The sequence below is a fragment of the Pantoea sp. genome, from assembly GCF_032114055.1.
Lineage (GTDB): Bacteria > Pseudomonadota > Gammaproteobacteria > Enterobacterales > Enterobacteriaceae > Pantoea.
In genome coordinates, this window is the sequence record NZ_DAMCTB010000005.1 from 118,438 (window position 1) to 176,108 (window position 57,671).

Below are 57,671 nucleotides of genomic sequence, written 5' to 3' on the forward strand. Positions count from 1 at the left end.
AGCGGAACGTAATTATGTCTTGTGGTGAATTTGAACTCATCGCACGCTACTTCAACCGCAGAACACGCAGCCGCCGTGATGTCGAACTCGGCATCGGTGACGATTGTGCGTTACTTAGCGTGCCGGAAAAACAGACGCTGGCGATCAGCACCGATACCCTGGTCGCGGGCGTGCACTTCTTACGGGATATTCATCCTGCCGATCTGGGGTACAAAGCTCTGGCGGTGAACCTCAGCGATCTTGCCGCGATGGGGGCCGATCCCGCCTGGCTGACGCTGGCCTTAACGCTGCCACAGGTCGATGAAGGCTGGTTGTCCGCCTTCAGCGAAAGCCTGTTCGAACTGCTGGAATATTACGATATGCAGCTGGTCGGCGGTGATACCACGCGTGGGCCGCTGAGCCTGACCCTGGCGATTCACGGCATGGTGCCACAGGGACGCGCGCTTAAGCGTTCCGGTGCGAAACCCGGCGACTGGATCTATGTAACCGGCACGCTGGGCGACAGTGCGGCCGGGCTGGCGCTGCTGCAGCATCACTGCCGCATCAGCGACCCTGTGGTGCATGAGGCGCTGATTAAACGCCATCTGCGCCCGATGCCCCGTATCCTGCAGGGGCAGGCTCTGCGTTCACTCGCCTCGTCAGCGGTGGATATTTCCGACGGCCTGATCTCCGATCTCGGCCATGTGCTGAAAGCCAGCGGCTGTGGGGCACGACTGAATCTGGAGGCGCTGCCGCTGTCGGCGGCGCTGCGCGATCACTTCGACCCTGAGCAGGTGCTGCGCTGGGCGCTGAGTGGCGGCGAAGATTACGAGCTCTGCTTCACGGTGCCGGAAGTGAATCATGGCGCGCTGGATGTGGCGCTGGGTCATCTGGGCGTGCCCTTTACCTGTATCGGGCAGATAGCACCGGCGTCGGAAGGCCTGACGCTGCTGGATAACGGTAAGCCAGCGGCATTCCGCCATAAAGGGTTTGATCACTTTGAGACTAAATAACGACGTGGCGAAAAGCCGCCTGCGGATGAGCAATCCCTGGCATCTGCTGGCAACCGGATTCGGCAGCGGGTTGAGTCCGGTGGTGCCGGGCACCATGGGATCGCTGGCGGCAATCCCCTTCTGGTGGCTGATGACCTTTCTGCCGCAGGATCTCTATTCGCTGGTGGTGCTGGTGGGCATCTGTGTTGGCGTCTATCTGTGCCACCGCACCGCTAAAGACATGGGCGTTCACGATCACGGCAGTATCGTCTGGGATGAGTTTATCGGCATGTGGATTACGCTGATGGCGATTCCGGTCAATAACTGGCAGTGGGTCCTGGGTGGTTTTGTGCTGTTCCGTATTCTCGACATGTGGAAGCCGTGGCCGATTCGCTGGTTTGATCGCAACGTTCACGGTGGCATGGGCATTATGGTTGATGACATTATTGCCGGCGTTATTGCTGCGGCCATGCTCTATGGCATTGGGGTCTGGCTGGCGGGCTGACTGCTAAGCCCGCTTCACGAAGGGTGTGACGCCCGGGCAGGGCGTCAGCTCTGGCATTATTCGAATCCCACCGCCTGATGCGGCTGATAGGCCTCTTCCAGCAGGGCAATTTCCTCGTCACTCAGGATGACCTCTACCGCCTTCACCAGATCTTCAAACTGCTCCGCACGGGATGCGCCGATAATGGGTGCGGTGACGGCAGGCTTGCTCAGCAGCCAGGCGAGCGCCACCTGCGCCCGGGTGACGCCTTTGCTTTCCGCCACCTGCGCCAGTCGCTCAGCGATTGCCGCATCGTTCGCTTCCGTATTGTCATAGAGCTTCGCCATCACCTGATCCGAGGCGGAACGCGCGGTATTTTCACCCCACGGGCGGGTCAGCTTACCGCGCGCCAGTGGGCTCCACGGCAATACGGCAATCTGCTCTTTCAGGCAGAGCGGATGCATTTCACGCTCCTCTTCGCGCTGAATCAGGTTGTATTGATCCTGCATAGTGACAAAGCGGTGCCAGCCCTGTTCTGACTGCATCTGCAGAGCGCGGGCAAACTGGCTGGCATGCATTGAAGAGGCACCGATATAGCGGGCTTTGCCAGACTGTACGACATCATTCAGGGCTTCCAGCGTCTCTTCCAGCGGCGTCTCATAATCCCAGCGGTGGATCTGCAGCAGATCGACATACTCCATGCCGAGACGCTGCAGGCTGTCATCGATCGATTGCAGGATATTGTTGCGCGACAGGCCCTGAGAGAGATTGCTCAGCGGAAAATAGACTTTCGTGGCCACCACGATCTCTTCACGGCGGGCAAAATCTTTCAGCGCGCGGCCCAGAATCTCTTCACTGCTGCCATCAGAGTAGCTGTTAGCGGTGTCGAAAAAGTTGATGCCTGCGTCCAGTGCCTGCTGAATCAGCGGACGACTGCTCGCTTCCGGCAGCGTCCAGGCGTGATTGCCGCGCGTGGGCTCGCCATAGGTCATACAGCCCAGACAAAGACGGGAAACCTGCAGATCGGTGGTACCCAGTTGAATCATTTTCATGGTGGAGGCTCCTGCGAAAGTGCAAAGGTTTTAGCATAGCAGGGCGTTGCGCTCCCGGGAGGGAGCGCAGAGAGGGAGAACGTTACTGTGCCAGCCAGCGGGCGATCTGCTGCTGAATGCCCTCCGCGTCCAGCTGATAGTCATGACGTATTTCATCCTGCGTACCCTGCGGAATGAATTCATCGGGCAGACCGATGTTCAGCACCGGCACAGCCAGGCGTTTCGCCATGACAAATTCATTAACGCCACTGCCGGCACCGCCTTTGATCGCGCCTTCCTCCAGCGTGATCAGCGAGTCGTGCGAGGCGGCCAGCTCGGTGATCAGAGCTTCATCCAGCGGCTTCACAAAGCGCATATCGACCAGCGTGGCGTTCAGTGCGTCGGCAGTGGCGGCGGCTTCCGGCAGCAGCGTGCCGAAGTTCAGGATCGCCAGCTTTTCACCCTGACGTTTCACTACGGCTTTACCCAGCGGCAGGCTCTGCAGCGGCGCCAGCGGCGTGCCGACACCGGTACCACGCGGATAGCGCACGGCGCTGGGGCCATCCTGATAGTGATAGCCGGTATACAGCATCTGGCGGCACTCGTTTTCATCGCTCGGGGTCATGATCACCATATCCGGCACACAGCGCAGATAGGCGAGGTCAAAGGCGCCCTGATGGGTCTGACCATCCGCGCCGACAATACCACCGCGATCGATAGCAAACAGGACCGGCAGTTTCTGGATAGCGACGTCATGAATCAGCTGATCGTAGGCGCGCTGCAGGAAGGTAGAGTAGATGGCAACAATGGGTTTGTAGCCGCCAATCGCCATACCCGCCGCAAAGGTGACCGCATGCTGTTCGGCAATCGCCACATCAAAATATTGTTGCGGGAATTTACGTGAAAAGGCCACCATGCCGGAGCCTTCGCGCATCGCCGGGGTGATCGCCATCAGCTTCGGATCATCTGCGGCCATCTCGCACAGCCAGTTACCGAAGACTTTCGAGTAGCTCGGCAGACCCTCTGCGCTTTTAGGCAGTTCGCCAATGGCCGGGTCGAATTTAGGCACCGCGTGCCAGGCAATCGGATCTTCCTCGGCTGGCGCGTAGCCTTTGCCTTTTTTGGTCATAATATGCAGGAACTGCGGCCCTTTGAGGTTGCGCATGTTGCTCAGCGTATTGACCAGTGTCAGGACATCATGACCGTCAACCGGACCGATGTAATTAAAGCCCAGCTCTTCAAACAGCGTTCCCGGTACGACCATCCCCTTGAGGTGCTCTTCGGTGCGCCTCACCAGTTCTTTGATTGGCGGCAGGCTGGTCAGCACCCGCTTGCTGCCTTCACGCAGGCGGGAATAAGTTTTGCCCGACAGAATCTGCGCCAGGCGGTTGTTCAGCGCGCCGACGTTTTCGGAGATCGACATTTCGTTGTCGTTAAGGATCACCAGCATATCTGGCTTGATATCGCCAGCGTGGTTCATCGCCTCAAACGCCATGCCTGCGGTGATCGCGCCGTCGCCGATAATACAGGCGGTGCGGCGGCCCTGACCTTCACGTTCAGCCGCGGCCGCCATGCCCAGACCGGCACTGATGGAGGTGGAGGAGTGACCAACGCTCAGCACGTCATATTCACTTTCGCCACGCCACGGAAACGGGTGTACGCCATTTTTCTGACGGATGGTGCCGATGCGATCGCGGCGACCCGTCAGAATTTTATGGGGATAAGCCTGATGACCCACATCCCAGACCAGATGATCAAAGGGGGTGTTATAGACATAATGCAGCGCGACCGTCAGTTCGACTACGCCCAGACCCGACGCAAAATGGCCGCTGGAGCGGCTCACGCTGTCTAACAGATACTGACGCAGTTCATCACACAGCGCAGGCAACTTCTCTTTGGGCAGGGCGCGCAGCTCCTGAACCGTGTTTGCCAGCGCCAGTGTCGGGTATTTAGCAATATCAAAACTCATCAGAGACTCATTATGGAAGTTATTTGTCGCGTTCAATTATGAAGCTCGCCAGCGCCTGCAGTGCTGTGGTGTTATAGGAGTGCGCAGCGAGCATTTCTAAAGCATCAAGAGCTTCCTGATACAAATCCCGCGCTTTGGCACGGGCATTTTCAAGGCCTAACAATGAAGGATAGGTGCTTTTTCCCAGATGCTCATCGGCACCCTGGCGTTTTCCGATCACTGCCGTGTCACCCACTACATCCAGAATATCGTCCTGCACCTGAAAGGCGAGACCGATCGCTGCGGCATAGCGGTCCAGCAGTGGCAGCACGTCACGGCCCGCATCGCCGGCCGCCAGGGCACCCAGACGCACGGCGGAACGGATCAGGGCGCCGGTTTTATGACGATGGATCTGCTCAAGCTGGTCGAGATCGACCTGTTTGCCTTCTGCGGCTAAATCCAGTGCCTGTCCGCCACACATCCCGGCAACGCCACTGGCGTGTGCCAGTTCGGAAAGCATCTTCAGACGATATTCCGCGCTGACACCAGGCATCGCTTCATCAGCCAGAATAGAAAAGGCCAGCGTCTGCAGAGCGTCGCCAGCCAGAATCGCGGTGTCTTCGCCATATTTAATGTGACAGGTTGGCTGCCCGCGACGCAATGCATCATCATCCATCGCAGGGAGATCGTCGTGGATCAGAGAGTACGCATGAATGCATTCAACCGCGGCGGCGGGCGCATCCAGACTCGCCGGATCGGCGTGGAGCATTTCGCCGGTAGCGTAGACCAGAAAAGGACGCAGGCGTTTACCGCCTAATAATGCCCCATAATGCATGGCATTCACCAGAGGAGAACTCTGAAAAGGAAGTGGCTCTATAAAACGCGTCAGCGCAGCGTTAACCTGCTGCTGACGATCGTCGAGTAAGCGGGCAAAATCCATTAGTTGTTTTCCGGCGTGAAAGCAGTGAGGTCGGCGTCTTTATCTTCGTTCAGCAGAATACGAACGCGCTGTTCAGCCTGCTGCAGCGTCTGCTGACCGGTACGCGCCAGCTGTACGCCGCGCTCAAACTCATTCAGGGCTTCTTCCAGCGGCAATTCACCACTTTCCAGACGGCTGACAATCTGCTCCAGCTGCTGCAATGACGTTTCAAAGCTGGCTGGCTGTTCGGCTTTTTTCGGCATATTTCGTGTCGACTCACGGTTGGGACATTATCTCGCAATCGGTCATGGTAGCTGAGAGCCTATGATTAGCAAAATAATCAATGCGGCGGCTGATGAAGAAGCAGTCACCTGACAAAGGTGATATACTCCCGCGCCTCGGATGCGGTTGCGCCTTGCAGCCCGCAATTTTGTGATTTTACCAGCTAAGTGCTGCCTGTTTTAGCACTTATTTGCCCAATGAAGCTGTGTCGCCATGAAGTTTATCATCAAGTTATTTCCAGAAATCACCATCAAGAGTCAGTCGGTGCGTTTGCGCTTTATCAAGATTCTTGCCAGCAATATTCGTAATGTCCTGAAAACCGTGAGCGATGACATCGCCGTTGTGCGTTTCTGGGATCACATTGAAGTGCGGTCAAAAAATCCGGCACTGCGGGACATTATTCCCGATGAGCTGACGCGCATTCCGGGGATCCATCACGTTTTAGCAGTCGAAGATCGTGAGTACACCGATGTCCATCACATCTTTGAACAGACGCTGGCGCAGTATCGCGACAGTCTCGAAGGAAAAAGCTTCGCCGTACGTGTAAAACGTCGTGGTAAGCATAGCTTCAGTTCGCAGGATGTGGAGCGTTATGTCGGCGGCGGCCTGAATCAGCACATTGAAAGTGCCCGCGTGCAGCTTAAAAATCCGGACGTGACGGTGCATCTTGAGATTGATGAGAACCGACTGACGCTGGTGACCGCGCGCTATGAAGGCCTGGGCGGTTTCCCGATCGGCACGCAGGAAGATGTGCTGTCGCTGATTTCCGGTGGTTTTGACTCCGGCGTCTCCAGCTACATGCTGTTGCGTCGTGGCAGTCGCGTGCACTACTGCTTCTTTAACCTGGGCGGCGCGGCGCATGAGATTGGTGTCCGTCAGGTGGCGCACTACCTGTGGAATCGTTTTGGCCGTTCACACCGCGTGCGTTTCGTGGCGATCAATTTCGAGCCAGTGGTAGGCGAGATTCTGGAAAAGGTGGATGACGGCCAGATGGGCGTAGTGCTGAAGCGCATGATGGTCCGTGCCGCCTCGACGATTGCAGAACGCTACGGTGTGCAGGCGCTGGTCACCGGTGAAGCGGTCGGTCAGGTGTCGAGCCAGACGCTGACCAACCTGCGCCTGATTGATAATGCGTCCGATACGCTGATTCTGCGTCCCCTGATTTCACACGATAAAGAACACATCATCAAAGTTGCCCGCGAGATCGGCACCGAAGATTTTGCCAGCACCATGCCGGAATATTGTGGCGTGATTTCGAAAAGCCCGACGGTGAAAGCGGTTAAAGCGAAGATTGAGGCCGAAGAGCAGAATTTCGACTTCACCATTCTGGATCGGGTGGTGGAAGAGGCGACCAACGTCGATATCCGTACTATCGCCGAGCAGACCGAAGAGGAAGTGGCAGAGGTAGAAACCGTCGCCCTGCTGAGTGAAAACGATGTGGTGCTGGATATCCGCGCCATTGATGAACAGGAAGAGAATCCGCTGACGCTGAACGCCACGGAAGTGAAGTCGCTGCCGTTCTATAAACTCAGCACCCAGTTTGGCAATCTCGACCAGAACCGCACCTGGCTGCTCTACTGCGATCGCGGTGTGATGAGCCGTCTGCAGGCGCTCTACCTGCATGAGCAGGGCTTTAAGAACGTCAAAGTCTACCGTCCGTAAAGCCATTGTGTGTTGCCAGTCAGGCCTGCTCAGGGCTGACTGGCGTTAACGAAACGGCCTGTTTTAAGCCTGATAGTCGTAAATGCCGGGGGCCAGCACCAGCTGTGCCGCAACGTCGCGCGCCTTCTCTTTTCCCACCAGCAGATCGACAAGCTTCAGCGCAAAATCTATCGCCGTGCCCGGCCCCTGGCTGGTCAGCAGATTGACGCGGGGATCCCAGACGACCCGACGCTCCATCCACTGCTCAGCCGGGATAGTCTCTTTTAAGCCGGGAAAGCCGGTCATGTTGCCGATGGGGAAAAGCGCGTGCGGGATCAATACCGTGCCTGTCGCTGCGCAGATCGCGGCGACGATTTTCTCATTGAGGTGAAACTGACGGACTGTTTCGACCAGCAACGGACTGTCGCGAAAGGTTTCCGCTCCTTTGAGGCCACCGGGCAGGACAATCGCGGCGAAATCGTTGTCGGCGACGTTGACAAGCGTGACGTCAGCCAGCAGACGCACACCGCGTGAGCAGACGATCTCCCGGCTGCCATCGCTTTCGACGCTGGCGGTGACGACCCTGAGTCCTGCCCGAACCAGCAGATCGATGGTGGTGACGGCTTCGGTTTCTTCACTGCCATGTGCCAGGCAGACCAGCACCGATGCGTTCGCGCTCATAATGAGACTCCTTGCGTTTAATCATGTCATACAGACGGCTGTTCTCCGTCAGCACCAGACCGTGCGTCCGGGCGCGGCGCAGCAGAAAACCGCTGATATAATCGATTTCGGTGAGCCGCTGGGCCCGGACGTCCTGCAGCATTGATGAGGTATTGGCTGCAGTGCTTTCAATCACATCGAAGATAATGTCCTGCAGACTTTCGCTGGCGATGCTCTGACCTTCACGCTCCATCACCCAGCTGATCTCTTCGCAGAGTTGCGCAATCTGTGCCGGATAAGCGCGCAGGGCGCCATTCTGACAATCATATTCAACACTCAGCGGATTGACGACGCAGTTAACGGCCAGCTTACGCCAGCAGGCCGCCCGGATATTATCGTGCCAGGCCACGTCGGGCAGGGCAGGGTGCAGGATATCGGCAAGGTCGCTGTAGGCTGCACTCTTGCGGTTACCGGGGCCGATGTGGGTGATGCCGCTGGCAATATGTTTAATGACGGTACCATCGCGCATGGCGGCATGGGTCGTGACGCCGCGCAGCAGAGGCTGTGTCAGTCCTTTCAGCTCCTCCAGCGTGCCCATGCCATTGTGCAGCAGCAGTACCGGACAGTCCTCTGGCAGCACACTTTCCAGGTTTTTGACGGCGGGAGAAACCTGCGGCGCTTTGAGCGTGACCAGCAGAAGCTGACTTTCCGACAGAAACAGCGGATCGTTGGCAATAAATGTGCGATTCGAGATATTGCCCTGTGGGTCGATCACGTTCGCCGAGCAGTAAGGCTGCGGCACCCGCAACCATCCCTGCACTTCATGTCCCTGGCGGGCAAGCGCGGTCAGCCAGACCTGACCCAGCGCCCCGCAACCTAACACGGTAATTTTCATACTGCCTCCCGCTGGCGGGCTATCCATCTGTTATTTGCTGTCACACTCTTATTATAGCGTTGTGTGCAGCCTGATTTTATTTAGCACCTCAAGACGCGTATTATGCATGTCACTTTAGCGTCAGGAGAAGAAGAGATGCCATCTTTCGATATCGTTTCAGAAGTCGATCTGCAGGAAATTCGCAATGCGGTGGAGAATGCTAACCGTGAAGTGTCGACCCGCTTCGATTTCCGTAACGTGAGCGCCGAGTTTGAGCTCAACGAAAAGAATGAAACCATTAAAATCACCAGCGAATCCGATTTTCAGGTTAAGCAGCTGGTCGATATTCTGCGTGAGAAACTACTGAAGCGCGGCATTGAAGGCGGTGCTTTAGACGTGCCGGAAGAGATTGAACACAGCGGTAAGAGCTGGACGGTTGAGGCAAAACTGAAAAAGGGCATTGAAAGCGACGTCGCGAAGAAGCTGGTAAAGCTGATCAAAGACAGCAAGCTGAAAGTGCAGACGCAGATCCAGGGCGAAGCCCTGCGTGTGACCGGAAAAGCGCGTGACGATTTGCAGAGTGCGATGGCGATCGTGCGCGGCAGCAATCTGGGGCAGCCGTTCCAGTTTAAAAACTTCCGCGACTAAGCGGGGCAGGCTGGGTATTCTCAGCATGAAGACTGCGATGAAAAACCCGGCTTATGCCGGGTTTTTTGTTGTTAGTGGGGCAACAGGCTAAAAGGTATTTAGCGTAAGGCGCTGGCTATGAGTAAGGACGTCTGCAGGCGCGCGTTCAGGCTCAGGAAGCCTGTACCTTCCGCAAAGACGCAAAAGCGCCATCCCTGGCAGGCTCCGCGCGGGCATGGAGGGCGGCTTTTGCGTCTTTTCACTCTGGTCGCCTTCCCTGAGCAAACTCAGATCCCGCTGCGATACTGGTCAGAAGCGGGACCCGGTGACTTTTCAGCAACTCCCCAGCAACGCTTCCAGCTCAGGGCGGCTGGTAACTTTACTGTCGATTTTGATGTAGGCACTTTTCTCTTCCGGCACGATAAATACGGAGTTAACGCCTTTCTGCGCTTTCAGGCGCTGCTCCAGATTCGGCAAAGCCAGTGCCGCGTCACTCAGCACAATGCGCAGGCTGCTGACATAAGGCGGCTCCTGCATCGTCATGCTGACAAACAGCCAGGCTACTGCCACCATCGCGCCAACCAGGAAGACGGTCTGCGCATCGAAATGCCCAAATACCCAGCCGCCCATGCTGCCACCTACTGCGACGCCCAGGAACTGGCTGGTGGAGTAAATGCCCATCGCCGTGCCTTTATAACCGGCAGGTGACTCTTTACTGATCAGCGAAGGGAGAATGGCTTCCATCAGGTTAAAGGCGAAGAAGAAGAGCTGAACGCCTAGTACTAAAGTCCAGAAATGCCCCTCTGCGCCCCACAGCACGATCTCAGCTATCACAATCATTCCGACGCAGCCGACAAAGACGCGCTTCATGCGGCGCTTCACTTCGGCATAGATGATGAACGGCACCACACCCGCAAAGGCGATCAGCATGGTGGTGAGATAGACCTTCCAGTGTTCGGGGGCCGGAAAGCCCGCCTGCTCAAACTGACCCGGCAGAGCCACAAAGCTCGACATCAGCAGGACATGAAGGCAGAAAATGCCGAAATTCAGCTTCACCAGACGCGGATTGGCCAGCACTTTGCGGAAGCTGCCTTTGACCATGCCCGATTCGCGGTTCAGCACATGATGTGAGGCAGAGGGCACCACCAGCAGCGTAATCAGGATACCCAGTGAAGCCAGGATCGCAATCATCCAGAAGAGCGCATGCAGACCCAGCGCGTGGGTCACGATCGGGCCGACAACCATGGCAATCGCGAACGTAATGCCAAAACTGATGCCGATAAACGCCATCGCTTTAGTGCGGTTCTGTTCGCGGGTTAAATCGGACAGGAGGGCCATGACGGCCGCGGCAATCGCCCCTGAGCCCTGTAGCGCACGGCCCAGAATGATGCCCCAGATAGAGTCGGTGCTGGCAGCGATCACGCTGCCCAGTACAAACAGCAACAGCCCGCCAACGATCAGCGGCTTACGCCCGATGCGATCGGAGAGCAGACCAAAAGGGATCTGAAATATGGCCTGAGCAAGGCCATAAATACCAATTGCCAGTCCAATCAGGGCTTCACTCGCACCCTGTAATGCCATGCCATAAGTGGTCAGTACCGGCAGGACCATAAACATTCCCAGCATCCGCAGGGAAAAGACCGTACCGAGGCCCCATGTGGCACGCAGCTCCACCGGAGTCATTTTATTATCGTTCATTCCAACCTCTGTTAATGTGCTGCATTTATTCTAGGGGGCGGGGCAGGGCGGGTAAAACAATAGTTTTTAAGCAGTGGTAACAAAAAGAAAGGGCGCGAAAATCGCGCCCTTTTCATGTCATTTCGGTGTCGGTTACCAGACGTAAGTCAGCAGGTCCTTCGACACGGGTGCCATCGAATCGACCGACATCATCACGCTCAGTGCGGTGATGGTGACGATTGAGAAGACAAACAGTTTACGCGCCCAGACACGGTCATCTGCCGTTTTATAACCCGACAATGCCATGCCCAGCCACCAGACGCTGACCGCAGCGGCCACCACCAGATATTTGTAGCCCGCGTAACCGCCCAGCGTCAGCATCAGCGTGGCAATCATAAACGCCAGGATATAGAGCGTAATATGATTTTTAGCCACTGAAATACCTTTCACCACCGGCAGAACCGGGATGTTCGCTGCCTGGTAATCTTTAAAGCGGAAGATAGCAATCGCGTACGAATGCGGCATCTGCCACAGGCTAAAGATAGCCAGCAGGATTAACGCGCCTGCATCAAACTGGTTGGAGACGGCGCAGTAGCCGATAACCGGCGGCGCAGCACCCGACAGACTGCCAATCAGCGTGCCGTAAACGGAGTGACGCTTCATGTAGAGGCTGTAAATACCCACGTAAACCACGAAGCCCATCACCGCCAGCCACATGGCCAGCGGATTAGCACCGAAGTAGAGCAACGCAAAGCCAGCAATACCCAACACAGTGGCGTAAACCAGGCTTACCTTCGCGGAGATGAGGCCTTTTACCAGCACCCGATTCCTGGTTCTCTCCATCTTGATGTCGATGTCGCGGTCGATCACGTTGTTGAAAACACAACCGGATGCAACCACCAGTGACACGCCCACCAGGGTGATGAGAAACAGGGCGTAATCCGTGTTGCCTTTAGAGGCCAACAGGAATCCGCCGATCACAGAAATTAAATTCCCGAAAATAATTCCTGGTTTTGTAACTTGCAGGTATTGCTTAAACATTACGTGTGACTCTTTAGTGAGGCATCATGTTGTAGTTGAGGTTCCACATGATCCACAGTGAGCCTACTACGACAATCAGGATGATGATGGCCGAGAAGACAATGGCTACCATGTTCCAGCCACCCTCAGATTTGCTGTCTAAGTGCAGGAAGTAAACCAGGTGCACCAGCACCTGAATCACCGCACACACCAGGACAACACCAAGGATCGTACCGTGAGATGCACTGCCATCCATTACCATCCAGAACGGGATTGCCGTCAGGATGATAGAGAGGATAAAGCCGATCATGTAGGACTTCACGCTACCGTGTGAAGCGCCATGTTCGTTAACAGAATGACTCATTACATGGCTCCCATCAGGTAAACAACGGTGAAGACGCAAATCCAGACCACGTCCAGGAAGTGCCAGAACAGGCTCAGGCACATGATACGGGTGCGGTTAGTCGCGTTCAGGCCACGCCTGGAAATCTGGAACATCAGAACCAGCATCCAGATCAGACCGGAGGTCACGTGCAGGCCGTGGGTACCGACCAGCGTAAAGAAGCCAGACAGGAAGCCGCTGCGATTCGGGCCAAAGCCTTCAGCAATCAGATGATGGAATTCATAGATCTCCATCCCGATGAAGCCCAGACCGAACAGGAAGGTCAGCGCCAGCCAGCCGATAACGGCCCCTTTTTGCTCCTTGTTCATGGAGATAACAGCCATGCCGTAAGTGATTGAACTCAGCAGCAGCAGGGCGGTTTCTACCAGAACAAATGGCAGCTCAAAGATATCTTTACCTGCCGGGCCACCGGCAGTGTTGTTAACCATGACAGCATAGGTCGCAAACAGGGTTGCGAAGATAATGCAGTCACTCATCAGGTAGATCCAGAAGCCAAAGACTTTATTGGCTCCTGCATCGTGATGCCCATGCTCCGCATGGGCGTCGTGGTGATGTTTAATCAGAGTTTCAGTTGACATTATTTCAGACCTGCTTTGCTGATTTCGTCAAAGTGCTGGTTTTCAATCTTCTGAACTTCAGCAACCGGAACGTAGTAATCCACGTCTTCGTCGAAGCTCTTCACGATCCAGGTAACGATCATGCCGAGGAATGAAAGACCCGCCATCCACCAGATATGCCAGATCAGCGCGAAACCCATTACCGTTGCGAATGCGCAAATGACGATAGCGGCACCGCTGTTTTTCGGCATATGAATCTCTTCATACGATGCCGGCTGTTTGTACGCTTCGCCTTTCTCTTTCATTTCCCAGAAAGCGTCGCGCTCATGCACGTGTGGGATAACAGCAAAGTTATAGAACGGTGGTGGTGAAGAGGTTGCCCACTCCAGCGTACGTCCGCCCCACGGGTCACCGGTCAGATCACGGTTCTGATGACGGTCGCGGACCGAAACATAGAACATGGTCAGCTGGCACAGGATACCCAGTGCAATCAGACCTGCACCGACCGCAGCAACCACCAGCAGAGAGTGGAACTGTGGATCGATATCCTGGCTCAGACGACGGGTCATCCCCATGAAGCCCAGTGCGTACAGCGGCATAAAGGCAACGAAGAAGCCGATAATCCAGAACCAGAATGCGCGCTTGCCCCAGGTTTCGTTCAGGGTAAAGCCGAAGGCTTTCGGGAACCAGTAGGTCACGCCCGCCATACAACCGAAGACCACACCACCGATAATAACGTTATGGAAGTGCGCAATCAGGAACAGGCTGTTGTGCAGAATAAAGTCAGCACCCGGAACGGCCAGCAGAACACCGGTCATACCCCCGACAGAGAAGGTTACCAGGAAGCCAACGGTCCACAGCATGGCAGAGTGCATCTGAATGCGGCCCTGGTACATGGTGAACAGCCAGTTAAAGATTTTAACCCCGGTCGGAATCGCGATGATCATCGTCATGATACCGAAGAAGGCGTTAACGTTGGCACCCGCACCCATGGTGAAGAAGTGGTGCAGCCAGACGATGAACGACAGAACGGTAATGGCGATAGTCGCCCAGACCAGAGAGGTATAACCAAACAGACGTTTTTTGGAGAAGGTCGCGGTAATTTCTGCGAACACACCAAACACCGGCAGTACCAGGATATACACTTCCGGATGACCCCAGACCCAGATCAGGTTGACGTACATCATCATGTTCCCGCCCATTTCATTCGTGAAGAAATGGAAGTCGAGATAACGATCAAGGGTCAACAGCGCCAGGGTCACGGTCAGAACCGGGAACGCAGCGATGATCAGGACGTTGGTGCACAGCGCGGTCCAGGTGAAGACCGGCATTTTGAACAGGCTCATGCCCGGCGCACGCATCTTCAGGATGGTCACGAAGAAGTTAATACCGGTTAAGGTCGTACCAATACCTGAAAGCTGAAGGCTCCAGATCCAGTAATCGACCCCGACGCCGGGACTGTACTCCGCGCCGGAGAGCGGCGGATAGGCCAGCCAACCGGTCTGTGCGAACTCGCCCACACCCAGAGAAATGTTAACCAGGATCACACCGACCGCAGTAAACCAGAAGCTCAGGTTGTTCAGGAACGGGAACGCAACGTCGCGTGCACCAATCTGCAACGGAACGGCGATGTTCATCAGGCCAACCACGAAAGGCATCGCCACGAAGAAGATCATAATCACGCCGTGCGCGGTAAAGATCTGGTCGTAGTGGTGCGGTGGCAGAATGCCCGCTTCACCGGCCGAAGCCATAACCTGTTGGGTACGCATCATGATAGCATCAGCGAAACCACGCAGCAGCATGACGAACGCCATGATGACATACATGATACCCAGGCGTTTGTGGTCGACTGACGTCAGCCATTCAGACCACAGATATTTCCACTTACCAAAATAGGTGAGCGCAGCGACCAGCGCCAGACCACCTAAGATGATAGCGGCGACCGTAACCATGATAATCGGTTCATGGTACGGCACTGCATCCAGTGTTAATTTTCCGAACATCGTATTATTCCTCGGCTCCCGCGGAAGCGGTGTGACTCATGTCCATACCTTCATGCTGTGGCATGTCCATTTTCCCGTGGCTCATCTTGAACTTGTCGATGACTTGCATGAACAGTTTCGGATCAGCTGAAGAGAAATATTCCACCGGGTGATTTTCGCTTGGTACAGCGACCTTCTCGAAATCATCCATGGTGGTCAGCGTGTTAGGGGCTGCTTTAACTTTAGCCACCCACTGCTGGAATTCCGCATCGTCTTTGGTTGCAATGGCTTTAAACTTCATGCCAGAGAAACCACGACCACTGAAGTTCGCAGAGATACCGTCGAAAGTTCCCGGCTCATTCGCAATCAGATGCAGCTTGGTCTGCATACCGGCCATCGCATAAATCTGGCTGCCGAGCGTTGGGATGAAGAAAGAGTTCATGACGGAGTTAGAGGTGATTTTGAAGTTCACCGGAGTATTTGCCGGGAAGGCAATCTGGTTTACGGTTGCAATACCCTGTTCCGGGTAAATGAACAACCATTTCCAGTCCAGTGCAACCACATCGATCTCAACCGGCTTAACATCGGATTGCAGCGGTTTGCTGGGCTCCAGTGCATGGGTCGATTTCCAGGTCAGCACGCTGAGGAAGAGAATGATCAGGATCGGAATGGTCCAGACCACGGCTTCAACTTTGTTAGAGTGTGACCAGTTGGGGCTGTACTTCGCACTTGTGTTGGATGCCCGATATTTCCAGGCAAACACCACGGCCATCAGGACTGCGGGAATCACGACGATCAACATCAGGCCAAAGGCAGTCAGTATCAGCGAACGTTGCTCCAGTGCAATCTGTCCTTTGGGATTTAACAATGCACTATCGCAGCCACTCATTAATAAAGTGCCTGCAATTAATGACAAAATCCCCAAACTTTTATTGTATTTACTGAGTCTCATTTAACGACCTCAATGACAAAGGGCTCTATTGTCGTTTAAGTGTGCGCGCATTTTACGGGAAGGTTTATGCAGTGTAAACCAGCTTAAGGATGTGTCAGATGCGTGTTGACACCTTTTGCTGGGGGTGTCACAGATGTTGCGTCAGGTGACAAATAGTTAACGCAGACAAGCAGTTGCCACCAATATAACAAAAACCAATGAAAGCCACCGCTAAAAAATCAGGGAAAGGAATAACCCTTACTTTTAACGCCCAAATATTTAACAAGTCTGCATCATTTGTGCGATGAAATTTAACCAAAGTAATTGCTCACCGGTTTTTAGTATTCAGTCTGCGTCTCCTCTGGTCAGATTGCGATTTTTTAAAAATAACACGCGATGATAAATGACCGGGGCTTATTCCGCTGTCAAAAAATAAGCCACGGCCCGTTGACCTATCGATTTCGCTTAAGCGTCTGCGGCAGGAGAGGCAGGCGTTTTTTTCAGCGCCTGGTAGTCCAGTAACACTCCGGCCAGCACCGCCAGCAGGGCGAGCGTCATGCCCAGCTCAAACAGATAAGTGAGCAGCGGCGAAAGCGCCGTCCACCCCAGTGCATCTATTGCCAGCGCCACCAGCCAGAGCGCCAGGAAGCCGCATCCGGCTGCAAACAGACGATTCGTCCAGCGATAGCCATGAGGATAGTAGCTGCGCGTCAGGAATTTGCCACTCTGCTCCACCTGATTTAGCGTCTGACGGCAAAATAACAGCAGCAGCAGGCCCGGCAGGCCAGCAACCACCGTAAACGCATAAAACGCTGGCCAGCCCCAGAGTTCGACCAGCCAGCCTGCAGCCGGGCCGACGTACACCCTGCCGACCGCCGAAAGCGCAGAGAGCAGCGCAAACTGGGTTGCTGAAAACGATTTGTTACACAGCGTCATCAGCAGCGCGACAAACGCCGCGGTGCCCATTCCCCCGCAGAGATTTTCAACGAAGACCGCGCTGGCCATACTCCACAGGTGTTTATCCGTCACCGCCAGCAGCCAGTAGCCGAAGTTCGACACCGCCTGCAGTACGCCAAAAATCAACAGCGCCCGAAACAGGCTCAGGCGCTGCATCAGCACACCGCCATACAGGGCACCAATAATCGTCGCCAGCAGGCCCAGTGTCTTGTTGACCAGACCGACATCACCGGCATTAAAGCCAACACCACGAATCAGAAATGTGGTGGTCAGCGAGGCCGCGAATGCGTCGCCCAGCTTGTAAAGGATAATCAGGGTGATCAATAACCAGGCATTGTTGCGCTGAAAAAAATCCTTTAGCGGATCGACGACGGCCTGGCGGAGCGAATGGGGCGTTGAGATGCGCGTGTCCGGCTCACTGGCTATGAGCGTGGCGATAATCCCTGGCACCATCATCAGCGCCATCAGCCAGTAGGTTGCCTGCCAGCCCAGATAACGGTCAGCCAGCCATAGCGCCAGTCCGCCAGAAATCAGCATCGCCAGCCGGTAGCCCAGCACGGTAATGGCTGCGCCGCTTCCGCGCTCTTCCGGTGGCAGAATATCCGTCTTCCAGGCGTCGAATACGATGTCCTGTGAAGCGGAACAGAAGGCGATCAGCACCGCCAGCGCAGCCATCAGGGTCAGATCGCGTGCGGGCTGCAGAAATCCCATAGCGAGAATGCCGCTTATCAGAGCCAGCTGGCTAATCAGCAGCCAGCCGCGACGCCGGCCCAGAAACGGTGGCGTATAGCGGTCCATCATGGGCGACCAGAGAAACTTAAAGACATAGGCCTGGCCGACCAGCGAAAAGAAACCGATGGTTTTCAGGTCGACATTATCTACCGTCATCCATGCCTGTAACGTGCCTGATGTCAGCGCCAGGGGCAGTCCGGATGCGAAACCGAGGAGTAACAAGACGGCGGCGTTTTTCTGACGGAAGAGGCGAAGATAGTGATTCATGCGCATCCTGCAGATAACAAATTGCCCTGCACAAGGCAGGGCAGAGAAGAGAGGGTATTAACGGGCGTTCTGTTTGATAAAGTCGTTGACGCTGGTGTCCTGCGCCATATCAGCGATCACGTCACTCATCGTGGCATTCACGGCGTTGGTAATCTTCTGGTTACTGGCGTTAAACGCGCCTTCTACGCTGTAAGTCTGGCGGTAGTTTTTAACCTGCTTGTTGCCGTTTTTGGCAGTGGCAATAATGGAAATGTCCGCTTTGGTGGTAATGCTGTAGCGCACATTGCCCTGTGTCACATCGGCATAAAGGTTGTTGACCACAATCTGCAGATCGACCGCGCCATCAGGACCAATCATATAACCACGCGCAGTCATCTGCTTCTCCAGCACTTCCTGCAGCAGGAAACGCAGATCGCGCGATGGGGTTAAGGTCACTAACTGACCATCACGATTCACTTTTGCCAGCGCCTGATCTTTGCGCTGGTCGGCACCATTGATGCTGACAGTCACGCCCATCAGGCCTGGATCCTGCTGAGGTAACTCAATTTTAGGCTGAATATTCAGGGTAGTATTGCTGCTTGCACAGCCGGCTAAAACAAACGCAGCCAACAGGGGGAATAACAGTTTTTTCAACATACTTTTTCTCGTGGGTGTCAGGGGTTGGTTTGCAAAAACTGCGGCCATCATAGCATTGCCCGGCAGTGAAAAAAGCCCCGCGGCAGGTGAAATTGTGTCTGTAATCGTTTTAAAAGGCTTTGCCGCAGACGGGTTTGCGGTTCATTTAAGGTGGGTTATGATGCGCGCCGTTAACGTGCAGATCACAAATGAAAAATTTACCCTTTGCTGACGGGTAAGCGCACAAAAAGCAACTAAGATTGAATGAGATGGGGCACTGCGCTCGCCATTGAGGAGTAATAGCCATGATTCGCGAACAAATAGAAGAAAAGCTGCGTGTGGCGTTTCAGCCAGCTCATCTGGAAGTCCATGACGAAAGTTATCGTCATAATGTGCCCGCCGGGTCTGAAAGCCATTTTAAAGTGGTTATCGTCAGCGATTGCTTTGCGGGTCAGCGTTTTCTGGCGCGTCATCGCCTGATTTACGGTGAACTGGCAGCAGAATTAGCGGGCAGCGTACATGCTCTGGCTCTGCATACCTACACACTGAAAGAGTGGGAAGGATTGCAGGACACGGTACTGGCTTCGCCGAACTGCCGTGGTGCCGGCACACTTGCCTGATCCCTCTTCTGCTAAACGGCCTGCGGGCCGTTTTAATCCGTTAAGGCGAACAGACCCGCATAATCGCCGTGAATAACGCTGCCCGGACGCACTTGTCAGACTGCAAATGCCAGGGGACCAGCGCGAAATTCAGAGGGGCAGTTAATTCCTTCTGTTTCGGGGAACGTAAAAGAACTATTCAGCACGCTGACTGTTGAATATCAATGCTTCGCCAGCCACTCTGAACGATCTGCTGCCGATTTCAAATCAGACTGAAAATGCCTCTCTGCCCGTTTGTTCCTCTGGCCGACTAAACGCGGTTACCTCCGATATTCTGCATCGCCGTAGTGCCAGACGCATCTCCTCTTCTTCCGCCTTAAATAAACTTCTTATCTCCTTAAAGATATTTCTCTTTCAGTGCGAGCCTGTTCGTCTCTGGCTGGCGTGTCTTCTTTGCAGGCTATCCACAACAATTGTGGGCTTAATTTTATCATGATTTCAACGGAATATTATTATGCTCACTGTCTCTTTGCTCAACCCGCATCACCGTAAAGCAGGACGTCCGCTGCTGCTGGCGCTGGCCTGTGCAGCGGCTTTTCCGGTCGCCGCAGAGCAGGTCATGGTTGTTACCGCGCCGGTAAGCAATCCGGGCCATCTCGTGACCTCCACCCAGACGCCGCGCCAGCCTGTTCCTGCCAGTGACGGTGCAGATTTACTTAAAACTATTCCTGGTTTCTCAATACTGCGTAGCGGTGGCAGCAATGGTGATCCTGTGCTGCGCGGGATGTTTGGCTCGCGACTGACTATTCTGACTGAGGGTGCCACGACTCAGGGAGGCTGTGGCAGCAGAATGGATACCCCCACGGCTTACATCACACCCAAAAGTTACGACACGCTGACGGTGATAAAGGGACCACAAAGTGTGACCCATGGGCCAATGGCTTCAGCGGGCACGCTGCTATTTGAACGTGAGCCTGAGCTGTTCAGCCAGCCGGGAATAAAAGGGTCGGCTAACCTTCTTCAGGGAGCAAATGGACGATCTGACCAGAACGTTAATACTGTTTTTGGTAACAGTACAGGCTATATCCGTTTAGACGGCAACCGCTCAGTTTCGGATGATTACCGTGACGGAGACGGCAACCGCGTTCCGGGCAAGTGGCGTAAATGGAACAGCGGTGTCACCCTGGGGCTGACACCAGATGACGATACGCTGGCAGAACTCAGCCTAGGTGCCAGCGACGGTGAAGCCCGGTATGCGGGGCGAATGATGGACGGCAGCCGTTTCGCACGCAAAAGCGCCGCGCTGAAGTTTGAAAAATATGCCCTGAGTGATCACCTGAGAAAAGTCAGCTGGCAAAGTTATTATAATGACACCGATCATGTTATGGACAATTACAGCCTGCGCCAGCCGACAGGCCCAAAACGTAAAAGTGAAGTCGGCGGCGTCTCTCTGGGTAGCCGGTTGAGCGGTTTCTGGGAGTCAGACTCTGCCCGGCTGACGACCGGAATGGACGTCATGCGTAAAACCCATCGCAAGAAAAATGCCGCAGGCTGGCGCGATGATGCGCAGTTCCTTCAGGCGGGTATCTTCAGTGAGTTTCAGCAGCAGTTAAGCAGCAATAATACGTTTATCACGGGCGCCCGTCTTGACCATGTAAAGGCGAGTGATGAGCGTTCCCAGACTTCCGCATCACGCAGTGATCTACTGCCCGGCGGCTTTATTCGCTTCGAACATACGCTGCCTGATGCCCCGCTTACACTCTACAGTGGAGTGGGTTATACAGAACGTTTTCCTGACTACTGGGAGCTCTTCTCCGGCAAAGCCGGCAAGGCGAGCTTCAGTAAGCTGAAGCGCGAAAAAACAGTGCAGTGGGATAACGGCCTGAGCTTTAATGGAGAGAACGTCAACGCCTGGCTGTCTGCTTATGCTGGCCGTGTTAATGACTATATCCTGTTCGACTACAGCCAGTCTCCCTCCCGGGCCAGCAATACCAACGCTGTGATAATGGGAGGAGAGGCGGGAGCGCGCTGGACGCTGACACCAGAGTGGCTGCTGGAAGGTAGCGTGAATTATGCCTGGGGAGAAAACCGTTCCGACAGTCAGCCGCTGCCGCAGATGCCCCCGCTGGAGGGACGCGCAATACTTACTTACCAGCAGGCTGACTGGAGCACGGGCGTAATGTGGCGTATGGTTGCTCCTCAGCATCGTACCGCAAAGCAAAAAGGCAATGTTACCGGACAGGATCTTGGCAGCAGCGCAGGATTTGGTACGCTGGCCTGGAATGCTGACTATAAGGTCACTAAACAGCTGAATATGAGTATGGGCATTGATAACCTGTTTAACAAAGCCTATAGCGAACATCTTAATATGGCCGGTGTGAAAGAATTTGGTTACTCCTCAGGTCAGAAGATTGCTGAACCCGGACGTACCTGGTGGCTTGGAGCGGAATATCTTTTCTGAGTGAGAGGGCACCCGTGCGGATCTCATCGTTTCGCGGCGCGAAATCATGGGGTAAATTTTTCCTTATGATTTCGCCTGAGCGTACTCATCACATTCTGGCTGATAGTTTATTTTTAAAAAGGCTGTCTATGCGTAAAAGAACGAGCTGACAGGCAAAAGGCATTTAAGATCGACGGGCAGACAGCTGAAACAGAATCGGAACCTCTGAGTGACAGCATACCCTGTTAGGTGGCGGCCACAGCATCATGTTCATATCCGCGTACTGTAAATAAGTCTCTGCCGGCTGTACGGAACCGGAAGAGACTTATTCGCATCGGCGTCAAATGGCAATATCGAATGCCTGTGTTTTTGCCAGTACGCAATAGAGCTGGCAATCATTACTGACATTAAGTTTCTCCATGGCCCTGAGTTTATGGGCGCTGACAGTTTTGTTACTCAGATTCATCTGCTGAGCAATTTGCGTCAGATTAAGTCCCTGACACATCATTCTCAGCACATCGATTTCGCGCGGAGAAAGCTCCTGGTCAGCCTGACTATTATTCTGAAACAGCGCGTTCATCAGCTCACGTTCAATATAGACCTCATCGTTAATGACGGAACTCAGTGTCCGGCTCAGGGTTTTTTCACAGGTATCCCGGCTGATATAGGCCTTTGCTCCAGCCTCCAGCGTCATACGGATAAGCTGCGTATTTTTATAGGGCGAGAGAACAATTATTTTTAACTTCGGAAATTTTCGACTGAGCCATTTAATCAACAGTACGCCATCCATCCCGCTGATTGGATTCGGACCCGGGCTGGTAGCCAGCGAAAAGCCAAGAAAAAGAATATCGATATTCTGCTGCGTCAGCAGCGATACCAGATCGGAAGGGGATGCAGTATCGCCTGCAATATTAATGACGGGGCGAGAAAAACTCTCACTGGGCAGGGCTGGCGTATTCATAATCATCGACATAACGCCCCGGCGAATAATCGTATGCTCGTGGGCGATAGCAATATTGATACTCATAGTCATTTCTCCTGAATAATAGCGATCTGGATGACATCGCCTGATATGAAGAAATATAGTGATTACATTAAGAGGATTCTTTAGTACTTGTCAGATAATTCCGCCTGGGCATGCTCAAGGCGTATTACGCTTTCCTGCATTAACAGAGCAAACCGCTCTGTCAGCGTGGGAATCTGTGCCTCATCGACCAGACCGGCCTGGATAAGATCTGGGAGAGCCTCCATTGCCTGGCACTGTCGGGTGGCTTCCCGCATTGAAAGCAGACTCCATGACGCCTTAAGACGATGTGCCAGCTTAGCCAGCGCCTCTGCTGAATGCGGAGAAGAGCTGAGCTGCAGAAGATCCTGCTGCAGGGCTTCCTGCATCTGATCGCGCATCAGGGTAATCACGTCATGACGCCCATCGGCGAGCTGATAAAGTTCAGTCAGATCACAGGCATCAGCCACTGGCGCAGGGTGCTGCGTCAGCGCCCGCTGTAACTCTTCCAGGGTAAGAGGCTTGCGCAGAAGGGCGTCCATCCCGGCATGCTGTGCCCGATCGTTCTCTTCCAGAAGCGCATTGGCGGTACAGCCGAGGATAATAGCCGGGGCAGGCGCAGTCCCCGCTACCTCTCTTATCAGCAGCAGCATCGACAGTTGATAGCCATCGGTATGCGGCATCTGGCAGTCAGTGATCAGAATATCTGCCGGGTCAGTCGCCAGCCGGGCGAGGGCCTCGCTGGCGTTGCCACAGGCAATCACCTCCTGGCCCAGTTTTTCCAGCTGCAGCCGCAGCACCGTTAAGTTAGCCGGAAAATCGTCGACAATCATGACACGGCGACGCGGCAACGGCAGCGACACAGGCTCAGCGATGTCCCGGGCCTGCTCAGCAGCCGGCTGCAGAGGCAGTAAAACCGTCACTTCAGTTCCCTGGTCTGGCACACTGGTGAAGGTGATTTTACCGCCCATCAGGTCGACTAACTGATGACAGATTGCAAGGCCAAGCCCGCTGCTTTGCGGTGTAGAGGGATCATTCTGGAACCAGGGCTGACCTATCAGTGGCATGGCGTCAGGCGTAATACCGATTCCGGTATCCGTAACGCGCAGTTCAAGCGAGTCGCCCTTTAGTCTGGCACTGAACGTCACTTTGCCTTCTGGCGTGTACTTGATCGCATTGCTGAGTAAGTTCGCCACAACCTGCTCAATCCGGGGTTTATCAAGATAAAACAAGGTATGGCGAGGGATATCCAGTACGGCCTCCCACTGCAACATTTTGGCCGTGGCACTATGCCCAAAGATCTCTTCGCTCGTGTGGAGAATCTGCCAGAGGGAGTGTTGCGCCAGCTCAAGGCGCAGCTCACCGGCTTCGATACGCGAGAGGTCAAGAATATCGCCAATCAGATCACGCAGAGAGCCTGCGCTCTGCCATGCAACCATGAGACTGTTGCTGCGATCTTTTTCCAGCTCAAGGAGTCCAAGCAGCGCATTAAGGGGTGTGCGGATATCATGGCTCATGCGCGCAAGGAAATTTGATTTTTCCTGACTGGCGCGTTCAGCCTGCTTAAGCGCAAGGTTCAGGGCGGCAGTCAGCTCAGCTTTCTCGCTGATATCAACCCAACCCCCGACAATACCCTGAGGTTGTCCGACATTATCGGTATAGCTACACAACCACCAGTAGAGCGTGCGACGGGAGGGAATAACGCACGTTTCTCCGGTAAGCGGCGTGGGCGAGTTAAGTAGCGTGAGGCGGTGGGGAAGCGCAAACTGTTTTGCGAGTTCACCCAGCGGCAGGTTGATAAACAGGCTGCCCTCTTCAGGCGTGTCCGCCAGAAGCGGGGAGCGAACGAACGCATCGTTATAACGTGTGAGACGACCGGAAGGATCACAGACGAACAGCGGGACCGGGGCGTTATTCATCAGCGTTTGCCAGAGCGATAACGCGTTATGCAATGCAGAGGTGTCCCGTGCCCGCTGGCGGCTGCGGCGTTGTGCTGTCTTCCAGATCACCAGCACCAGAAGCGCCATGCAGAACAGGACAATCGCCAGCAGCCCAATCCATACCTCGCGGTTTACAGCGGGGTGATTGTCGTTCAGTGCTGCCAGTGGTTTTGCGCGCTCTCTGAAAATTTCGGCGCGAGTCAATGAGGTCAGTATTTCGGTAACCCGCTGCATACTGGCCGCATCTGACCCCTCAACGACAAACCAGAGCGGAGTACCCGGCAGATCGAGCGGCGTCAGCTGCAGAGCAGTATCTTCACGTTGTCGCAGCGCATAATTCAGCGTATAAGCCTCGCCCGCCAGACCGTTGGCACCGCCCGCCCGAATCAGTTCAAAACCCTGTTCGGGATCTTTTACCATAACCAGGTTTTGCTGCGGCAGCTTCTGGCGCAGTAGCGAAAGGAGGGGCGAATCCTGAATCACTGCGATGCGTCGATGAGTCAGTGCCGGAAACAGGCCAGGTAACGCCTTTTCCTTTGGACTGACCAGGCCCCAGGTTAATGCGTCAAACTCAATCGCGCCCGGTGCTGGCGGTGACTGACTGGCCACGATCTTCAGGCGTACCTGCCCAGGCTGGGCTGGCAGGGAGATAGAGGGCAGGTTCATGCCAAATGTGAGGCTGAAATGATGTGCAGGAAACAGTTTCGAGACCAGGCTATACCACACGCCGTGAATGTGCCCGTCGGCCATCATTTGTACAAACGGGGCTGAAGCAACAGGAAGCAGCACCTGCAACGTCAGGCGAGAGGTCTTTTCGCTGGTTAACAGGTTTCGTGTGCTAAAGACCGTGTCATCCGGAAGAAACCACTTTTCTTCAAGCCAGCGCGCATCTTCAGGATCGATGGCCCGGATATGCGCATTAATTTCTTTAAGCGCGTCAGTACGGTTCGATAGTGCCCAGCCATAAAAATTAAGCGGAGGAAGCGCGTCCTCTGCATTCAGTGAAAACGTGGTGGCAGGCGTATGAACTCTCCACCTTCGCAGAATAAATTCCGGTGCGATAAAGCGGCTGGCGTCACCACGGATGAGCTGCCGGATGCTCTCTTCGGTGGAGGCGGTTTTAGCCGACAGCGAACAGGATGAAGTCAGGTTACCCGGAAGATCGGGAAAGCACAGGGTTCCGCTACTGCCGTTTTCCAGCCTCAAAGCAGCCATAGAAAAACTGATGAGAGGCGCGCTGGCCTGTAAAGACGGCGCTGGCGCCTGGCTGGCAATGACGATATCGATAAGACCCTGCTCCAGAGCTTTTAAACTTTCATCGGCAGAGACAAACCGGTGGATTTCCGGTTTAGGGCTGTGAATGAACATAATGTCGAGTTCATCATCCAGAATACCGGCCGCTTTGCCTGATGAAACGAAAGGCGGAGCGATAATCAGGCCGATTTTCATCGTCGCTATCGCGGGTGGCATACTGATTAATAACAGAAGCAGCAGTGTAATCCACCCTTGCTGGCGCATCTTAACTGCCCAGCCCCAGGCTTTGGGCATACTGGAATAGCTCAAAATCACTTGAAGCGCCGAGTTTTCGCATCGCGCTAATCTTTTGTGTGCTGATCGTTTGTTTTGTGCGCTTTAGCTGTGCGCTAATCTGATTCACAGTGAGGCCGCGAAGCAGCAGTCGCAACACTTCGATTTCTCGCTGTGTAAGCTGAACTTCGGGTTTTACGGGGGCGATAAGTCCCTGGCTCGTGCTGTGTAAACTCTGGATAAGATTCGTCGATAGCGTCGTTTTGCTCAATACGGCGTGTACACCACAGCGACGCAGTGAGGCGAGCAACTCCGGATTCGTTATCATTGTCACGACCACGACCATGCTCTCCGGATAATGGCGGGTAAGCGTTTGCACCATGGTTAAGCCATCCGGGAAGCGATCGCCTGGCATACTCAGGTCGGTAATAATGATATCCACAGGCAACTGTGCCAGCTTGTCCATTACTTCATCGGCGCTCAGCGCCTCATGAACAATCTGATAGCGATCCTGACGAGTCTGCAGAAGCGTGCGTAATCCCAGCAAATAGACGGGGTGGTCATCAGCAATCAGAACGGTTTTTTTCATCACATTTCAGTCATGGTAAAGGCAGAATTCCGGCCTGAACAGTGGCAGGCTAAGCTGCTCTCGCTAACAGAGAATAAAGCCTTAGCCGTTTTAAAGATGATTAAAATACACTATATCAGGCAGGTTTCGCTTAACAGAAGAAAAATTTCACGGCGCAAGGAAATAGAACCGTCTGGCATATAAAACGTCATTTTAAAAAAAATGTGCATTCTGATAGCGTCAGATGGAAATAAACCCGCGACTGACGCTATGTCGATAAATGGCATGGGGCCGATCTGCAATGGCCATATTAATCCGATAAGATTTTTCCAGACACGTTGACCTGATATCTGACAAAGGCTTCCGGCCATCTCCTGTTTTGTCCGGCATGAATTACTTACCCTCAGCGGCTGAAGAGTAATCAGGACATTTCAGGTTAACAATGAAGAAAAAAATAACGAGTGGTTTAAATGCGATTTCCACAGGCCTGTTATTCAGCGGGCTGCTGGCTAGTTCATTAAGTATGGCTGACGTACCCGATGCGGCGTCCCGGATGCCGGATATCAGTCATCAGAAAATCCTTGTAGGTTACTGGGACAACGGCATCGCCGATCGGGGTCAGCCTTATGGCTATGAGTTCCTGAGCCGCTACCAGAGCATCCTTGCCAGCTTATCGCCGGGTAAAAGTCGCCCGGCAGCAGAACAGGAGGATCCAGAGTCAGAACATTGTGGGTCACATTCGGATCATGCTGCTGCACTGGCGGATGAAGCGGGATCACAGCCAGATATCAGGGGACAGAGCCAGCCGCCAGCCCAGGTGCAGGAGGTGAAAGCGACGTTAAAGAAAGGGCAGGTGACGCTGTCGTGGCAGCCTGCTCAGGGTAACGCTGAGGTGACAGGCTACAGCGTCTGGCGGGATCAGGAGAAGGTAGCCGATACCCCGATGACACGCTGGTACGATAATCAGGTCAGGCCGGGTCAGACCTACCGCTATACCGTAACCGCCTACAATGCAGCCAATAATGTTGCCCCTCACAGTCTGCCTGTCACGGTGACCCTGCCTCAACCGCATGTCGGGCCGGACAAACAGGAAAGCCGTATACGGGCTTTTACGCCAGGTCAATCCTATGTGGCAGGTGACAAGGTTCTCTACGGCGGCAAAGTTTACCGCTGCCTGAACGCCCATACCGGCGCCCGCCACTGGGCACCAGACAAGGCGGTTAGCCTGTGGGCCGCTGAATAATAACGGATTCATCGCTGGCCCTGACCGCAGGGCCGTTTTCTGGCAACTCTGATTTCAAAGGCAAATTATTATGCTATCCAACTCTGCAAAAGCCGGGCGTTACGATCGGTTTACGCGCATTCTTCACTGGGTCGTTGCGGTGATCATCATCTATGCCATGAGCATGGGATACATTCTGCATGCACTGGAGGGAACCCGGTGGTTTGCTTTCTTTTCTGAACTGAATATGTCGCTGGCCACCCTTGCGACGCCTGTCATGCTGGTGCGTTTTGTCTGGCGTTTTTTCCGTCCGTCACCCGAACGTCCTGCTTGCATGTCATTACGTAAAAAGCAGATGGTGGCCTTTATTCATGAGGTCCTGTACCTGACCATCTTTGCCGTGCTGATCAGCGGGTTTCTGATGCTGCAAAAGGACTATCACCTGTTTGGTCTGCTGCATATTACTCGTCCTGTCGATGTCCCGGTCATCAACCAGTTCTTTTTCACGATTCATCGCTATAGCTGCATGTTATTGGGTGCCCTTGTGGTGATGCACGTCGCCGCAGTCGTAAACTATTCCCTTAGCGGTAAACCGGAAATCCTGCGGCGAATGTTATAAGTCCTGGGCGGGCGGATGAGCAAGCGAAGGATAAAAGGGGCTTATTCCGCCAGTAAGCGAGGAGGAGCCGGGCAGGCGCATGACAGCTAACAGGCAGCTTATTTTTTGTCCATGAAGGCGCTGTATTTCCAGCTGTTGTTCGAACATAGGTTCTTCACTTTGTGAATACCACGCAGTAAAGGCAGGCAGGAAGGGGGCCTCACAGTGGGCTTCAAGGAGATCAAGCGTACTGATGCTTTGCTGTTCACCCGGGAAAAAAGCCTCTGTATTGCCCTGCCAGTGCAGCGTTCGTTGAGGCATCTCCAGCCTGAAAAACAGACTGCTACCGGTCAGCGCAAAGCGGGCCAGCAGAGACTCCGTGTTTTTTGCCTGCAGCAGTTGCTGTTGTGTCCGGCGCTGATACTGGTACAGGCAGCCCGCCAGAATTGATGAAAAAATCAGGTAGCAATAGGCCTGCCATAACGCAGGAAGCCGTACAGGCATCAGGGCGAAAAAGATCCCATCACGCTGCTGAGTTGCCAGCACCACAATCAGATATTGCACTAACAGTAACAGGCTGAGACTGCGACCTGAAAGCCAGAACACGCTTAAGAGCAGCAGCATAAGCTGGATAAACAGAAAGTTAATCCCCTGCTGCCAGTGGGCGTGAGGAGCAAAAAACAGTGCCAGCTGTAATACCATATTCGCGCCAATCACCAGCCACGTTTGTATATTACCCGCCGACCCATGACGTGACCGGGGCGATTCATCCTGTTCGCGCAAAAAAGGCAGGGTGACCAGCACACCGGCGAGGGTGGAGAGTGACCAGTAGAGCACGTGCAGCGTTGAAACGGGATAGCCGGCCATAAGCAGGCTGAGGCTGAGTAACGCACCGCTACACAAGGTATAGAGGACAAGGAGTATTGCCCAGGTCAGCTCACGCGCAATCGGATGCTGGCTCAGGGGGTGCCATAGCAGTGAGGCACTGTAGCGAGTCACCACAATGGCTAAGGGGTAAGCCGTGATTTCGAACAGTGTAAACAAGCCTGCAAGGAGCAGTGGGTGGCCAATCGTGATACTGATAAAAAGATGTAATACGCCTGAAGTCGCCAGCCACGCAGGCCAGTCACGAAAGGGGGCCAGCCACAGTGTGGCAAACAGTAACACGGTAGGAAACCAGCAGGTGGTAGAAAGGCTCCAGACGTCCTGGCTGCGAAGGCTTAACAGTGCGAGTGAGCTATACAGACCGGAAAAAAGTCCCCAGCGAAGGATGGTGCGCGTCATCGGTGTCTTACCTCAACCGTTATCATATTGTGCAGCATATCGGATAAAACCCACCGCACCCCGTTCCGTCGCGGCCAATGCCAGTAAAAACAATTTAGTTATTCAGCCATGTCGTTTAAAGAGGAAGTTATGCTGATCATTTTCTTTATCTTAATCGGGGCCATTTTGGGTAGTTTCAGCAACGTTATCATTTACCGTCTGCCGCGAATACTTCAGGGTGAGGCCATCTCATTATCCTGGCCTGCTTCACACTGTCCACACTGTAAACAACCCGTGAAGTTTTACCACAACATTCCTCTGCTGGGCTGGTTACTGCTAAAAGGGCGCTGTGCCGGATGCAGACAGGCTATTTCACCGCGATATCCTCTGGTCGAAGCACTCATGGCAATCTTATTCGGCGTTATCGTCTGGCAACAGGGTGTCACGCCACAAAGCCTTGTTGACCTTCTGATAGTGACGCTGCTGGTACCCCTTTTCTTTATCGATCTGCAGACCATGCTGCTGCCGGACAGGCTTACGCTGCCACTGCTTACCGTGGCTCTGCTCTTTGCTGCCAGTGGATACGGCACGGTAACGCTTCCCGTGGCGCTTATTTCGGCCGGACTGGGGTTTGGCCTGCCCTGGCTGCTTTCTTTCGTATTCAGACTGCTGCGCGGGCATGAGGGAATGGGAAGAGGCGACATGAAGCTACTGGCTGGACTGGGCGCATGGCTGGGCCCCATTGCACTGCTTGATATCCTGACTGTGTCCAGTTTGCTGGCTCTGGGCGCGGGCGTAATTTTGCTGCGGATTAAGCCGGGTGTTCCCTTTGCTTTCGGGCCCTGGCTCATCATCGCGGCAACAGGCTGGTTACTGACTGTCCGCTGAAACAGCTAAAAAAAAAGACACCAGCCAAAAGCAGCTGGTGTCTGAGGTCATCTATTACTCCCGCGCGTCACGCGGTTGTGCTACTTATTTACTGCTGCTGCCACACGGCGCTCTGACCCGGGATGCTGTTCTGCGCTACCCACTGGCTGGCTATCCAGGTTTTGCCCGCATAGTTCACCCGATCACCGCGTTCGTACACCATCGCAGGCATCCATGCTACCGGGCCGGCATTATCGTGCAGTTTCCAGTCGCTAGTTTTACCCGGCTCGGATTTTGTCCAGTTGCGGGCGATGTAATTAATGCCCTTCCAGCTGACGGTGTTTCCTGCCGTATAGGTTTTGCCAGAAACCCAGCCTGCATAATGACCGGAGGCGGCCTGCTCTTTTGCCATCACTTTCAGGCTGGCACTGCCGGTAGCCGAGCGCTGGCCGTTATCCAGTTCCGCAACAACGTTAACCTGGTAATCACCGGCCTTCAGGCCACTATTAACATTACCATTCTGATCGATGCCAGAAACTTCGCTGCCATTTTTGAGCAGTGACCATCTGTAATTCACCTGGCCTTTGTTGTAGTCAAAGTTAGCTCTGGCCGTGAACTTAGCGCCTTTGTCAGCGGTAATGCTTGCCGGACCGGTCGGAGTGACCTCAGGTGCAATAACGTTAACTTTCAGCGTAGCTTTGCCTGAATAGCCATTGGCGCGGGTGCCTGTCAGCTCAAAGGTGGCTTTAGCTCCGCCTTTCACACCACCGGCAACGCGAATTTGCGTTGTTGCCTGGTTTGCCGTGCTCAGGGTGATCCCGGGATCGCCTGCAACCTGCTTCCATTGCCAGTTAACCCCTTCTTTATTACTGCTACCGGTTACCGCATAACTGTAAGTCGCGCTGCTGGTGGCAACAGGAGAGACCGTGTAACGATCAAGGGTGATGACAGGCGCTTCCGCATTACTGACGGTTTCAATGGCATAACCGTACAGGCTGTTACTGACAAAAACCTGATTGCTGAGAGGGCGCTCGTCGTTAAACCGAATAGTGCCATCAGGCTGTTTTTGACCAATCTGCAGCTCATTGCTGTGTTCGAGATTAAGCAGCTGCCCCAGTTCGACAACCCAGCGATGGTTGTCGACATTTTCGCTGGTGATCGGCAGGTTGATATCAATCAGGTTATCGCCACCTGCACCGCCCATCAGACGGAAACGCACTTTTTCACCCACTGCTGGACTATGGGCCTGCGTGATGAAGTTGCCTTTTTCTGTCCAGCCGCTTTGTGTACTGTTTTCCTCTTCGCCACCACCAGCAGGGGCTTCTGAACCGTCACGGGCCTTAATATCCACATCGCTGCAGTTATAGAAACCTTCACCGACAGGATCCATACGCTGCCAGCGGGTAAAGATAATCGCTTTACCCACGCGATCGGCCGGGATGGTGACGTTCACAGTATGGCGAACGCTGGGGTCGCCGGGCGCAATATCAAACCGTTTTAGCAGTTCTACGTCATTCCAGCCCAGTGCTTTTTTAGTAATATCGACATCTTTCTTGTTGATATAAAACTCAATAAATGAGGGTGTGTGTCGCGCGGTGTAGTAGTAAGTCATGCCGACCTGACCCTGACTGTCGGGCTGAATAACCGTCGAGGTCCAGTCTGAGCGTGGCTGATTAAAGCCTGCAAGATCCGGGTTACTGCCGCTGCAAAGCATCCCATCGCGCACATCAGTCTGAGCCACCGCATGCGGGGGTTTGGCAAAACCGGTATAGCCGTTCCAGTTGACGAATGCGTTGGCACCCGCCGGGCTGTTTTCAAGCGCGGCCCTGCAGGCGGCGCTCTTCATCGAATCCGGGTTCCACATGCCCCCCTGGTTATTACATTCCCATTGCCGGGCTCTGGGGTTTTCTATAGCACCGTGGCCGAAAGCCGGCCCCGACAGGGCGGAGACGGCCAGACCACCAATGACGATGGCCAGAACTTTTTTTTGTGCAGAAAGCATTATCGCTAACTCCTTAGTCAGATTACATGAAAAACGACGGAGTAACGGTAACGGTCCGTGAAGAATAAAAGTATTAGACGGCGGTATGGTGTACTAAGAATGTTCTATATATTTACGCGAAAAGAGAAAAAGCTATTGATATCCGCCAGCCCCTCTGTGAATGAAGGGGCTGAACCGGACAGGGTGTTTCCGGCGCAGTGATGAGGCAGGCCGGAAGCGTGAAAGTGCCTGCGGTTTTATTTACCGACCGCAGGCTGCAGGCAGGGGAGCAGTGGGATCGCTGTCCACCTTGAATGTCCAGTCATAATAGCGACTGGCTTGTGAAAACGTTGCGGCGTCGTGGCTGAATCCCACTTTGCGACGCGGCTTGCCGGCGCCCAGACTGCGTACACCTATCCAGCGTCCCTGTGAATCGTAGATTGCCCCCCATGTCTTATTATTTGTTAGCGGATCAGCCCAGGCCTGCCGAAGGTGATAGCGCGGAACGGGTCCGCGGCGGTCAAGGAGGAGCTGTTCTGTCCGTACAGGAAAGCAGCCGTTACCCGCGGCGCGGTAGGCGGCAATCGCGGCGCGGTATTGATCACCACGAAACAGCAGCTCTGCCTCCTGCTGCTCCCGGTGTCGCATCTGCACATCATCCTGACTTTTCAGTAACGATAATGCTAATGCCGATAGCGCGATCAGAACTAACAGATAGGTGAAACCGCCTTGCTGGTTATTGTGCGGCATCGGCAGGCTCCCTGGATGAGCCTGGCGGCGCGGTCACATCCAGGACCTGTCCGTTATTATCGGTTTTCACTTCCCAGCTATCACGCCGATCCGTGACCGGATCCAGCGGCATTTCACGCAGATAGCCCGCTTCAATCAACTCCTCCAGGCTATAGGGACCGACAATACGGTCACGACGGAAATGGTCGATAGCGTTGCGGAGCGTGTTCAGATTATGCTGCTGTACCACCACTTTGGCCCGGTCGGCCTGTTGAAAGAAACGTGGCGCGACCAGCGTCAGCAAGGTGGCGATAATCGCCATGACAACCAGCAATTCAATCAGGGTAAATCCCTTTTCACCATTGCGCATAAGGTACTCCATTAAGTCCGCTGCCAGAGCTGCTGCTGCTGACATCGAACACATCTTTACCGCCTCCGCTGAAGTCACCCGGTGGCTGCGTTGAGGCGCGTAATCGCCAGGTCTCCTCGGCGCGACGGCCGGGGCAGTCACAGAAAGGGTCTCTGGGGATACGACGCAAAAAATAGAGCCGGTTTCCGTTAGGGTCAGTCACATCGATTGCCCCTTCGGTCAGGTGTTTCAGCGTCGGGGGATAGCCTGACTCGCTGGTTTTTTTCTCGATCTTTCCATCCTTGCCCGCCTGATACCAGGCATCGATGGCGGAGCGCAGCGTGCGGAGAGCCGTCCGCAGTTCTGCTTCCTGCTGCTGCTGCTGATAACGCTGTATCAGCGGCGTTGCCGCCGCCGCCAGAGTGGCAAGGATGGTCAGCGTCACCATCATTTCAATCAATGTAAATCCGCGCTGACCCTTCATCAGAGCGAACCGTTCATTGCTAAGGTGTCATCCAGCACCGGCGGTGGCAGGGTGCCGGTGCGCGTCGGGAAGTGAGCAGGCGGCGCAAGCTCTGGTGCACGGTAATGCTGTCCGGTATCCGACTGTGTAGTGCTGCGAAGCTGGATGCTGTCGCCGGGGAGGTCATCACTGCCCATATTAATGGTACTAATATGGCTGCCCGGGAGGTCCAGGTTATAGTCGATCGTTGGCGTAATCAGCAGCACGACTTCCGTACGCTGATTACTATGGGATTTGCTGCCAAACAGCCTGCCGAGCCCCGGGATACTGCTCAGAACCGGGGTACCGCTGTCGATGACGCTTTCTTCCTGCTTAATCAGACCTGCCAGCATTTGTGTCTCACCGTTCTGGCTGCTTAACGTCGTGTTCGCCTCACGCTTGTTGGTGCGATAGTAGACGGTTCCATGCTCGCCTTTCTCCGCCGTACCGAGACTGCTGAGGGTAAATTTCACATCCATCAGAATGTTGTTGTCCACGCTAATGTCCGGCGTCACTTCCAGTTTGAGGCCGACATCCTGATACTCTACTTTTTGCTGAGAGAAACCATCCTGCACATTGCTGGTCAGCACGGGAATGGTCTCACCGATATCAATCTGCGCCTTCTTGTTGTTTTTAACCCGTATGCGGGGATTCGCTAATACCCGGGCATTCCCCAGAACTTTTCTCAGGTCAACGGACATGTTTTCAATATTGACCCGCACATTGCCGCCGCTGAGGCTTTTGATGGGCAGTCCGGTACCTTCACCTTCGCCACCGCTGACGAAACCGGCACTGATTTTTTGCGGCAGATTAATGCCCAGAGCTTCAACGTCGCTGGAGTTCACTTCCAGTACCTGAACGGCGAGCGTCACCTCCGCTTCCGGACGGTCAAGCGTGACCAGAAGACGCTCAGCTTTCTCCACCATCTCTTTAGGACCACGCAGGCTGACAGAATTGGTGCGCTCATCAACGTGAATGTCCTTGAGCTTCACCATATTACGCAGGGCAACATTGACATCTTTAGCTTTGGCATACCCCAGAAATACGGTTTTTACGATGATGTCCTGATACATCTTCTCTTTTTGCGGTGTGGCCGGATAGATCAGCAGCGTGTTGCCGTTCAGCACCTTTCTGCGCAGGTGATTGGTCAGCAGCAGCAGGTTAATGGCATCGTCTGCGGTGGTGTCTTTAACCGTTAGCGTAGCCGTTGTGTTCACCGGCACATCCTTATCAAACAGGATGTTAACGCCGGTCATCTGACTGATGGCGTTAAAGATAGCGGTCAGGCTGTGTTCGCGAAAAGTGAGCGAGATATTTTTTTGCAGCTCTTTATTCAGGCGATTTTCTGGCTGACTGATACGGGCAATCTCGCGCAGCAGATGATCGCGAAGTTCCTGCGCCTGGGGCCAGTTTGGTTCTTCTTCCAGCACTTTCTGGATTTTTTTCAACGCCAGTTCAGGGTTGCTCTGGGTGTTCTTCACCGCTTCCTGATAGAGCGTGTCCAGCGCCCGGCGGCCAGTGTTCTTACGCAGTCCCTGCAGCGCAACCACATTGCCGGGATCATATTTCAGTGCGTTTTGCCACTGCTGCGAAGCCTGCTGGTAGTTATTTTTACGCATGGCCAGTTCGGCGTTTTTCAGGTAACGACTGACCAGCTTCCCTGAGAGCCGCGATCTTTCTGCCAGCAGCGTGACGTCCTGAGGCGTACTGAGGCGCTGCTGGTCAATCTCGTTGAGTCGCTCAATCAGCGCCTGAGGCTGATCAGGCGCGAAAGCGCTGGATGTTTTTTGTTCGTTATTTGCGCACCCGCTCAGCGTAAAGCAGAGTAAAACAGATGCGACAACAGGCGTAATTTTCATCATTATTGTGTAGGTTCCGTGTGTATTTCTTCCAGTGCCAGCCTGCGCTGTGCATGGTTCGACTGCCATTCAAATAAAAGGTGATCTTTCCCGACGGCTGTTAATTTCCATCCCCTGACCGGCTCGCTGCCGAGCCATATTTTGCCAGCCGCTTTGCATGCTCTGCAGACCGGCCAGGTCCCGACGCCATCGGTCAGAATGATGATGCGCTGGTCATGGCTCCACCACGTACCCAGCACCTGAAGCGGCAGGGCAGGCGTGTCCGGTTCAGCCGATGCTATCGGTGGGGCTTGCTCCATCGGGATGCTTTCCTCTTTCAGGGGTTCAGCTTCACCTGCTGGAAACAGGTCGACCCTTTCATGCCGGGACGCCGGGGGCGGTTCCCTCACGGTTTTCACCGATGAGTGCGTGATGGGACGCACGGCCTGATGGAGCACCGATGACGACTCATCCTCATCTGAATAACTCCATACGACGGCGACGGCGGTGGCCAGAAGCGCCACCTGCAGATAGCGGGGCAGCTTCATGGCACCTCCTTCAACAGACGAAGGCGCAGTGTCACACGGAGCTGGCTTTCCATCGGCGAGGCACGGCTCAGGGTGATCTGCTCGATCTTCAGCGGCAGTGTGCGGGCCAGCGCTTCCAGCGACTCAATCAGTGGCAGATACGCTCCCTGCAGAGGAATATCCAGCAGCAGAGAGGAGCCTGTCGCGTCTTTGTCCAGCTGATAACGGCTGGCCTCGACCCGCAGACCATTCTGGCTGAGCCTGTCAAATATCAGTCCCACCTGCTGATATTCGCCTGGTGTTATATGGCTCTCCAGCGCGGGCAGCTGGCTATCCAGCGGCAGCCGGATGCGCAGCTGTGACTGAATTTTTGCCAGGCTCTCCTGCTGAGCCATGGTGTGGGGTAACTGTACGCCCAGCCAGAACGTAAGCAGTCCACCGGACAGGAGGATCAGTAGCAGTGGGAGCCGTCCTGTACGGCTGAAAAGGATCGCTGCGCGCCAGCGTAACGCTGCGCCGCTATCTTTCAGATGCATGCTGAACCTCCTCACTGAAACTCACATCAAGCGTGGCGCCTATTGCCCAGCCATTTTCATTGTTCTCCAGATAACGATGGTTCTGTAATGCCACGTGGGCGGGCAGCTGCTGTAAGCGCTGGCTGAACGCCATCAGCGCATTCAGACTGGTCGCTTTAACCGTCAGATGCGCATCGCGTTTTTCCGGATCGAGACTCAGGCTTAATAAGGCGATCTCTGGCGACAGCGCCTGCCCGATGTTGTCCATCATGCGGATAGCCGGCGGCGTCGCAGTGAGCTGATGAGACTGACGCTGACGACGCTGTTGTGTCGCCTGGAGCTGACGCTGCAGATGCTGGTGGTCAGCCAGTTGCTGTTCAGCCTGTGTAATCTGCGACTGAAGATGCTGCTGCCGGAGTGTTTCCCGCACGATTGCCCCGGCGAGGGGGAGGCACAGCAGGCCGCTTAACAGCAGGGCACGTGCCGCCCAAGGGGGAGCAGGTGAAAACAGCGGTGTCATAGACTCTCCTCTGGCGTAATAAGCTGCGGCTCGCCCACTTCCGTATCCAGAAGGTAGTGAGGGTAGCTGGCCATATCACTGAGTCGTGCAATCACGCGCACCTGAGCCAGCGTTTCCTGTTGCGGCAGCGAGAGCGTGCTGACTTCATGCCAGGTGTGGTTGATGCGCCTGGCAATGCGGCACTGATGCGCACTGACGGTAATAAACAGGGCATGTTCCGGCAGCGTACGGCCACACGACCTCAGCAGTGACTGAAAGGGCGTTGCAACGCCCCGAAAACGGAGTTTTTCCTGGCGGGCCAGTGCCCGGAGTCTCTCCCAGCAGGCGAGGGGTATCCCGGAAACCAGGGCAGGTTGCTGCCAGCCGACGGACTCAAAATCTACCCTCCAGCCACTTTCCTGTAAGGCGGGGCCGCCCTGTTGGATGATCTGAATTTGTGCCAGCTGCAGCAGCTCCTGCGGCGTCGCTACGCCGGGCTGCCAGGGCACTACCCTCAGCCTCAGATCGTCTGTATCAATATGAAATGTCACGCTATCGCGCCACGGCAGCGATGCTGAACGCTGGCGGAACAGCAGGCTAAGGGCAGTTTCCAGAGATTCACCGGCCATGCGCTCGTGCCGGGCAATGACCTGTCTGCCAAGGCGCAGGCGCAGCGCATGAGGCCAGATGTCGCATTCCCAGACCTTAGTGAGCGATAACACGGTTGACCTCCTCAAGGGTGGTTTTACCTTCTGCTACGGCGCGCAGCGCGATAGTGGTCAGCGGCACGAAGCCATCCTCCAGCGCAACCTGCCGCAGGTGCCGGGTCGACGATCTGGCCAGCATGGCTTCTTTTATCCCATCGCTGAAATGCAGAACTTCAGCCAGCGCCAGCCTGCCACGGTAGCCGCTATGGCGGCAGGCCTCGCAGCCACGTCCCCGTCGCCAGCGGGGCGTCAGCGCTCCCAGCCGTTCAGACTGCCAGCTGTCAGGCATCGCAGCGGGTTCCGGAGCATCTTCACCACATTCAGGACAAATCTGGCGAACCAGACGCTGGGCGACAACGCCATTCAGGGCCGCGATCAGACTGGCGGGTTCGACCTGCATATAAAGAAAACGCTCAAGCACGCTGAAGACATCGTTAGCATGAACGGAAGAGAGCACAACGTGCCCGGTCAGTGAAGCCTGAACGGCAATACCCGCCGTTTCGCCATCACGTATTTCGCCAACCAGAATGATGTCCGGGTCGTGACGCAGAATCGCTCGCAGACCTTTGGCGAAAGTCAGCCCCTTTTTGTCATTAACCGGAATCTGCAGCACACCATTGAGCTGATACTCCACCGGGTCTTCGATGGTAATGATTTTGCTTTCGCCACTGTTCAGTTCACTGAGCGCCGAGTAAAGGGTGGTGGATTTGCCGCTGCCCGTAGGGCCGGTCACCAGCACCATACCGTGAGGGAGGTGTGTCAGCTGTCGAATCGCCGCGAGTGTGTGTGCATCAAAGCCCAGGGTTTCCAGCTGGATAGTCTGCTCATGGGATTTGTCCAGGACGCGCAGAACCGCATCTTCGCCATGAATACCGGGGACGATAGAGACGCGGAAATCAACCGGACGCTGAAGGATTAATGCTTTAAAACGCCCATCCTGAGGAATGCGTCGTTCAGAAATGTCCATACAGCTCAGAACTTTCAGTCGGGAGATGACCTGTTCAGCCTGTTGGATACCGGGGCAATGGCGGATGGCGTGCAGTACGCCATCAATGCGATATTTCACCATAACTCCATCGGCAACGGCGCTCAGGTGAATGTCGCTGGCGCGACTCTGCAGCGCGTCAAACAGCGTGGCATTAACCAGTTTGATGACCGCATGAGGCTCACTGGCAATGGCTGCAGGCGTAATCTCCAGCCATTGTGTTTCGCTGCTTTCGTCATCGCTCTGCTGTTCAAGCTGATCGAGCGTTCTCTGCTGCTTACCCAGTCCGTCAAGGCGGGCATTCAGCCAGGAGAGTGAGATCAGGGCGGGCTGCGCCTGAATGCTGTAGGCCCACTGGCGCTGAGTCAGAGAAAACGGATCAGCCAGCGCAATATAAAAGGTATCGTCAACCTGCAGCGGGAGCGCGCGATGGCTGAGGGCATCGGTCAGTGCCAGGCGGGTAAAATCTTCATTGTTCTCTGTGATATCCGTTGCCTGAAGAGGGAACATGCCCAGCGCGTCAGCCGTTTCATACAGGCCTGCAGGGAACCGATCCAGATGTGTCGCCAGCGCCTGGCAGCGCGCGTCATCGGGCAGCGTCATGATCGCGTCAATGCCGCCGGTCGCCGTGGATAAATCAGTCATTATTGCAATCCTCCTGCAAGCTCGAAGATGGGCATATAGAGTAAAAAGACCACCAGGCCGACGATGCCACCCACCACGATCATGAGAACGGGTTCAAAAACTTTGCTGAACGTTTCAATCGCACGCTCCAGCGACTCATCGTAAAAAGCAGCAATACGTTCGCACATGGCTGGCAGCTCACCGCTGCGCTCACCTACCTGCATTAAGCGGGTGGCAACCGGCGTAGTCAGATCCCTGGCTTCCAGCATCCGGGAAAGCGATTCACCCGCTGCAACATCCCGAATGACCTGATCGATTTGTGGACGATGGCTCTCCGGCAGGACATCCCGGCTCAGTGTCAGCGCCTGCGGCACGGGCAGTCCGCCCTGAAGCAGTAAGCCCAGGGTGCGGTAAAAGCGAACCAGAATGGCTAACTGATGTTTCTGACGTAGCTGAGGGGCCTGCAGCACCTTCACGATTAAACGCTGACGCAGTACAGGGCTTCGTACTGCCATCACAATGGCTGCCACTGTCACAGCACAGCCGGCCATCAGCAGGAGGCCGTGGTTCTGCGTCAGCTTGCCCCACCAGAGGATTAACCGGGCGCTGGATGTAGGGTCTTTTATGCCGTCAAAAACAACGGAAAAACGCGGAATAATGAAGCCAAGCAGGAACACCAGTATTGCTACGCCTGCAGAGATAACGATAGTGGGGTAAAGCAGCGTGGCTCTGATACGTTTGCGCAGCACGTCCATCCGGGCTTCATAATGCCGGAAGCGCGCCAGCGCGACCGGGAGGTGCCCCGTCTGTTCTGAAGACGCAACGGTATTAACCAGCAAGGGCGGAAACAGCGCAGGCAGTGTCGCCATCGCCTGGGACAGCCGGGCACCCTCATACAGCCTGTTCACCAATGTATCCAGCACCCGCGTTACTGTGCTGTCACGACTGCTTTCGCGCAGCGCTTCGATGGCTTCGACAACGACAAGCCCGGCCTCAAGCAGGGCGATCAGTTCCTGCAAAAATAACCCCAGCGGAAAGCGTTTATCCCGGCGGGCAGGACGGGCATGAACATGGAGTACAATGCCGCCATTTGAGGTGACGTGAAGAGCCGCATTGCTGGCTGATGTCGCAAGCACTGACTGACTCACACGCTTACCCTCATTGAGAGTGATAACGGTATAAGATTTCATTCTGCCAACTATGAAGGGGTCCGTTGCCCTTTAAGACGGGCATAATGCGGAGCCACTTTTTTTATATATTGTTGACGGAGCGCCTGGCGTTGAGGTGTATTCGCCGTGCCAGCGTTGTATGCGCCGACTGCGTCCCAGGTATAGCCGAAGCGTTGAATCTGACCTGCCAGTATCCATGCTCCGGTCATAACACTCTGGCAGGGATTGTTGAGCAGATCTTTCTGACTAATACGAAATTTGCGTAGCGTATTAAAATGGATGCTATTAATCTGCATCAGACCTACGTCAAAGGAACCGTTGCGGTTCTTATTCAATGCTTTGGTATTACCGTTGGACTCGACAATGGCAATAGCCTGTAATAATTCGGGTTCAATTCCATAACGCGCTCCCGCATCTTTCCAGCAGGTCGCCTGCGCGGAAAATAATGGCAGCAGGAGCGAGAATAATACGCCGGCACGTAACATAATCAGAATCCATAAATAATGGCGTTATCACCTTTACCCGTAGACATAATATCGACATCATTAATCGATCCTTTCTCCCGTGTCGGATTGTGCCACTGATAAGCCTGACCCCACGGATCCAGAGGGACCGGATGGCTCAGATAAGGCCCTTTCCAGTGATGAGCTGACGCCGGTTTTTCTGTTAGTGCTTTTAGTCCCTCTGCTTCATCCGGATAACGGCCAACATCAAGACGGTATTGCACCATTGCGTCAGCGATGGCGCGGATCTGGCGCTGGGCCGTTTTTTCTTTTGCGGCATCAACGTTGGAAAAGACCTTTGGTCCGACAAAGCCCGCCAGAAGCGCAATGATCATCAGAACGACCAGCAGTTCGAGCAGAGTAAATCCCCCCTGCCTGTGTATCATCCGGGAATGCATTTTCATTAAAAACCTCTTCAATCAGCGATGCTGTTAAGTGAGGCCAGATTTTTACCTGCGGCGTGCCCGGGGAAAAAGGTACAGGTTCTTTTTTCGCCTGCGAATAAGGGGTGTGGAAGGTAAGATATTTCTTTATGTCTTCCTGTGGGATATTTCTTGTTTTATTTTCCTGTTTTCTGATGGTTGAAGTAAATATCCCTGCGGCTTTTTTTTAAGGCGGCGTTAATAATGAGTCCGGTCACAATTGTTGTACTGGATAATAAAATTTAGGATAAACCATGAAAAAATTAACGTTACCTTTTTTGATCGGCGGGGCGCTTCTGACTCAGTCGGCTTTTGCTTCAGACGCACAGTATGCAATCTCTTATCTGACCTCCTGGGGCGGGATTGGGGCAGGATCTGTCGAAACCCTTAAAGATGTCAAAGCGAATACGCTGCTGCTTTCATTCGGAGGCTGGGACGCGAACGGTAATATTTCCAGCTCAGACAACATTGTGAGTATGCCGACGTATGATCCCTGGTATATTCAGGCCTCAGCGTATAGCGGCTGGAGCGGCCTGAAGCTGGCCAGGCCAGATATCAAAATGATGGTCGCCTTTGGCGGCGAAACCTATGAATCCATGTGGGCATACCTGAAATCACCACAAACCCGCGAGAACCTGGCTCAGAACCTGGTGAAAATGCTGCATACGAACTACCCGGTTTACCAGAAGAACCTGAAAGCTGATGAGATGGTCGGCAAGTGTCTGCACACCAACTGGTCAGGCGCATGCGATATGGGCGTTAATCAGCTGGCAGGAACGGTACAGCTTGATGGGATCGATTTTGACTTTGAAAAAGTGGCGCGTCTGACACCCGAAGAGAATGATAATGTTCTGGCGGTGGCAAAGCGCGTACGCGAGCTGCTGAAAGCTTCGGGTAGCAAAAAACTGATCAGCCTGACGACCTATCACGTGGGCGCTGATCCGGCTGAGTGCCAGTCAGCCCAGGTTACGGAGAACTGCTCCTTCACTGAATCCTCCCGCTCCAGCCATCACGGTGAAGTTCTGCCGCTGCTGACAAAGGGCAAAGATGTTTTCGACTTCTTTAACGTCATGGCCTATGACGCCGGACCAGACTTTAAGTACGATGTCGCAATGGCTAACTACGCGCGTGCCGTTGGCGACAAGCGTAAAATTATCCTGGGGCAGACGATTAATTCTCAGTGGGGACCTGCAGGACGGTTTGTAGAAAGTCGCCAGAATAATGTTGACCGTGCGGGATGGCAGGCAGAACACGGCTACGGCGGCTTCTTTATCTGGACGCTGGGTGCCAACAACCAGCAGCAGCCGCTTGCCCAGCAGGTCGATTATTTTAATGAGATGAAAGAACGGGCTGACCTGATGTCCGGCCAGTCAGCGAACGAAGATGTGACCGCCCCAACGGCCCCGACAGGGCTGAAAGTGATGGAAAGCAATAACGCGATTACGCTGGTATGGCAGCCTGCAGCTGACAGTGTGGGCGTAAAGGGATATTCCATTCTGCGCAATGGTGTGCCGGTTGGCTCCTCGACGGACACCCGCTGGACTGACAACAATATTGAGCCAGGCGGCGTCATCTATCGCTATACCGTTAAAGCATTTGATGCGGCAGGCAATCTCTCTGACGCCAGCAACGCAGTGGACGTGAAAACGGGCCCGGCTCCTGAGGCTGTGACTGTAGCGCCTGACGCGCCGGCTGGTCTGAGTCTGATTTCTGCCGGGAAAGCCGAGCTGAGTATTCAGTGGCGTAGTGTTGCTGGCGCAGTGAAATATAAAGTATTGCGTAATGGCATGCAGGTCGCTACTGTCGCAGGAACCCGGTTTGACGACAGTGGCCTGAAAGCAGCAACGGCCTACAGTTATACGGTTGTGGCTGAAAACGCGAAAGGACAAACGTCACTGGCGAGTGCAGCCCTGAAGGTAAAAACGCAGGCCAGTGCGGTTAAGCCGGCACCGGCTCCACAACCGTCATCGTCAGAAGCGTGGAAAACGGGTGTGAACTACAAAACGGGTGATATTGTGATCTATAAAGGAAAACAGTATCGCTGTCTGCAGGGACACCCGTCGATGGCGCACTGGACACCTGCAGAGACGATGGCACTCTGGCAGGTGGTTCGCTAACGTCACAGGTCTGTCAGGGCCTCTGCCTGTGTGCAGAGACCCTGACGGTGAACGCAAAAAGTGAGAACGATCACCCGCCGCTTTTTTTCCTGAAACAGTCCCTGTTCCGCCCTTACTCCGGCTTATTCAGTTAAACCCATTCAGCGGTCAAGTAACGATCGGATCCGTTTCAGAAAAGATGTCAGGTTCATTAAAGCAATCAGCAACGTAAGATCCTGCCGGTGGTGAGTTAGCGTCCTCGACTCATTCCGGTGATGTCGCTATAATGCGGCGTCTATTTTTCCGGAATGTCTTCGGGACGCTTCTGGTAACAGGGATCAGGTTCTCTTCACGGAAGCCGTCCCGGTTGTTAGATACGGCGCATTTTACGATGTGTGGTGTCTGAAGTTGACCGAGCACGTGATTTTTTGAGGTAACAAGATGCAAGTTTCTGTAGAAACCACTCAGGGCCTGGGCCGTCGCATTACGATTACTGTCGCTGCTGACAGCATCGAAAGCGCAGTAAAAAAAGAACTGGTTGATGTTGCCAGGAAAGTTCGCATCGACGGTTTCCGTAAAGGCAAAGTGCCGATGAACATTGTGGCACAGCGTTACGGCGCTTCTGTCCGTCAGGACGTGCTGGGCGAGCTGATGACGCGCAACTTCGTTGATGCCATCATCAAAGAAAAAATTAATCCGGCTGGCGCACCAAACTACGTGCCAGGCGAATACAAAGAAGGCCAGGACTTCACCTACGCGGTTGAATTCGAAGTTTATCCGGAAGTTGAGCTGAAAGGCCTGGAAAACATCGAAGTCGAGAAACCGCTGGTTGAAGTCACCGACGCTGACGTTGATACCATGCTGGACACCCTGCGCAAGCAGCAGGCCAACTGGATCGAAAGCGACGCGGCTGCAGGCCCGGAAGATCGTGCCACTCTCGATTTCAACGGTTCTGTTGATGGCGAAGAGTTCGAAGGCGGCAAAGCCTCTGATTTCGTTCTGGCCATGGGCCAGGGCCGCATGATCCCAGGCTTCGAAGAAGGCGTTGTGGGTCACAAAGCAGGCGAAACCTTCACTATCGACGTGAAATTCCCGGACGACTACCATGCAGAAACCCTGAAAGGGAAAGATGCGAAGTTCGAGATCGTGCTGAAGAAAGTTGAAACGCGCGAACTGCCTGAGCTGACTGAAGAGTTCATCAAACGTTTCGGCGTTGAAGATGGTTCAGTGGCTGGCCTGCGTACCGAAGTACGTAAAAACATGGATCGCGAGCTGAAAGGCGCAATCCGCAACCGCATCAAGTCTCAGGCAATCGACGGCCTGGTGGCGGCCAACGAAATCGACGTCCCAGCCGCGCTGATTGACAGCGAAATCGACGTTCTGCGTCGTCAGGCTGCACAGCGCTTTGGTGGCAACGAAAAACAGGCGCTGGAACTGCCACGCGAACTGTTTGAAGAGCAGGCTAAACGCCGCGTCGTTGTGGGTCTGCTGCTGGGCGAAGTGATTCGTACCCATGAGCTGAAAGCGGACGACGCGCGCGTTAACACCATGATTGAAGAGATGGCTTCTGCGTATGAAGATCCGCAGGAAGTGATCGCGTTCTACAGCAAGAACGACGAGCTGATGAACAACATGCGCAACGTTGCGCTGGAAGAGCAGGCGGTTGAAGCGGTGCTGGCGAAAGCCAAAGTGACCGAGAAAGAAACCAACTTCCAGGATCTGATGAATCAGACCGCTCAGGCCTGATCACCCGATTAACCTTGTGTGCTAAGCCCGTGACTGAAAAGTCGCGGGCTTTTTTATATTCTGCAGCCGGTCCGCCGCGCTTTGCCGCTATTTGTTTAATTTATCGGCAAATTATTCACGCATCGCTTTTTCCGGGTTAGCGAACAGGGAAAAGATTGTTATGCTTGAAACAGGCGTGCAGCATCCCCAGATACCGGGAGTATGCAGAAATGAGAGTGAGGCTGGCTGATTAACCGTCCTGAAGGAGTCGGAAAAGATGCAGCGTGGAGTTTCCCGCGCGTCTTACGTAGAATCGGTACAGAATGTTGCCAATGAAATTTATCCAGGAGACGGTAATGTCATACAGTGGCGATCGTGAATATACTGCACCGCACAATGCGCTGGTGCCAATGGTGGTTGAACAAACTTCGCGTGGTGAGCGTTCTTACGACATCTACTCCCGTCTGCTGAAAGAGCGCGTCATTTTCCTGACCGGCCAGGTTGAAGACCACATGGCTAATCTGATTGTGGCGCAGATGCTGTTTCTGGAAGCTGAGAATCCGGAAAAAGATATCTATCTTTACATCAACTCACCTGGCGGTGTGATCACGGCCGGTATGTCGATCTACGACACCATGAAATTTATCAAGCCGGATGTCAGCACCATCTGTATGGGACAGGCCTGCTCTATGGGCGCTTTCCTGCTGACGGCGGGCACCAAAGGCAAGCGTTTCTGTCTGCCTAACTCACGCGTCATGATCCACCAGCCGCTGGGCGGTTATCAGGGCCAGGCGACCGACATTGAGATCCATGCGCGCGAAATCCTGAAAGTTAAGCAGCGTATGAATGAGCTGATGGCTGAGCATACCGGTAAAACGCTGGAAGAAATTGAGCGTGATACCGAGCGCGACCGTTTCCTCTCTGCAAATGAAGCGGTAGAGTATGGATTAGTCGATTCGATTCTGACGCATCGTCAATAAGACCCGACCTGCCGTTGTTCCTAGTCTATAGTTATCGGGACAACGGTACTTAATGGGTTGAATGAATTTCGGCCGTCTCTGCACGGCCAGCGCCATACGCGGGTATGGCCTGAGAACAGGAAGAGGTTAACTGATGACAGATAAGCGCAAAGACGGTTCAGGAAAGTTGCTGTACTGCTCTTTTTGCGGCAAAAGCCAGCATGAAGTGCGAAAGCTGATTGCCGGGCCGTCAGTGTATATCTGCGATGAGTGTGTTGACCTGTGCAACGACATCATTCGCGAAGAGATTAAAGAAGTCGCTCCGCACCGCGAACGTAGTGCTCTGCCTACCCCACATGAAATCCGCCATCACCTCGATGATTATGTCATCGGTCAGGAAAGGGCAAAGAAAGTGCTGGCGGTAGCGGTCTACAACCACTACAAGCGTCTGCGTAACGGCGATACCAGCAACGGTATTGAACTGGGTAAAAGTAACATCCTGCTGATCGGTCCGACCGGGAGCGGGAAAACGCTGCTAGCCGAAACACTGGCGCGCCTGCTTGATGTGCCGTTTACCATGGCCGATGCGACTACGCTGACGGAAGCGGGTTACGTGGGTGAGGATGTTGAAAACATCATCCAGAAACTGCTGCAGAAGTGCGATTACGACGTGCAGAAAGCGCAGCGCGGCATTGTCTACATTGACGAAATCGACAAAATTTCGCGTAAGTCTGATAATCCGTCCATCACCCGTGACGTGTCAGGTGAAGGTGTTCAGCAGGCTCTGCTGAAATTGATCGAAGGCACGGTGGCCGCCGTTCCACCGCAGGGTGGACGCAAACATCCGCAGCAGGAGTTCTTACAGGTCGACACCTCTAAGATTCTGTTTATCTGTGGCGGCGCATTTGCCGGTCTGGATAAAGTGATCTCCCAGCGTGTCGAAACCGGCTCCGGTATCGGCTTTGGCGCAACCGTTAAAGGGAAATCGCAGAAAGCCACCGAAGGTGAGCTGCTTTCTCAGTGCGAACCTGAAGATCTGATCAAGTTTGGTCTGATTCCGGAGTTTATCGGCCGTCTGCCCGTCGTGGCAACCCTGAGCGAACTCAGCGAAGAAGCACTGATTCAGATCCTGCGTGAACCGAAAAACGCCCTGACAAAACAGTACCAGGCGCTGTTTAACCTGGAAGGCGTTGAGCTGGAATTCCGTGACGAGGCGTTAACGGCGATCGCCAAAAAGGCAATGTCACGTAAAACCGGTGCGCGCGGTCTGCGTTCTATCGTAGAAGGTGCGTTACTGGAAACGATGTACGACCTGCCTTCCATGGATGACGTGGAGAAAGTCGTGATTGATGAATCAGTTATTGATGGTCAGTCTGACCCTATGTTGATCTACGGTAAGCATGAAGCCCAGGCGTCTGGCGAATAAATAAACAGATCGTCCATGTTGTACTCGTAAAAAAGGGGAAAATCTTTCCCCTTTTGCTTTTCTCGCCTCTGTGACGTTGAATGTCAGACAATCATCCCCATATACTCAGATACCTGTGGGTTTAACTGCATACCTGCCTGATGCGGTTCCCATCACCTGGCGGACATTAAACAAAGAGAGAGCTCTATGAATCCTGAGCGTTCTGAACGCATTGAAATCCCCGTGTTGCCGCTGCGCGACGTGGTGGTTTATCCGCACATGGTAATTCCGTTGTTTGTTGGCCGGGAAAAATCAATTCGGTGCCTTGAAGCCGCAATGGATCATGATAAAAAAATCATGCTGGTCGCACAGAAAGAGGCTTCAACGGATGAACCTGGCATTAACGATCTCTTCTCAGTAGGGACCGTTGCTTCTGTATTGCAAATGCTGAAACTGCCGGATGGCACCGTCAAAGTTCTGGTCGAAGGTTTACAGCGCGCCCATATTACGACGCTGGCCGATAACGGTGACCATTTTGTTGCACAAGCTGAATATCTGGTGTCGCCTGAGATCGAAGAGCGCGAGCAGGAAGTCCTGGTGCGCACGGCGATCAATCAGTTTGAAGGCTACATCAAACTCAACAAAAAGATCCCGCCTGAGGTTTTAACCTCGCTGAACAACATTGACGATGCGGCGCGCCTGGCCGACACCGTTGCAGCACACATGCCGCTGAAGCTGGCCGACAAACAGTCTGTGCTGGAGATGTCCGACGTCAACGAGCGTCTGGAATATCTGATGGCGATGATGGAATCTGAAATCGATCTGCTGCAGGTTGAGAAGCGCATTCGCAACCGCGTGAAGAAGCAGATGGAGAAGAGCCAGCGCGAGTACTATCTGAATGAGCAGATGAAGGCAATTCAGAAAGAGCTGGGCGAAATGGACGACGCGCCTGACGAGTATGAAGCGTTAAAACGCAAAATCGACGCGGCGAAAATGCCGGAAGAGGCGCGCGAGAAAGCGGAAGCTGAGCTGCAGAAACTGAAAATGATGTCCCCGATGTCCGCGGAAGCGACCGTGGTTCGCGGCTATATCGACTGGATGGTGCAGGTTCCGTGGAACGCCCGCAGCAAAGTGAAAAAAGATCTGCGTAAGGCGCAGGAGACCCTGGATACCGACCATTACGGCCTGGAGCGCGTGAAAGATCGTATCCTTGAGTATCTTGCGGTGCAGAGTCGCGTCAGCAAAATCAAAGGGCCGATTCTGTGCCTGGTCGGACCGCCAGGGGTAGGTAAAACCTCACTGGGCCAGTCGATCGCGAAAGCGACCGGCCGCAAATATGTGCGTATGGCGCTGGGCGGCGTACGTGACGAAGCGGAAATCCGCGGTCACCGCCGGACTTACATCGGCTCAATGCCGGGCAAGCTGATCCAGAAAATGGCCAAGGTCGGGGTGAAAAACCCGCTGTTCCTGCTGGATGAAATCGACAAAATGTCCTCCGACATGCGCGGCGATCCCGCTTCTGCGCTACTGGAAGTGCTTGACCCTGAGCAGAACATTGCGTTTAACGACCACTATCTGGAAGTCGACTATGACCTCTCGGATGTGATGTTCGTGGCTACTTCAAACTCCATGAATATTCCGGCGCCGCTGCTGGACCGTATGGAAGTCATCCGTCTGTCGGGATACACCGAAGATGAGAAGCTGAACATCGCCAGGCAGCACCTGCTGACTAAGCAGATCGAACGTAACGCGCTGAAAGCCAGCGAGATTACGGTCGACGACAGCGCGATTATCGGCATCATCCGTTACTACACCCGTGAAGCCGGGGTGCGTAGCCTTGAGCGTGAGCTGTCAAAACTCTGCCGTAAAGCGGTGAAATCACTGCTGATGGACAAGAGCAAAAAGCACATCACCATCAATGGCGAAAACCTCAAGGATTTCCTGGGCGTTCAGCGCTTTGACTATGGCCGTGCCGACAGTGAAAACCGCGTGGGTCAGGTCACCGGTCTGGCGTGGACGGAAGTGGGCGGCGATCTGCTGACCATCGAAACCGCCTGTGTGCCGGGCAAAGGTAAGCTGACCTATACCGGATCGCTGGGCGAAGTGATGCAGGAGTCGATTCAGGCTGCGCTGACGGTGGTGCGTGCCCGTGCCGAGAAGCTGGGTATCAATGGTGACTTCTATGAGAAACGTGACATCCACGTTCACGTTCCTGAAGGCGCTACTCCGAAAGATGGTCCGAGTGCCGGTATCGCCATGTGTACGGCGCTGGTTTCCTGTCTGACCGGAAACCCGGTGCGGGCAGATGTCGCCATGACGGGTGAGATCACCCTGCGTGGTCAGGTGCTGCCGATTGGCGGACTGAAAGAAAAACTGCTGGCGGCACACCGTGGTGGTATCAAAACCGTGCTGATCCCGGACGACAATAAGCGTGATCTGGAAGACATCCCACAGAACGTGATTGCCGACCTGGCGATCCATCCGGTGAAACGCATTGAGGAGGTGCTGAATCTGGCCCTGGAAAATGCGCCTTACGGTATGCAGGTCGCGACAGCAAAATAGTGATTAATGGCATAAACCGTTAAAAAGCGGAGCTGGCAAGGCAATTGGCGCTTGCCAGCTTTTTTTTGTGCCGCTAATTTAGGTGGCTGTCGACGCGACGTTCTCAGAGAAATTCCGTTGTTTCGGCTCCACAGGCTTGATATAACTTGCTGCGCGTTCGTACCCGGCCGGAAGCCTGGTGCGATGTGAAATAATAAAGAGGGGATGAAGAGAGTGAATAAGTCACAATTGATCGACAAAATTGCTGCTGATGCTGATATTTCTAAAGCGGCCGCAGGACGTGTTTTAGATGCCTTTATGGGGTCTGTTTCAGATGCGCTGAAAGAGGGTGACGAAGTGGCCCTGGTCGGTTTCGGTACTTTCTCTGTGCGTGACCGCGCAGCACGTACCGGCCGCAACCCGCAAACCGGTAAAGAGATCACTATCCCGGCTGGTAAAGTGCCTGGTTTCCGTGCGGGTAAAGCATTGAAAGACGCTGTCAATTAAGAACAACGAATAGATTCATTGACGCATTTTCTTCAGTGGATTAGAGGACGCTTTGCGCGTTCTCATGTAACATACGGGCACATCAATCAGATGTGCCTTTTTTGTTTTAACCGGTGAGAATCGGGCCGTAAGATGGACCAGGACCGGATTGAGACTGCCAGCGGAAGCAGTTGCGTGAGACGCCAGCCAGTGGCGAATTGCGACCGAGCTTTACATTCACACTACAGCGGAGTGTTGCCATACCATGATGGACAATTTACGCGCGGCGTCGAACCATGTCGTGCTCAAGATTATTTTGGGGCTGATTATCCTCTCCTTTGTGCTGACGGGCGTTGGCAACTATCTGATTGGCGGCAATAACGACTATGCAGCCAAAGTAAACGGTCAGGAGATCAGTCGGGGACAACTGGAGCAGGCGTTTAACAGCGAACGCAACCGCCAGCAGCAGATGCTGGGCGACCAGTTCTCGCAGCTGGCCAGCAACGATGGCTACATGCAGCAGATTCGTCAGCAGGCGCTGTCGCAGTTGATCGATCAGGCGCTGCTTGACAGCTACATCAAAGATCTTCACCTCAGCATCAGCGACGATCAGGTTAAGCAGGTGATTTTCAATCAGCAGGCTTTCCAGACCAACGGCAAATTCGATAACGCGAAATATCTGGGCCTCATCAGCAATATGGGTTTCAGCGCGGATCAGTATGCAGAAGCACTGCGCAAGCAGCTTTCCAATCAACAGCTGATCAATGCGGTGGCGAACACCGACTTCACGCTGAAAGGCGAAGCCAGCAGGCTGGTCGACCTGGTATCACAACAGCGTGAAATCCGTCAGGCAACGCTGGACGTTAACGCGCTGTCGGCGAAACAGACCGTGACCGACGACGAAATCAGCCAGTATTATCAGCAGCATAAAAGCAGCTTCATGGCGCCGGAACAGTTCCGTGTCAGCTACCTTCTGATGGATGCAGCCAGCATGCAGCAGGCGGCCAGCGACGCCGATATTCAGGCCTGGTACGATCAGCATAAAGCGGATTACACACAGCCACAGCGTAATCGCTACAGCGTCATTCAGACCAAAACGGAAGCCGATGCCAATGCGGTACTGGCGCAGCTGAAAGCAGGTGCCAGTTTTGCTGACGTGGCAAAAGCAAAATCGATTGACCCGATCTCTGCCCGCAAAGGCGGCGATATGGGTTGGCTGGAACCGTCAACGACGCCGGACGAGCTGAAAGATGCGGGTCTGACCGAAAAAGGCCAGATGTCAGGCGTGATCAAATCCTCTGTCGGCTTCCTGGTGGTTCGCCTGGATGATATCCAGCCAGAGCAGGTTAAACCGCTGGATGAGGTTCGCAGCGCCATTGCGGCCAAAGTGAAGCAGGAGAAGGGAATTGACGCCTTCTACAAACTGCAACAGAAGGTCAGCGAAGCGGCCAGCAATGACAACGAATCACTGGCAGGTGCAGAGCAGGCGTCAGGTCTGCAAGCCAAAGAAACCGGCTGGTTCAGTCAGGATACGCTGCCAGCAGAGCTGAACTTTGATGCAGTGAAACAGGCGATCTTTAATGGGAGTCTGGTCGGACAAAACGGCGCGCCGGGCAGCAACTCGGACATCATCACCGTCGACGGCGATCGTGCCTTTGTGCTGCGTATCAGCGAGCATAAACCGGAAGCAGTGAAACCGCTGGATCAGGTTAAGGCACAGATTACTGACACGCTTAAACATGATAAAGCGACACAGCAGGCTAAAGCGCAGGCCGATAAGCTGCTAGCCGACCTCAAAGCTGGCAAGCAGGATGCGCTGACGGCGGCCGGTCTGACGCTGAGCGCCAGCAAAACTGTGGATCGCAATGCACAGGATCCGGTTGCTCAGGCTGCGTTCAATCTGCCTCAGCCAGCGGAAAACAAACCGTCCTGGGGTATCAGCGAAGATATGCAGGGCAACGTTGTGCTGGTGGCGGTTGATAAGGTGAAAACCGGCAGCATGCCGCAGGCGCAGATTGACGAAATGGTCAAAGGTGTCACGCAGAACAATGCGCAGCTGACGTTTGAAGCGTTGCTGCAGAACCTGCGTAAAGAGGCCAAAATTAAGTACGGCGCAGCCGCACAAATGCAGTAAGCCTCGCAGAAACTGCGTAACGACTGAAACCACTAAAGGCCGCATTCGCGGCCTTTTCCATTTCTGTCATCCGGCGTTTGAGCCTTGTGCCGGGCGGTGACACGCTGTCGCTGCTGTTTACACACAAGGAGAAACACAGCATGGCTAAACCTCAACTCATTGCCCTCTATCTTTCACTCGCGCTGGGCGGCGTACTCTGTCACAGCAGCGTCTCAGTGGCTGCGGAACCCGAACCGGCGGCCAGCGCCGTTACACAGAATGGAGCACTGGCCTCACCGTCGGAGAGCATTCTGTCGCCGTCGCAGGAACAGGTCAGCATCAACCAGGCGACAGCCGAACAGCTCTCTGCCGCCATGAATGGCGTGGGACTGAAAAAGGCCCAGGCAATTGTGAACTATCGCGAACAGTACGGGCCGTTTAGTGCCATTGAGCAACTCAGTGAAGTGCCGGGCATCGGTAATGCGCTGATCGAGCGCAATGCGGCCCGGCTGAAACTGTGAAGCCGCACACAACGGTGATGCTTAATCCGCTCAGCCCTGGTGATTCTGCTAAAGTGAACAGGTCCAACCAGTTAACCTGAGAGAGCATCATAATGCAGACCATAATAAAAGTGCGCGGCTATCATCTGGATGTTTATCAGCACGTCAACAATGCGCGCTATCTGGAGTTTCTTGAAGAGGCGCGCTGGCAATGGCTGGAAGAGGTCGAAGCATTTCACTGGTTGCTGGAGCAGAAGCTCGCTTTCGTTGTGGTCAATATCAACATCAACTACCGTCGCCCGGCCGTGCTGGGCGACGTACTGGCGATAGAGAGTGAAATTACCCAGCTAAATGGCAGGAGCGGCATCATTGCGCAGCGGGTGATGCTGGCTGGTCAGGAAACTGTCGTGGCGGATGCTGCACTGACCTTTGTCTGTATAGATTTGCGTACTCAGAAGGCCGTTGCGCTGGAAGGAGAACTGCGCGAAAGACTGATGCGCCTGATGGCCTGAGCGGAACAGGGCGACAGTTCAGAAAGCCCTGCCGCCCTGAAAGAGAGCGCTAGTTCAGGCCGCTTTTTGCTTTCATGGCGGCCATAATGCCTGTCCGATCGTTCAGGTACGCCTCTAAGCCCCTGGCTCGCAGATGACAGGCAGCACACTCACCACAGCCATCGCCTTTCACACCGTTATAGCAGGTCAGTGTTTCCTCGCGCACCAGTGAGAGCTGCTGCCAGTAGTCCGCCAGCGCCCAGGTTTCCGCTTTGTTAAGCCACATCAGCGGCGTCTCGAAACGGATATTGCGCGCCATACCCAGCGTCACCGCCTGGTTCAGAGCTTTGACAAACTCATCGCGGCAGTCAGGGTAGCCGGAAAAATCAGTTTCACAGACGCCGGTAATCACCGCTTCCGCCTCGACCTGATACGCATACACTGAGGCCAGCGTCAGGAAGAGAATATTGCGTCCGGGAACGAACGTACTGGGCAAACCATTTGCCGCAGGATCGTAAGCCGGTACCGGAATATTATCCCGCGTCAGGCTGCTGACGGCGAGTTCGTTCAGCATGGTGACATCCAGCACTTTATGCGCGCGCGCGCCCAACTTCATCGCCAGATCCTGTGCCACCGCGATCTCTTCCCGGTGGCGCTGTCCATAGTCGAAGGTAACGCAATGGACTTCATCATAAAGCTTTATAGCCTGGATCAGGCAGGTGGTGGAATCCTGTCCACCGCTGAAAACAACAACCGCGCGTTTCATGGCATTTTCCTGGTAATGAATTTTGCGCCTATGGTAATGCCTCACTGCCTTGCTGAACAGCGGCAGGAGGATCGACAGGGGGCGGGATCCAGGCGCGGCTGAAATCGAACCAGCCCAGCGTGTTCAGTTCAATGCCCTCCACGCCGGGCGGCGCATGGATCTGGTAGCGATAATTGAACAGGGGCAGCAGGATCCCATCACGCATCATCTGCTGATAGAGCTGATGCAGCATATCGCTTCGGGCCTCTCCCTCCGCCATCTGCCGGATAGCCTGCAGCTGCGCCGCCGTCTCTCTGCCCTGCGGTGCAGACCACAGGGGGCGCCAGAGCGGATCAAGCTGCAGCCAGCTGGCCAGCGTAAAGATTGGTGCATCGCCAATTAGCCGGTCGCCCATGACGATATCCGCTTCATCAGGCGGGGCGAGGGTATGCCAGTTTTTTACCGGATGAAACACCACTTTCAGGGTGCAGCCGTGCGCGGCCAGCAGCGTCACCAGCGCCTGCGCCATCTCATGCAGCTCTACCGGTAACTGATAATGCAGCGTCAGGGTTTGCGGTAAAGGAACCGGGGCGCCATCAAATTGCGGCACATCCCAGCCGGGCAGCAGCTCCCGGCTGGGGGTGATCAATCCTTCATCCAGAGGCAGACGGCTGACGATGCCGCTCTGCTGAATTAACTGAAAGAGTCTGCGCGCCTGGTCGGTGGTAAAACCCGCTCGCGGCCGGCAGACCAGGTAGCAGAAGCCGAGACTGATGCTGCTGCTGACCGGTTGCAGCGTCCTGAGTGCGGCAGGTTCGCCTATCGCAATCTGCACCGGATGACGGCAGCTGCTGCTAAGGCTGGGATCAAACAGCTGCGGCGTGATCCAGTACTCTACCGCCTGCAGCAGCGGCTGCTGCAGATGCCAGCGCACATGACTTTCAATCCTGACCAGCTCCGGGCTGAAGTGCCGCAGTCTCCAGGGGCCGCTGCCGATGGTGGGTTCTGTGGGGTGGGGCAGCAGGCACAGCAGGTGGGCGAGGCGATGGGGCAGCCAGAAATCCGGCTGACGAAGGGTGAACCGCACGGCAAGCTGATGCGGTGCATCAACGCTGGTCACCTCAGCCAGCAGCAGTCTGACACGCTTATCCTGCAACAGCTGGCGAAACTGTGCGACCAGCTGTCCGGCCTGGACGGGCTCATCGTTGTGCCATACCAGCTGCGGCCGCAGCCAGAATAACCAGTGGCAGGCCGTTTCATCGTGCTGCCAGTGATGCGCCAGATCGCCGACCGGCTCATCCTGCTCAAAGCGTGTCAGACCAGAATAGATCTGACGAACCAGATGCTGCTCAGCCCGACCGGCAATCTGGCGTGGATCGGTACTTTCCATAGACCGATAGTAGGGAATGCGCAGAACCGGCGTGTCATTCTGCCACTGCCCTCCCATCAGAGGCCGCAGCAGGTTAATCAGCCTTTCCGGTGGCAGATCCAGTAGCTGCAGGGCATCAGCCGCCTCACCGGCTTCAAGCTGCCGCTGCAGCAGTTGCTGACGTAGCTGTTCTGGCGTGCGAAGAAACAGGAGCGTCCCCTGTTTCCCGCGGCCAGGTTCGCCCTGCCAGCGAAGCCAGCCTGCATGCTGCCAGTGTGACAGCAGCGTTCGCAGGTGACGCTCGCTGCAGATGCAGTGGCGGGCCATCTCCGCCACGCAGGTCTGCTGTGTGGCACCCTGGCTCTGCTGCCACAGACGCTGAAACTGATTAAGACGGTTAAGCTGGCGCATTCTAAACCCGGAACAGTTTTTTCAAAGTATTCACTATTAGTTCCGCAATTAACAGGCAATAGTGGACTTCCTCTTTCAGCAGGAGATCAACCATGGTGCGATTAGCCGCATTCGATATGGATGGCACACTATTACTGCCGAATCATCAACCGGGGCAGCAGACGCTCGACACTCTGCAGGCGCTGCATCAGCGCGGCATTCATCTCGTGCTGGCGACGGGCCGTCATCTGCTGGAGATGCAGGTGTTAAGTAAAAAAATGGCGCTGCCCGCGTGGCTGATTACCGGCAACGGCACCCGCATCCATGATCCGTCCGGTCAGTTGATTGCTGCGCAGGATCTGCCCGCTGCCGTAGCGGAAGCGGTGATCCACGGTCACTGGAAGTCGTCCGCCTCTCTGCATGTTTTCAACGACCAGGGCTGGTTAACCGACCGCCCGCGACCTGAACTGCTTAATGCCCATCAGATGAGCGGATTCCGCTATCAGCTCTGCGATTTGAAAGCACTGCCCGCGCATCAGGTGACCAAAATCTGTTTTATCGACGAGCACTCGCGCCTGCGTGCGCTGAAAACTGAGCTGGATGCGGCGCTGGGCGATCAGGCCGATATCTGTTTTTCTGCCGTGAATTGCCTGGAGGTGCTGCCCGCAGGCTGTAACAAAGGCAGTGCCCTGAGTCAGCTGTGCGGACACCTGTCGCTGACAATGGCGGCGTGTATGGCGTTTGGTGATGCGATGAACGATCGCGAGATGCTGGCGCAGGCCGGACAGGGTTTTATCATGGGCAATGCGATGGCGCAGCTGAAAGCCGCGCTGCCGCATCTGCCGGTAATAGGCCATTGCGAGACACAGGCGGTGTCTCATTACTTAAATCACTGG

At 54.6% G+C, this 57,671-nt stretch carries 53 protein-coding genes (1 of these 53 running past the window's edge); 20 read left to right on the plus strand and 33 right to left on the minus strand.

Features of this window, described 5'->3' with window-relative positions:
* The first annotated feature begins 14 nt into the window (after window positions 1–14).
* Together thiL and pgpA are read left to right on the plus strand one after the other, a co-directional pair.
* The gene (gene thiL, locus RT657_RS10525) at window positions 15–992 is read left to right on the plus strand and encodes a thiamine-phosphate kinase (protein WP_313654360.1); all 978 of its coding nucleotides are present in this window, start codon (window positions 15–17) and stop codon (window positions 990–992) included.
* Window positions 979–1,476: a phosphatidylglycerophosphatase A gene (gene pgpA / locus RT657_RS10530; RefSeq protein ID WP_409520990.1), complete on the plus strand. Its 498-nt coding sequence runs from the start codon at window positions 979–981 to the stop codon at window positions 1,474–1,476. Before thiL ends, pgpA begins: the two co-directional genes overlap by 14 nt.
* Before the next feature lie 56 nt (window positions 1,477–1,532).
* Here the strand turns inward: pgpA and RT657_RS10535 are convergent, their stop codons facing one another.
* The 4 genes from RT657_RS10535 to xseB form a co-directional block, all read right to left on the minus strand.
* Window positions 1,533–2,507: an aldo/keto reductase gene (locus tag RT657_RS10535; protein ID WP_313654363.1), complete on the minus strand. Its 975-nt coding sequence runs from the start codon at window positions 2,505–2,507 to the stop codon at window positions 1,533–1,535.
* Window positions 2,508–2,589: 82 nt separating this feature from the next.
* On the minus strand, window positions 2,590–4,455 hold the full coding sequence (dxs, locus tag RT657_RS10540) for a 1-deoxy-D-xylulose-5-phosphate synthase (RefSeq protein WP_313654366.1): 1,866 nt from the start codon (window positions 4,453–4,455) through the stop codon (window positions 2,590–2,592).
* A 19-nt stretch (window positions 4,456–4,474) separates the two neighbouring features.
* On the minus strand, window positions 4,475–5,374 hold the full coding sequence (ispA, locus tag RT657_RS10545) for a (2E,6E)-farnesyl diphosphate synthase (RefSeq protein WP_313654367.1): 900 nt from the start codon (window positions 5,372–5,374) through the stop codon (window positions 4,475–4,477).
* Window positions 5,374–5,616, minus strand: a complete 243-nt coding sequence (gene xseB, locus RT657_RS10550; RefSeq protein ID WP_313654368.1) for an exodeoxyribonuclease VII small subunit — start codon at window positions 5,614–5,616, stop codon at window positions 5,374–5,376. Before xseB ends, ispA begins: the two co-directional genes overlap by 1 nt.
* 232 nt (window positions 5,617–5,848) lie before the next feature.
* On the opposite strand from xseB, the gene thiI reads away from it, so the two are divergent.
* Complete coding sequence (gene thiI, locus RT657_RS10555; RefSeq protein ID WP_313654369.1) at window positions 5,849–7,297, plus strand: tRNA uracil 4-sulfurtransferase ThiI; 1,449 nt, start codon at window positions 5,849–5,851, stop codon at window positions 7,295–7,297.
* A gap of 63 nt (window positions 7,298–7,360) precedes the next feature.
* Here the strand turns inward: thiI and yajL are convergent, their stop codons facing one another.
* Together yajL and panE are read right to left on the minus strand one after the other, a co-directional pair.
* Window positions 7,361–7,957, minus strand: a complete 597-nt coding sequence (yajL, locus tag RT657_RS10560; protein WP_313654371.1) for a protein deglycase YajL — start codon at window positions 7,955–7,957, stop codon at window positions 7,361–7,363.
* Entirely contained in the window at window positions 7,911–8,831 is a 921-nt protein-coding gene (panE, locus tag RT657_RS10565) for a 2-dehydropantoate 2-reductase (protein WP_313654373.1), read from the minus strand. Before panE ends, yajL begins: the two co-directional genes overlap by 47 nt.
* Window positions 8,832–8,966: 135 nt before the next feature.
* On the opposite strand from panE, the gene RT657_RS10570 reads away from it, so the two are divergent.
* Complete coding sequence (locus tag RT657_RS10570) at window positions 8,967–9,458, plus strand: YajQ family cyclic di-GMP-binding protein (RefSeq protein ID WP_313654374.1); 492 nt, start codon at window positions 8,967–8,969, stop codon at window positions 9,456–9,458.
* A 312-nt stretch (window positions 9,459–9,770) separates the two neighbouring features.
* On the opposite strand, the gene RT657_RS10575 is transcribed toward RT657_RS10570, so the two are convergent.
* The 8 genes from RT657_RS10575 to RT657_RS10610 form a co-directional block, all read right to left on the minus strand.
* Entirely contained in the window at window positions 9,771–11,135 is a 1,365-nt protein-coding gene (locus RT657_RS10575; protein ID WP_313654376.1) for an MFS transporter, read from the minus strand.
* 132 nt (window positions 11,136–11,267) lie between these two features.
* Window positions 11,268–12,155 (minus strand): heme o synthase, encoded by an 888-nt coding sequence (gene cyoE / locus RT657_RS10580; RefSeq protein ID WP_111142256.1) that lies wholly within the window; start codon window positions 12,153–12,155, stop codon window positions 11,268–11,270.
* 13 nt (window positions 12,156–12,168) lie between these two features.
* Window positions 12,169–12,498 carry a cytochrome o ubiquinol oxidase subunit IV gene (locus RT657_RS10585; RefSeq protein ID WP_008924889.1) on the minus strand — a complete coding sequence of 110 codons (330 nt, stop codon included), beginning with the start codon at window positions 12,496–12,498 and terminating at the stop codon, window positions 12,169–12,171.
* Entirely contained in the window at window positions 12,498–13,115 is a 618-nt protein-coding gene (locus RT657_RS10590; RefSeq protein WP_313654379.1) for a cytochrome o ubiquinol oxidase subunit III, read from the minus strand. Before RT657_RS10590 ends, RT657_RS10585 begins: the two co-directional genes overlap by 1 nt.
* Window positions 13,115–15,097 carry a cytochrome o ubiquinol oxidase subunit I gene (gene cyoB / locus RT657_RS10595; protein ID WP_313654380.1) on the minus strand — a complete coding sequence of 661 codons (1,983 nt, stop codon included), beginning with the start codon at window positions 15,095–15,097 and terminating at the stop codon, window positions 13,115–13,117. Before cyoB ends, RT657_RS10590 begins: the two co-directional genes overlap by 1 nt.
* Window positions 15,098–15,101: 4 nt before the next feature.
* Window positions 15,102–16,028, minus strand: coding sequence for a cytochrome o ubiquinol oxidase subunit II (gene cyoA, locus RT657_RS10600; protein WP_313654381.1), 927 nt, complete (start codon window positions 16,026–16,028; stop codon window positions 15,102–15,104).
* A gap of 444 nt (window positions 16,029–16,472) precedes the next feature.
* Complete coding sequence (gene ampG, locus RT657_RS10605; RefSeq protein WP_313654383.1) at window positions 16,473–17,963, minus strand: muropeptide MFS transporter AmpG; 1,491 nt, start codon at window positions 17,961–17,963, stop codon at window positions 16,473–16,475.
* Window positions 17,964–18,020: 57 nt separating this feature from the next.
* Complete coding sequence (locus tag RT657_RS10610) at window positions 18,021–18,599, minus strand: lipoprotein (RefSeq protein WP_313654384.1); 579 nt, start codon at window positions 18,597–18,599, stop codon at window positions 18,021–18,023.
* Here RT657_RS10610 and RT657_RS10615 point away from each other — a divergent pair.
* The 3 genes from RT657_RS10615 (at window position 18,535) to RT657_RS10625 (ending at window position 21,638) form a co-directional block, all read left to right on the plus strand.
* Window positions 18,535–18,810 (plus strand): hypothetical protein, encoded by a 276-nt coding sequence (locus tag RT657_RS10615; protein ID WP_313654657.1) that lies wholly within the window; start codon window positions 18,535–18,537, stop codon window positions 18,808–18,810. The two genes, RT657_RS10610 and RT657_RS10615, sit on opposite strands and share 65 nt — an antisense overlap.
* A gap of 73 nt (window positions 18,811–18,883) precedes the next feature.
* Complete coding sequence (bolA, locus tag RT657_RS10620) at window positions 18,884–19,198, plus strand: transcriptional regulator BolA (RefSeq protein WP_008924895.1); 315 nt, start codon at window positions 18,884–18,886, stop codon at window positions 19,196–19,198.
* Window positions 19,199–19,691: 493 nt separating this feature from the next.
* Window positions 19,692–21,638 (plus strand): TonB-dependent copper receptor, encoded by a 1,947-nt coding sequence (locus RT657_RS10625; protein WP_313654385.1) that lies wholly within the window; start codon window positions 19,692–19,694, stop codon window positions 21,636–21,638.
* A gap of 319 nt (window positions 21,639–21,957) precedes the next feature.
* Here the strand turns inward: RT657_RS10625 and RT657_RS10630 are convergent, their stop codons facing one another.
* The 3 genes from RT657_RS10630 to RT657_RS10640 all read right to left on the minus strand — a co-directional run bounded on the left by RT657_RS10630 (window position 21,958) and on the right by RT657_RS10640 (window position 26,676).
* The gene (locus RT657_RS10630) at window positions 21,958–22,644 is read right to left on the minus strand and encodes a response regulator transcription factor (protein WP_313654386.1); all 687 of its coding nucleotides are present in this window, start codon (window positions 22,642–22,644) and stop codon (window positions 21,958–21,960) included.
* An 80-nt stretch (window positions 22,645–22,724) separates the two neighbouring features.
* Window positions 22,725–26,078 carry an ATP-binding protein gene (locus RT657_RS10635; protein ID WP_313654387.1) on the minus strand — a complete coding sequence of 1,118 codons (3,354 nt, stop codon included), beginning with the start codon at window positions 26,076–26,078 and terminating at the stop codon, window positions 22,725–22,727.
* A gap of 1 nt (window position 26,079) precedes the next feature.
* Complete coding sequence (locus tag RT657_RS10640; RefSeq protein WP_313654389.1) at window positions 26,080–26,676, minus strand: response regulator transcription factor; 597 nt, start codon at window positions 26,674–26,676, stop codon at window positions 26,080–26,082.
* A 502-nt stretch (window positions 26,677–27,178) separates the two neighbouring features.
* Between RT657_RS10640 and RT657_RS10645 the strand changes: the two genes are divergently transcribed.
* Window positions 27,179–27,898, plus strand: a complete 720-nt coding sequence (locus RT657_RS10645) for a carbohydrate-binding protein (protein ID WP_313654390.1) — start codon at window positions 27,179–27,181, stop codon at window positions 27,896–27,898.
* Window positions 27,899–27,968: 70 nt separating this feature from the next.
* Complete coding sequence (locus tag RT657_RS10650) at window positions 27,969–28,496, plus strand: cytochrome b/b6 domain-containing protein (protein WP_313654392.1); 528 nt, start codon at window positions 27,969–27,971, stop codon at window positions 28,494–28,496.
* Here RT657_RS10650 and RT657_RS10655 read toward each other — a convergent pair.
* A complete protein-coding gene (locus RT657_RS10655; protein WP_313654393.1) occupies window positions 28,491–29,759 on the minus strand; it encodes a hypothetical protein in 1,269 nt (422 codons plus the stop codon). The two genes, RT657_RS10650 and RT657_RS10655, sit on opposite strands and share 6 nt — an antisense overlap.
* Window positions 29,760–29,888: 129 nt before the next feature.
* Between RT657_RS10655 and RT657_RS10660 the strand changes: the two genes are divergently transcribed.
* Window positions 29,889–30,626, plus strand: coding sequence for a prepilin peptidase (locus tag RT657_RS10660; protein WP_313654395.1), 738 nt, complete (start codon window positions 29,889–29,891; stop codon window positions 30,624–30,626).
* Between the two features lie 88 nt (window positions 30,627–30,714).
* Here the strand turns inward: RT657_RS10660 and RT657_RS10665 are convergent, their stop codons facing one another.
* From RT657_RS10665 to gspG, 13 genes are all read right to left on the minus strand, one after another.
* Window positions 30,715–32,607, minus strand: coding sequence for a lytic polysaccharide monooxygenase (locus RT657_RS10665; RefSeq protein ID WP_313654396.1), 1,893 nt, complete (start codon window positions 32,605–32,607; stop codon window positions 30,715–30,717).
* A 240-nt stretch (window positions 32,608–32,847) separates the two neighbouring features.
* Window positions 32,848–33,336 carry a hypothetical protein gene (locus RT657_RS10670; RefSeq protein WP_313654399.1) on the minus strand — a complete coding sequence of 163 codons (489 nt, stop codon included), beginning with the start codon at window positions 33,334–33,336 and terminating at the stop codon, window positions 32,848–32,850.
* A complete protein-coding gene (locus tag RT657_RS10675; RefSeq protein WP_313654400.1) occupies window positions 33,323–33,685 on the minus strand; it encodes a prepilin-type N-terminal cleavage/methylation domain-containing protein in 363 nt (120 codons plus the stop codon). Before RT657_RS10675 ends, RT657_RS10670 begins: the two co-directional genes overlap by 14 nt.
* Window positions 33,672–34,148, minus strand: a complete 477-nt coding sequence (locus RT657_RS10680; protein ID WP_313654402.1) for a prepilin-type N-terminal cleavage/methylation domain-containing protein — start codon at window positions 34,146–34,148, stop codon at window positions 33,672–33,674. The genes RT657_RS10675 and RT657_RS10680 overlap by 14 nt, the downstream gene beginning before the upstream one ends.
* Entirely contained in the window at window positions 34,148–36,028 is a 1,881-nt protein-coding gene (locus RT657_RS10685; RefSeq protein WP_313654403.1) for a secretin N-terminal domain-containing protein, read from the minus strand. The genes RT657_RS10680 and RT657_RS10685 overlap by 1 nt, the downstream gene beginning before the upstream one ends.
* Window positions 36,028–36,552: a hypothetical protein gene (locus RT657_RS10690; protein WP_313654404.1), complete on the minus strand. Its 525-nt coding sequence runs from the start codon at window positions 36,550–36,552 to the stop codon at window positions 36,028–36,030. Before RT657_RS10690 ends, RT657_RS10685 begins: the two co-directional genes overlap by 1 nt.
* Entirely contained in the window at window positions 36,549–37,067 is a 519-nt protein-coding gene (locus tag RT657_RS10695; RefSeq protein ID WP_313654405.1) for a hypothetical protein, read from the minus strand. Before RT657_RS10695 ends, RT657_RS10690 begins: the two co-directional genes overlap by 4 nt.
* Entirely contained in the window at window positions 37,051–37,566 is a 516-nt protein-coding gene (locus RT657_RS10700; protein ID WP_313654407.1) for a hypothetical protein, read from the minus strand. Before RT657_RS10700 ends, RT657_RS10695 begins: the two co-directional genes overlap by 17 nt.
* Window positions 37,563–38,267 (minus strand): hypothetical protein, encoded by a 705-nt coding sequence (locus tag RT657_RS10705; protein WP_313654409.1) that lies wholly within the window; start codon window positions 38,265–38,267, stop codon window positions 37,563–37,565. The genes RT657_RS10700 and RT657_RS10705 overlap by 4 nt, the downstream gene beginning before the upstream one ends.
* Window positions 38,251–39,882: a GspE/PulE family protein gene (locus RT657_RS10710; RefSeq protein ID WP_313654411.1), complete on the minus strand. Its 1,632-nt coding sequence runs from the start codon at window positions 39,880–39,882 to the stop codon at window positions 38,251–38,253. Before RT657_RS10710 ends, RT657_RS10705 begins: the two co-directional genes overlap by 17 nt.
* Window positions 39,882–41,009 carry a type II secretion system F family protein gene (locus RT657_RS10715; RefSeq protein WP_313654412.1) on the minus strand — a complete coding sequence of 376 codons (1,128 nt, stop codon included), beginning with the start codon at window positions 41,007–41,009 and terminating at the stop codon, window positions 39,882–39,884. Before RT657_RS10715 ends, RT657_RS10710 begins: the two co-directional genes overlap by 1 nt.
* Before the next feature lie 50 nt (window positions 41,010–41,059).
* Window positions 41,060–41,515 (minus strand): lytic transglycosylase domain-containing protein, encoded by a 456-nt coding sequence (locus RT657_RS10720; protein ID WP_313654414.1) that lies wholly within the window; start codon window positions 41,513–41,515, stop codon window positions 41,060–41,062.
* A gap of 2 nt (window positions 41,516–41,517) precedes the next feature.
* Window positions 41,518–41,937: a type II secretion system major pseudopilin GspG gene (gene gspG / locus RT657_RS10725; RefSeq protein ID WP_313654415.1), complete on the minus strand. Its 420-nt coding sequence runs from the start codon at window positions 41,935–41,937 to the stop codon at window positions 41,518–41,520.
* Window positions 41,938–42,209: 272 nt separating this feature from the next.
* On the opposite strand from gspG, the gene RT657_RS10730 reads away from it, so the two are divergent.
* From RT657_RS10730 to RT657_RS10770, 9 genes are all read left to right on the plus strand, one after another.
* Window positions 42,210–44,072, plus strand: coding sequence for a carbohydrate-binding protein (locus tag RT657_RS10730; protein WP_313654416.1), 1,863 nt, complete (start codon window positions 42,210–42,212; stop codon window positions 44,070–44,072).
* A 420-nt stretch (window positions 44,073–44,492) separates the two neighbouring features.
* Window positions 44,493–45,797 (plus strand): trigger factor, encoded by a 1,305-nt coding sequence (gene tig, locus RT657_RS10735; protein ID WP_313654417.1) that lies wholly within the window; start codon window positions 44,493–44,495, stop codon window positions 45,795–45,797.
* Window positions 45,798–46,132: 335 nt separating this feature from the next.
* The gene (gene clpP, locus RT657_RS10740) at window positions 46,133–46,756 is read left to right on the plus strand and encodes an ATP-dependent Clp endopeptidase proteolytic subunit ClpP (protein ID WP_111140963.1); all 624 of its coding nucleotides are present in this window, start codon (window positions 46,133–46,135) and stop codon (window positions 46,754–46,756) included.
* A 133-nt stretch (window positions 46,757–46,889) separates the two neighbouring features.
* Window positions 46,890–48,161: an ATP-dependent protease ATP-binding subunit ClpX gene (clpX, locus tag RT657_RS10745; protein WP_313654419.1), complete on the plus strand. Its 1,272-nt coding sequence runs from the start codon at window positions 46,890–46,892 to the stop codon at window positions 48,159–48,161.
* Between the two features lie 186 nt (window positions 48,162–48,347).
* Entirely contained in the window at window positions 48,348–50,702 is a 2,355-nt protein-coding gene (gene lon / locus RT657_RS10750) for an endopeptidase La (RefSeq protein WP_313654420.1), read from the plus strand.
* 213 nt (window positions 50,703–50,915) lie between these two features.
* The gene (gene hupB, locus RT657_RS10755; protein ID WP_033731763.1) at window positions 50,916–51,188 is read left to right on the plus strand and encodes a nucleoid-associated protein HU-beta; all 273 of its coding nucleotides are present in this window, start codon (window positions 50,916–50,918) and stop codon (window positions 51,186–51,188) included.
* Between the two features lie 244 nt (window positions 51,189–51,432).
* A complete protein-coding gene (gene ppiD, locus RT657_RS10760) occupies window positions 51,433–53,301 on the plus strand; it encodes a peptidylprolyl isomerase (protein ID WP_313654421.1) in 1,869 nt (622 codons plus the stop codon).
* 140 nt (window positions 53,302–53,441) lie between these two features.
* Complete coding sequence (locus RT657_RS10765; protein ID WP_313654423.1) at window positions 53,442–53,801, plus strand: helix-hairpin-helix domain-containing protein; 360 nt, start codon at window positions 53,442–53,444, stop codon at window positions 53,799–53,801.
* 92 nt (window positions 53,802–53,893) lie between these two features.
* Window positions 53,894–54,292 carry a YbgC/FadM family acyl-CoA thioesterase gene (locus RT657_RS10770; RefSeq protein ID WP_313654425.1) on the plus strand — a complete coding sequence of 133 codons (399 nt, stop codon included), beginning with the start codon at window positions 53,894–53,896 and terminating at the stop codon, window positions 54,290–54,292.
* A 49-nt stretch (window positions 54,293–54,341) separates the two neighbouring features.
* Here the strand turns inward: RT657_RS10770 and queC are convergent, their stop codons facing one another.
* A complete protein-coding gene (gene queC, locus RT657_RS10775; RefSeq protein WP_313654427.1) occupies window positions 54,342–55,037 on the minus strand; it encodes a 7-cyano-7-deazaguanine synthase QueC in 696 nt (231 codons plus the stop codon).
* Window positions 55,038–55,065: 28 nt separating this feature from the next.
* Window positions 55,066–56,796 (minus strand): SgrR family transcriptional regulator, encoded by a 1,731-nt coding sequence (locus tag RT657_RS10780; protein WP_313654429.1) that lies wholly within the window; start codon window positions 56,794–56,796, stop codon window positions 55,066–55,068.
* A gap of 92 nt (window positions 56,797–56,888) precedes the next feature.
* Here RT657_RS10780 and cof point away from each other — a divergent pair, with 92 nt between their 5' ends.
* A protein-coding gene (cof, locus tag RT657_RS10785) for an HMP-PP phosphatase (protein ID WP_313654430.1) crosses the window boundary here: on the plus strand, window positions 56,889–57,671 show its 5' portion. It continues 39 nt past the right edge of the window; only the first 783 of its 822 coding nucleotides appear in the window; the start codon lies at window positions 56,889–56,891; the stop codon falls past the right edge of the window.

Bases quoted from the DNA above. Each gene is read 5' to 3' on its own strand.
- thiL (WP_313654360.1), top strand. From the start codon at position 15: ATGTCTTGTGGTGAATTTGAACTCATCGCACGCTACTTCAACCGCAGA.
- RT657_RS10535 (WP_313654363.1), bottom strand. From the start codon at position 2,507: ATGAAAATGATTCAACTGGGTACCACCGATCTGCAGGTTTCCCGTCTT.
- dxs (WP_313654366.1), bottom strand. From the start codon at position 4,455: ATGAGTTTTGATATTGCTAAATACCCGACACTGGCGCTGGCAAACACG.
- ispA (WP_313654367.1), bottom strand. From the start codon at position 5,374: ATGGATTTTGCCCGCTTACTCGACGATCGTCAGCAGCAGGTTAACGCT.
- xseB (WP_313654368.1), bottom strand. From the start codon at position 5,616: ATGCCGAAAAAAGCCGAACAGCCAGCCAGCTTTGAAACGTCATTGCAG.
- thiI (WP_313654369.1), top strand. From the start codon at position 5,849: ATGAAGTTTATCATCAAGTTATTTCCAGAAATCACCATCAAGAGTCAG.
- yajL (WP_313654371.1), bottom strand. From the start codon at position 7,957: ATGAGCGCGAACGCATCGGTGCTGGTCTGCCTGGCACATGGCAGTGAA.
- panE (WP_313654373.1), bottom strand. From the start codon at position 8,831: ATGAAAATTACCGTGTTAGGTTGCGGGGCGCTGGGTCAGGTCTGGCTG.
- RT657_RS10570 (WP_313654374.1), top strand. From the start codon at position 8,967: ATGCCATCTTTCGATATCGTTTCAGAAGTCGATCTGCAGGAAATTCGC.
- RT657_RS10575 (WP_313654376.1), bottom strand. From the start codon at position 11,135: ATGAACGATAATAAAATGACTCCGGTGGAGCTGCGTGCCACATGGGGC.
- cyoE (WP_111142256.1), bottom strand. From the start codon at position 12,155: ATGTTTAAGCAATACCTGCAAGTTACAAAACCAGGAATTATTTTCGGG.
- RT657_RS10585 (WP_008924889.1), bottom strand. From the start codon at position 12,498: ATGAGTCATTCTGTTAACGAACATGGCGCTTCACACGGTAGCGTGAAG.
- RT657_RS10590 (WP_313654379.1), bottom strand. From the start codon at position 13,115: ATGTCAACTGAAACTCTGATTAAACATCACCACGACGCCCATGCGGAG.
- cyoB (WP_313654380.1), bottom strand. From the start codon at position 15,097: ATGTTCGGAAAATTAACACTGGATGCAGTGCCGTACCATGAACCGATT.
- cyoA (WP_313654381.1), bottom strand. From the start codon at position 16,028: ATGAGACTCAGTAAATACAATAAAAGTTTGGGGATTTTGTCATTAATT.
- ampG (WP_313654383.1), bottom strand. From the start codon at position 17,963: ATGAATCACTATCTTCGCCTCTTCCGTCAGAAAAACGCCGCCGTCTTG.
- RT657_RS10610 (WP_313654384.1), bottom strand. From the start codon at position 18,599: ATGTTGAAAAAACTGTTATTCCCCCTGTTGGCTGCGTTTGTTTTAGCC.
- bolA (WP_008924895.1), top strand. From the start codon at position 18,884: ATGATTCGCGAACAAATAGAAGAAAAGCTGCGTGTGGCGTTTCAGCCA.
- RT657_RS10625 (WP_313654385.1), top strand. From the start codon at position 19,692: ATGCTCACTGTCTCTTTGCTCAACCCGCATCACCGTAAAGCAGGACGT.
- RT657_RS10630 (WP_313654386.1), bottom strand. From the start codon at position 22,644: ATGAGTATCAATATTGCTATCGCCCACGAGCATACGATTATTCGCCGG.
- RT657_RS10635 (WP_313654387.1), bottom strand. From the start codon at position 26,078: ATGCGCCAGCAAGGGTGGATTACACTGCTGCTTCTGTTATTAATCAGT.
- RT657_RS10640 (WP_313654389.1), bottom strand. From the start codon at position 26,676: ATGAAAAAAACCGTTCTGATTGCTGATGACCACCCCGTCTATTTGCTG.
- RT657_RS10645 (WP_313654390.1), top strand. From the start codon at position 27,179: ATGGCTGACGTACCCGATGCGGCGTCCCGGATGCCGGATATCAGTCAT.
- RT657_RS10650 (WP_313654392.1), top strand. From the start codon at position 27,969: ATGCTATCCAACTCTGCAAAAGCCGGGCGTTACGATCGGTTTACGCGC.
- RT657_RS10655 (WP_313654393.1), bottom strand. From the start codon at position 29,759: ATGACGCGCACCATCCTTCGCTGGGGACTTTTTTCCGGTCTGTATAGC.
- RT657_RS10660 (WP_313654395.1), top strand. From the start codon at position 29,889: ATGCTGATCATTTTCTTTATCTTAATCGGGGCCATTTTGGGTAGTTTC.
- RT657_RS10665 (WP_313654396.1), bottom strand. From the start codon at position 32,607: ATGCTTTCTGCACAAAAAAAAGTTCTGGCCATCGTCATTGGTGGTCTG.
- RT657_RS10670 (WP_313654399.1), bottom strand. From the start codon at position 33,336: ATGCCGCACAATAACCAGCAAGGCGGTTTCACCTATCTGTTAGTTCTG.
- RT657_RS10675 (WP_313654400.1), bottom strand. From the start codon at position 33,685: ATGCGCAATGGTGAAAAGGGATTTACCCTGATTGAATTGCTGGTTGTC.
- RT657_RS10680 (WP_313654402.1), bottom strand. From the start codon at position 34,148: ATGAAGGGTCAGCGCGGATTTACATTGATTGAAATGATGGTGACGCTG.
- RT657_RS10685 (WP_313654403.1), bottom strand. From the start codon at position 36,028: ATGATGAAAATTACGCCTGTTGTCGCATCTGTTTTACTCTGCTTTACG.
- RT657_RS10690 (WP_313654404.1), bottom strand. From the start codon at position 36,552: ATGAAGCTGCCCCGCTATCTGCAGGTGGCGCTTCTGGCCACCGCCGTC.
- RT657_RS10695 (WP_313654405.1), bottom strand. From the start codon at position 37,067: ATGCATCTGAAAGATAGCGGCGCAGCGTTACGCTGGCGCGCAGCGATC.
- RT657_RS10700 (WP_313654407.1), bottom strand. From the start codon at position 37,566: ATGACACCGCTGTTTTCACCTGCTCCCCCTTGGGCGGCACGTGCCCTG.
- RT657_RS10710 (WP_313654411.1), bottom strand. From the start codon at position 39,882: ATGACTGATTTATCCACGGCGACCGGCGGCATTGACGCGATCATGACG.
- RT657_RS10720 (WP_313654414.1), bottom strand. From the start codon at position 41,515: ATGTTACGTGCCGGCGTATTATTCTCGCTCCTGCTGCCATTATTTTCC.
- gspG (WP_313654415.1), bottom strand. From the start codon at position 41,937: ATGAAAATGCATTCCCGGATGATACACAGGCAGGGGGGATTTACTCTG.
- RT657_RS10730 (WP_313654416.1), top strand. From the start codon at position 42,210: ATGAAAAAATTAACGTTACCTTTTTTGATCGGCGGGGCGCTTCTGACT.
- tig (WP_313654417.1), top strand. From the start codon at position 44,493: ATGCAAGTTTCTGTAGAAACCACTCAGGGCCTGGGCCGTCGCATTACG.
- clpP (WP_111140963.1), top strand. From the start codon at position 46,133: ATGTCATACAGTGGCGATCGTGAATATACTGCACCGCACAATGCGCTG.
- clpX (WP_313654419.1), top strand. From the start codon at position 46,890: ATGACAGATAAGCGCAAAGACGGTTCAGGAAAGTTGCTGTACTGCTCT.
- lon (WP_313654420.1), top strand. From the start codon at position 48,348: ATGAATCCTGAGCGTTCTGAACGCATTGAAATCCCCGTGTTGCCGCTG.
- ppiD (WP_313654421.1), top strand. From the start codon at position 51,433: ATGATGGACAATTTACGCGCGGCGTCGAACCATGTCGTGCTCAAGATT.
- RT657_RS10765 (WP_313654423.1), top strand. From the start codon at position 53,442: ATGGCTAAACCTCAACTCATTGCCCTCTATCTTTCACTCGCGCTGGGC.
- RT657_RS10770 (WP_313654425.1), top strand. From the start codon at position 53,894: ATGCAGACCATAATAAAAGTGCGCGGCTATCATCTGGATGTTTATCAG.
- queC (WP_313654427.1), bottom strand. From the start codon at position 55,037: ATGAAACGCGCGGTTGTTGTTTTCAGCGGTGGACAGGATTCCACCACC.
- RT657_RS10780 (WP_313654429.1), bottom strand. From the start codon at position 56,796: ATGCGCCAGCTTAACCGTCTTAATCAGTTTCAGCGTCTGTGGCAGCAG.